Below are 45,521 nucleotides of genomic sequence, written 5' to 3' on the forward strand. Positions count from 1 at the left end.
TTTGTTTCTTTTGAAATCTTAGTCATAAAAAATACCTCCAAAGCTAAAGTTTTTACTTTAACTTTGGGGGTATAGGTCAGTGTCTTGACGTACTGCAACCTGTTATTTAGTTAAGGGGCAAGAAAGTGGCTTATTGAAGTAAATGAAATCGCCATTTCCCCAAATTCCGTTGATTATGTATATCATTGTGATCAATTTTTAACTATACTAAAGGCAGTATGAACGATTAGGGGGAGTGAAGTTTTGATTGATAAACGCTTATTTAATCTACCAGGGATGAGACGATATGTCATCATTCTTGGAATTCTGGTTTTTCTGCAGGCGATTGCGATTATTATTCAAGCCAGATATTTGTCGATTGCAATTGTTAATTTGTGGAACCTCATGCCAATCGGTTCGATCATTTTGCCAACCAGTATTTTTACGGTTGCCTTTTTGGGTCGCCATTTATTGACGGTGTGGCAGAACCGGGTGCTATTTCCATTTGTTGAAAAAACAAGTGGTGATATGCGTGAAAATCTGATGGCAAAGATCTTTCGGTTAGGCCCGGCAGAAATTGACAAACAGGGGACTGGAAACATCGTCACAATGGCATTGGAAGGAATTGATCAAGTTCAAACTTATTTGATGCTAGTTATTATCAAGATGTTGGACATGTCGATCACACCATGGTTAATTTTGATTTATATTTTATTTATTCGCTGGGAACAAGCTCTTTTTCTATTGATCATTTTTCCGGTTATTATTTTATTTATGGTGATTTTAGGCTTAGCTGCTCAAAGCAAGGCTGATCGCCAATATGAAGGTTATCAGCACTTGTCAAATCACTTTGTTGATACGTTGCGGGGGCTTTCAACCCTGAAGCAGTTGGGCCTCTCCAAGCGATATGCCAACAATGTCTATTCAGTTAGTGAATCTTATCGAACTGAAACCATGTTCACGCTAAGAATTGCGTTGACCTCAACGTTTGCTTTGGATTTTTTCACAACGTTATCTATCGCGGTCGTTGCTGTTTTCCTTGGGTTTGATTTACTGGATGGCAAAGTTATGCTGTTGCCAGCGCTAACAATTTTAGTGCTTGCCCCAGAATATTTTCTGCCAATTCGTAACTTTGCCAATGACTATCACGCAACCTTAAATGGGAAAAATGCGATGTCTGCCGTTCTGGATGTACTGCATCAACCGGAAATGAAACAACGGGATGAATTACCTGATTTCAAGTGGAGTCAAGACTCAATCCTCACACTGGATCACGTCAATTTTACCTATCCCGAAACGACCCAACCTGCATTAAAAGAGATTTCAGTGACAATCAAAGGGATGAAAAAGATTGGCATCATTGGCGCCTCGGGCTCTGGAAAATCGACGTTGATTAACTTAATTGGAGGGTTCTTATCTCCTGATAAGCCCGATCAAGTTGCGATTGACGGTCACAAGTTACCTCATTTGGATCAGGCGGCATGGCAGAGAAATTTCTTGTACATCCCACAGAATCCTTATTTGTTCCACGCAACTTTAGCTGACAATATTTCGTTTTATGTGGATAATGCGTCAAAACAGTCGATTGAGGACGCTGCCCATCGAGCTGGCTTGGTTGAATGGATAAAAACATTGCCAGCAGGTCTTGATACTATGATTGGTGAGGGTGCGCGAACGGTGAGCGGCGGTCAGTCCCAACGAATTGCACTGGCGCGGGCATTCCTAGATACTGATCGAAAAGTTTTACTGTTTGACGAGCCCACTGCTCATTTGGATATCGAAACTGAAGCGGCATTAAAAACCGATATTCTACCAGTCTTCAATGACCACTTGGTATTCTTCGCAACCCATCGCCTTCATTGGATTGGTGAAATGGATTACGTGCTCGTCATGGATCACGGCAAATTGGTCGAACAGGGAACGCCTGCAGAACTTGCCCATAAGAATGGCGATTATGTTAAATTGCGTTCAGAAATGGAGGCGTCCGACCTATGAAAGGATTAAGAGAAACGTTTGCCAATGACACGTGGGTAATGCCCTATTTGAGAAAGTATAAGGGCCTATTAATTTTGGTTCTGTTTCTAGGACTTATGACTTTCTTCTCAGGTGGAGCGTTGATGTTCAACTCCGGCTACCTGATTAGTGAGGCCGCTAGACAGCCCTCAAGCATCATTTATATTTATGTACCCGTTGTTTTGGCCAGGGCATTTGGAATTGCCAGGCCAACATTTAGGTACATTGAGCGGCTAACGAGTCACAACTGGGTTCTCAAAATCGTTTCTGATTTCAGAAAGAAACTTTATCAAACAGTCGAGCGCAAAGCTTCGGCGATTCAACGATCGCATCAGACCGGTGATATTTTGAGTATTCTGGCAGATGATATTGAGCATATTGAGAATCTTTATCTAAGAACCGTTTTCCCAATGGTAATTGGCTGGCTGTTGTACTTGTTCATTGTCATTGGGGTCGGCTCACTGAATTGGGTGGTTGGCTTATTGATGTTGCTGTTACTAGGGGTCATCGTAATTGTGCTGCCCCTTGCCTCTGTGGCAACCAACGGCGTTCGCGAGTATCGACAACATCAGATTCAACATGAATTCTATACCAACTTAACGGATGAAGTGCTCGGATTGGGTGACTGGCTAATTTCTGGCAGATATGACGATTTCATCAATCTGCAAAAAAAGCCGATTAAAGAAATTGCTCAACTGCGAAAGAAAGACCATTACTTCCAGTGGTGGCGCTCGTTCTTTGTCCAATTTGTCGTCTTATTAACGACCATTACGCTATTGATCTGGGCAGCCAACTCGTTCACTGCGACTAAATCGTTGGCAAACTGGGTTGCGGCGTTTGCGTTGGCCATTTTTCCGGCGGTTTCACCATTCCTCAATATGAGTCAGGGACTTTCGGAGTGGCCGGTTTATCGACGCTCAATTGAGCGGGTCAACCAACTTGATACGGATCAACCTGCAAAGGTCGACCAAAATCAGCTGGAGGGTGATTTTAAAGAATTAAAAATCGCCAACATGACATTTAAATATCCGGATGGTGATCGAAACATCGTCAATGACATTTCAATGACGATCCATCCCGGTGAAAAGGTTGCTTTACTAGGACCTAGTGGAACAGGAAAGAGCACCTTCTTAAAGTTACTGGTCGGGGATCTGATTCCTAACGACGGCCAAATATTGGCTAATGGTAAGGATGTTTCATCTTTGCAGAAAGTTCGTTCATCGCTATTTGGCATCTTGGATCAGCAGCCATACTTGTTTGATACAACTGTTATGAATAATGTTCGATTGGGTAATACAAATGCAACGGATGATGAAATCAAAGACGCGATCGCTGCGGTTGGTTTAAAAGATTTGATTGAATCATTACCAGACCAGTATGATACTGAAGTTCAAGAAGCTGGTAAACGATTCTCAGGCGGTGAACGGCAACGGTTGTCTTTGGCAAGAATTTTGCTGCAGGATGCGCCAATTATCATTTTGGATGAACCAACAGTCAGTTTGGACCCAATTACCGAGAAGAAATTATTAGATCAAGTGTTTGACTTGCTCCACAATAAAACGATTATTTGGGTTACTCACCATTTGGCAGGAATTGCCCACGTCGACCAAGTACGATTCTTGGAAAATGGGCGCTTTGATATGCAGGGAACCCCTCAGGAATTGTATCAGCAAGAGCCAAGGTTCAGGCAGCTGTACGATTTAGACAGAGGGAAGTAAAGAGTACTGCCAAAGCAGCTTGAAGTCGAAGCATTGATTCTATGTGTTTTTTTGAATTCACTTTCAATCTGCCTGGCAATCATTGTTTTGAATGGGGTTAAGACGCAGCTTGCGAAATTCAATATTTCCTGTATGATGGTTCATAGTTCAAATTTATATGGATGATCATTAAAGGAGTTAAAATGCAAAAACAGTCTCACTCATTCAGTCGTTATCTGATCGTCGGCATTGTGGGGATCATTGCTTTAAGTATCCTCACGGTTATCACGGCTAGTGCCCCCAGCCACTTAACTGACACGAACGCTTCTGCCAATACCCGCACGAAAAAAACTGCGAACATTCACTTAACTAAACGTGAAAAAAAGGTCGCTGGCAAGTACAAGTTGACGAAGCTGCAAACTCGAACAGCATCGAAAACGCCGATCACCGCCATTGGGGACTCCGTGATGTTGGATGTCAAGCCCAATATTAAGCAAGCTTTCCGCCATAGTGTTGTGAACGGTTCGGTTGGCCGCCAGTTCTATTCGTTACCTAAAATTGTTCGGGACCTCAAAGCTCATGGCCATCTGGGCAAATATATCGTTATCAACTTAGGAACAAATGGACCGCCAACTCAAGTAGATATCGATTCGGTCCTGAAAACGGTTAGTCAAAAACGGCAGATCTTTTGGATTAATACCAGAGTTCCCCGTCATTGGCAAGCAACAACCAATCGGCTAATTTCTAAAAATGCTAAAAAACATGCTAATGTACACGTGTCAATTGGTATAAAGCCAGTAAAGGTCACTCTGGCTGGTTTGCCAGTGACCGGGTTCATGTTGATTTGACCGGGGCCCGTTACTATACCCGCGAATTGGTGAGGAAAGTTTCAGATGTCTTGAATTGATGTTTCAAAAATTCGAGATGGGGACGAAAGGCAAATTGATCCCAGAATTTAAATGAAAAAAGTAATGCATTCTGGTTTTGAAATGCATTACTTTTTTTGCTTAAATTCTGGGATCTGCCGTTTGTCGCAAATTTTATCAATATAAGAATGGCAAGGATTGCTCGTTTGCTACAAATCTTGTCGGGGCGGATACAAATTAACGGCATATGTTGGTTATTCAACGAGCTTTGCCAATTCTTCGAATGCAATTGGCAAGGTTTTATCGTCACCCAGGTCAGTAAAATGATGTCCATGGGGAACTAACACATATTTGGCGTGTAAATGGCGGGCCATTGTCAGGGTGTACTGATAAGGTACGCTTGGGTCATCCATTGCGGAAATAACGGTGACTTTCCGAATTTTGGGGAGGACGTTGGAATAGTCGACCGGATGTTCGGTGAAGCCGTCTAGTTCCGGAATCGTCCAAATGGGCTCATCAAATCCAGAAACTAACAGAACGTTGATATGGTGAATGTCGTGGGCTTCCAGGTAATGCAGTACTTGAATGCAACCCAAACTGTGACCAACCAACGTTATGCCGTCTTGGGATTTGATGGTTTGGTCACAATAGTTATTCCACGCGGAAACTGTGGGGTGGTAGGAATCTGGAAAATTCAGCTTCTTAAATGGAATTCCTAAGTTTTCTTCAACTTGGGTTTCAAGCCATGGGAACCAGTGGTCTGCCGCAAATGATGTGTAACCATGGAACATATATACAGTTGATCCTGACATAATTTCACCTGAATTCACGATTATTGATCTCTTGAGAGAAGTAATTGGGTCAGCGCTTTCAAGTCAACTTTGGCTTGTTGGTCGGGCAATTGAGAAATCAGATCCAACGCCTCTGATGTCAACTGATGAGCAATCTCAAGTGACTTTGCGACCCCACCGGATTCAATCACGAGGCGCTGGATTTCTGAGATGTCCAAGGGGAGTAGCTGCTGTTTCTTTGCCAGTAATGGCTTTAGTGCTTTGGTTTGTTGATTGGCTAAAATGAGCGGTAGGGTATAGACACCAGATTGAAGATCTTCCAAAACCGGCTTGCGGGTCTTCTTCGTGTTGCCTTGATAATCTAAAACATCATCCAGAATTTGATAGGCCTGACCAATCTTCAAGCCAATCTCGCCGCCGAGTGTCACAAGCTGAGTCGGTGCGTTGGTCAAAATAGCTCCCTGTTGAAAACTCAATTTGAATAGTTCCGCTGTCTTGCCGGTAATTTCATGAAAATAATCGGCTTTGCTCATTTTTGGGTTATAATTATAGCTCATTTGATCCAGTTCACCGTTCAAAATAGTTTGCATGGCCTCAACGTGGCGTTGCATGTTTTTTGGATCTTGCGTAGCCTTTAAGACCTCGGTGAAGTAACATGTAAATAGATAGTCTCCAGCGTAGATGGCATTTTTTTGACCGAATTCAGTGTGAACTGTCGCAACCCCTCTACGAATAGGAGATTGGTCAATCACATCGTCGTGAATCAGGGTCGCCACATGAAGTAGTTCTAGAGCGGCAGCACCAGATCGGAGTGTTTTGGGATCGGTTGGCTGACCAAACTCAGAAAATAGATAGAAAAATCCAGGCCGGAGGAGCTTTCCACTTGCTTTAAGCAATTGTAAAACTTTATGATGAATAGGTTGGTTATTGAGACTGACTGCTGTTAACAGGTAAGGCTGCAAATCAGCTAATTTTGTTTGAATGTGTGGGAATTGACGCCAGAGTTGATGAACCATGAGATACCTCAATCTTTAACGAATTTTAACTACAACATCTAAGATACAAATTCAACGGGCAGTTGTCAATTGAACAACGCGCCAAGTTTGAATTTAAGGAGTGAGAGAATTGCCCGATTTTGTTCAAACCTTTATGGATCGGAAAGCTGCTTTAGTCCAAGCACTTGGTCAACATTTGGCCATTTCATTTTGGGCGTTGTTAATTGCGGTGGTCATTGCGATTCCAGTAGCTATTTGGGTCCGCCGGTATCCCAAGGTGGCTCAGGTAATCCTGCAGCTGACCGGTGTCTTGCAGACAATTCCATCCCTAGCTTTATTGGGATTATTGATTCCGTTTGCTGGGATCGGAACGGTTCCGGCTATCATTGCATTGGTGGTGTACGCATTGCTGCCAATCTTTCAAAATACATATGTCGGCCTTACTGAGATTGATCCATCGACAGAAGAGGCTGCGGATGCCATGGGGATGTCACGTTCGCGAAAATTATTTCGAGTTGAGCTGCCAATGGCGATGCCAATTATCATTTCAGGAATTCGTACCTCGATGGTGCTGATTATCGGCACCGCAACCCTTGCTGCCTTGATTGGTGCAGGTGGGCTTGGTAACTTTATTTTGTTGGGAATTGACCGCAACAATACCAGTTTGATTCTGATAGGGGCCATTTCGGCTGCTTTATTAGCGATTGTGATGTCTTATTTCATTACAATTTTGCAAAAAATGAAATTCAGAAATGTGGTGATCCTAATTGGCACAATTGTGGTCATTGGTGGTAGCTTTGCTGGCTACACGGCCGTTTCTCAACTTAATCAAAAAGTCGTCATCGCAGGTAAGCTAGGGGCTGAACCCGAAATCTTGATTAATATGTACAAGGATTTAATCACCGCTAAAGATCCAAGGCTGGACGTTGAACTCAAACCCAACTTTGGCAAGACGAGCTTTTTATTCAGTGCGTTAAAGAGCAATCAAATTAATATTTACCCTGAGTTTACCGGGACGGTGTTGGAGACGCTGACGCACTCGTCGGTCACGCCCAAGACCCCAGCGGCCATTTATCGTTTGGGAAAGCAACAGTTAGCACAACAAGATCATATGGCTTATTTGAAGCCAATGGCCTATAACAATACTTATGGCATCGCGGTTAAGGAGTCATTCGCCCAGCGATATCATCTCAAGACCATCGAAGATCTACAGCAGGTTCAAGGGAAATTAAAAGCCGGAATGAGCATGGAATTTATGGATCGAAAGGATGGCTTGAAATTGGTTGAACGCCGGTATCACATTAAGTTCCCAGTGAAAGGGATGGAGCCGGAACTGAGATACCGAGCGATTCACGATAATCAGATTAACCTGATCGATTGTTACTCGACGGACAGCGAATTACGTCAATATCATTTGACTGTCCTGCAAGATAACAAGCATGTTTTTCCGATCTATCAGGGGGCTCCGTTGATGACTCAAGATTTTGCCAAGAAGCATCCCCAAGCAGTTAGCAGCTTGAATAAGTTGGCTGGCAAAATTTCTGAGAGACAGATTCAGCAGATGAACTATGAAGTGAATGTGTTAGATCAATCTCCTGCAAGCGTGGCCCGTCATTATTTGGTCCAGCATCATTTGATAAAGGAGTGATTTGATGGTTGAACCTCTGATTGAATTTAAAAACGTTTTTAAAAAATTTGACGGCAAACCTGTCATCAAAGATCTAAACTTGAGGATTATGCCAGGAGAATTATTTGTGCTGGTTGGCAGCTCGGGTTCCGGTAAGACGACCACTTTGAAAATGATTAATCGTCTTCTGGAGAAAAGTTCTGGCACAATCACGGTCGCCGGCAGGCCAGTTGATGATTATTCATTGACTGACTTACGTTGGAAAATCGGTTATGTCTTGCAACAAATCGCCCTGTTTCCTACTATGACGGTTGCCAAAAACGTTTCTGTGGTACCGGACATGCAGCACGTGGCAAGTCGCCAGGTCCATGCAATGGTCGATAATCTCTTAACCGAGGTTGGTTTGGATAAAGGCTTTCGGAATCGAATGCCCGGTGAACTTTCTGGCGGTCAGCAGCAACGAGTTGGTATTATTCGGGCACTAGCGGGTAAACCACCCATTATTTTGATGGATGAACCATTCAGCGCATTGGACCCATTGGCCAGAGAATCACTGCAGAAATTAATTTTGAAGTTACATACCAAATATCAAAACACCATCGTCTTTGTCACTCATGACATGGATGAAGCGCTAAAGCTCGGTGATCGGATTGGAATTATGAAGAATGGTCGCTTGCTACAGGTTGATACGCCCAAAGATATTACTAATAATCCTGCAAACAAGTTTGTGGCGGACTTTTTCAGTCATAATCGATACTCTGATTTGAATAAAATCCTTGTCAATCAAGTGATAGAGGCAGGCTTTATGGTTGCTCGACGGAGTGATGACCAGGCTCGATCGGCTCCAAGCATTGAGCAAATGTCAAATTTAAAAGAAGTATTGAGATTATTAGCTTCCGCACCCTTAGTTCGGATTATCGATGGGAGCGGCAAAACCGTGGGATATTTTGATAATGAGAGTATCATTCGTTTCTTGAGTACAATTTGAGAGGAGAGATTCTGATGGTTGAAAAATATGATGTTGTGATCCTAGGCGGTGGGGTTGCCGGCGGTTCGCTGGCCCATGCATTACGGCGCCAAAAAAAGACGGTTGCAGTTGTGGAGAACAATCTGTTTGGCGGGACTTGCCCAAATCGGGGGTGTGATCCCAAGAAAATTTTACTTGCAGGTTTAGAAGTCACCCAGACGGTTGCCGATATGCAGGGTAATGGGATTTCTGGCCACGTCGAAGTGAACTGGCCGGACCTGATGCGGCATAAGCGGCAATATACCGATCCCATTTCGCACGCGACTCAGCACTCGTTAGCAGCCGATGGCATTGACACGTTTCATGAATCGGGACAATTCAACCAAGAAGGTCAGTTGCAAGCTGGTGACCATTTACTCGCAGCCGATAACTATGTGATTGCAACCGGGCAGCGACCACGACGGTTGGATATTCCGGGCAAAGAATACTTTAAGACGAGTACCGATTTCCTCAACTTAAACGAAATGCCAAAAGACGTGACGTTCATTGGCGGTGGCTATATTGGTTTTGAATTAGCCGGAATTGCTCACGCTGCCGGTGCCAAGGTCCATTTAATCCACCATAATGATCATCCCTTAAAGCAGTTTGATTCTCAGTTGGTGAAACAAGCCATCACGCACCTTGAAGATGAAGGAATTGATGTTCAACTGAATCAGACCGTTACGCAAATTGCCAAGATAGGTGAGCAATATGTCCTTTCAGGTGAGGATAACTTCAAGCTCCCAACCGATATGGTATTTTGTACGGCGGGGCGGATTCCAAACATTGATACAATTGGTTTAGACCAAGTCGGCGTTGATTATGATGGTCACGGTGTTAAAGTAAATGACTATTTGCAAACGACTAATGACAAGATTTTTGCAATGGGGGATGTTGTTAGCACCAAGCGGCCTAAGTTAACTCCGGTTGCAGGTTATGAGGCTGGTTATCTTGCAAATTACTTTGCTAAAAGTCGAGATAAGATTGCTTTTAAATCAATTCCAACGCTGGTGTTTGGACAACCATCACTCGCCCGGGTCGGCCTGCCTTCGAGCATTGCAACTGGTGACGATCACTATTTGTTGATAAGCAACGATATGACTGGTTGGTATAGCTATCATCGGTTGAATGAACCCTTGGCTAAAGCTAAAGTGGTTGTGGACCGAGAAAATGGTACGGTGGTTGGTGCAACGGTATTAAGCAATCATGCAGACGATTTAATTAATATTTTTACGCTCATGATTGATCAGCGCATGAAGATTGATGATTTTAATAAGGAAATCTTGGCTTATCCATCGTTGGCAAGTGATGTGACCTACTTAGTGTAGTTGCGCACGAAGCATCTAGGTTTTGGAATTGAAGGAACGTTCATTTGTACAGCGGTTAATTTATTATTAATCTTGGCCGTGATTATGAAATATCATCACTCTATATTCAGCAACATCCACCAGGCTTGTATCATTTAACGGACGATTTGGCCAATCAAAAACACCTCCAAAGTCAAGCTATCACATGACTTTGGAGGTGTTTTTGATTTTTGATAGATAGGCGTAAAATTAATTAGTGGGATAATTTAGAGTCTTCACCCGATCGTTCGCTCAATCTTAATTTGACTATTATGCAAGGTTTCGTCCGAAATTAGTGGCGTTACATTGTCGATACTGATCAGGGTTAAATGGTGCATTGCTCTAGTGATAATTGTGTAAAGGGTGCCTAATAAAGAGTTATCAGGATAATTTTTCTCAGAAGTATCCCAGGCAATCACCGAATCAAATTCCAACCCCTTTGCAAGATAAATTGGCAGCACGAGCACACCTTTGGGCAAAGTTCGGTCAGCGTCCTTTAAAAGGGTGGCATTGGTTTCACTGTGAATTTGATCGTAAAGTTGTTTGGCTTCCCGCATATTCTTTGTCAAAATAGCGACCGTTCCGTATTTTTCTCGTTGATTGTTAACAGTCTTGATGACCTGGCTGACAGCATCCTTGAAGTCCGCTGCAAGTATCAATTCAGGAATATCGCCATCTCGATTAAACGCCTCGATGTCGGCACCATTTGGCAAAATTGATTTAGCAAACGTGGTAATCGGAAATGTCGATCTGTATGACCGCATCAAACTGATTAATCGCGAATTGCGCACCTTAAATGCGGCACTCAAATTCTGCAGGATTTCCTCTGGCTGTTCGACGTCTTTAAACAGGGCTTGTTCACTGTCACCCAACAAAGTCCACTTTGTTTGGGGAAATGCGTAACGGAGATACTTTAACTGGGCAATGGAGTAGTCTTGCATTTCATCAACAAATAAATATTTCATGGTATTATTCTGGCCGCTGTTGCAAATGTAATCGCGCATGTACAACAATGGGGCGCAATCGTCCAACTTGATTGAATGGAATTCAATGGCATCATTAAATTCATCGATAGCTTGTTGCCATTTGGGCTGCTGGATATTCTGCGGTAAGGCAACCGTCGCAAGGAAATCGGCATACTGCAGATATGCATCTAAAAAGTTATCGTTGAAGATGGCATCGTAAACAACCCTTAATCGGTCAGTGACAATCTTTTGAGCAATGAAGAACCGTTCGTCATCTTCGTTTTGGAATTGACCCAGGGATTTTCCTGCCAGTAAATCGTGATATTTTTCGTCACTGAGTTGATCAATTTCATCATTGACCCAGTCTTCCTGAGTTTCTTTGTTAATCCTGCGTTTAAGCCGCTTGATTAATTCGTTCTTAGTTTGTAAATAGCGCTCAGAAACTTTGGCTGCTTTTGGAAAACTATCAAAAATTGAGCGGATTTCTCGCTTACTGAAGAAGACCGCTTCGTTAAAAATAATGTCACTGAAGTAAATGTGACTAGCGGATAAATGATCGCAATATTCTTTAGCTTCATCCATGAACTTTGCGGACTCCTTAAAGTTGCGAATATTTCGCTGTTGGGTGGTTAGTTGACCATCAGTTTCATAACGTTCAAACAGACTTTGAACATTTAAGCCTTTTAATCGATTATCAATAAATTCGTCAAAGGTGACTTGGCGCATATTCCGTTCTCCCAAACTGGGAAGGACTTCCGAGATATAGTGACTGAACAGCTTATTTGGTGAGAATAAAATAATTTGATCAGCTTCTAAAGTGTCGCGGCTGTGATAGAGTAAAAACGCAATTCGTTGAAGAATTGCAGAGGTCTTACCCGATCCGGCAACCCCTTGGACAACCAGTAAGTTGCTCTTGGTGTCTCGGATGATGTCGTTTTGTTCATGCTGAATGGTGGCAACAATATTCTGCATGTAGTCGTCATTTTGAGCCCCTAATGCCGATTGGAGCATCTCATCGCCAACAGTCTCGTTGGTATCAAACATGTTGCGGATGTTGCCATTGACAATCTGAAATTGGCGCTTTTTCTTCAACGTCGTTTCCTGTTCGCCCATTGGCGTTTCGTAAGCGACTCTACCTAAAGTACCATTATAGTAAATACTGGAAATGGGTGCCCGCCAATCATACACGAGAAATTCACCATCGGCGTTTTCAAATGAGGCGATCCCAATATAAAGTTGTTCTTCATCCGGTTCGTCATCATCTTGAATATCAATTCGACCAAAGTAGGGTGATTTTTTCAAGTCATGGAGGGTCGATAATTGGGTTTTGAGGATACTTTCATTTTCTGTCAATCGGGAAACCAGGCCCCGTTGTTGTTGTAATTCAGCGCTGGTTTCGATTCGATCATCAACTTCAAAGTAGTTAACCGAAGTGTTATCGGAATAGTCCCGTTGGACCCGTTTTGTTTCTGAGTGGGCGCGGTCGTACTCTTGTTTGGTCGTTAAAATCTTTTGCTGAATTTTTGAAACGACTTGATCCACTCGTTGCTGTTCTTTTGCTTGTTCGTCGTTTTCCAAGAGAGGCCTCCATTTGTCCGTTACCTGATTCATCTTTAACTAAATGCTTGCACAATTTTAGATTGATTTTGGCGTCCTGTCAATCCAAGTGGCTTAAAGAATTAATGGAGATAATTATCTATTTAACAAGCCTTTACTTTTCGCCGATTTATCAGTAAAATTAACCTGTTATGAACAAGTCAGTAGATTTATCTCAAACAGGGAGGCTGCAGATGCTGAGAGCGGCTATGATGAATCGAATTGGAAATTAAAAGGGTGACCCCCGTATCGTCTAAAGAGGTGGCTAGACAGTGGCTGCAATTTAGGTGGTACCACGTTTAAGCGTCCTATTGTTAATTCAATAGGGCGTTTTTTGAAAGGATGAGAAATTTGGCAAAGAAAATTATTTTAACAGGTGATCGGCCAACTGGCAAATTACATATTGGTCATTACGTTGGCTCATTGAAGAACCGAGTGGAATTACAAAACTCTGGTGATTATGAAACATTCATCATGATTGCTGACATGCAGGCATTAACTGATAATGCCCGTGATCCAGAAAAGATTCGTCACAGCTTGATTCAAGTGGCATTGGATTATTTGGCCGTCGGCATTGACCCTAAAAAGTCAACGATTTTAGTTCAGTCTCAGATTCCGGCTTTACCAGAATTAACCCAACACTATTCTAATTTGGTGACAGTTTCCAGATTAAACCGAAATCCAACCGTTAAGAATGAAATCAAACAGAAGAACTTTGGTCAAAGTGTCCCAGTTGGCTTTGCAATGTATCCAATCAGCCAAGCTGCCGACATTACGGCCTTTAAAGCAACAACTGTTCCAGTGGGTGACGACCAAGAGCCTATGTTGGAACAAACCCGTGAAATTGTTCGCTCATTTAATTCGATTTATAAAGAAGACATTTTAGTTGAACCAGAGGGTTACTTCCCACCAAAAGGCATGGGTCGGATTCCTGGATTGGATGGGAACGCTAAGATGAGTAAGTCACTTGGCAATGCCATCTATTTATCAGATGACGAAGATACGATTCAGAAGAAAATTATGTCAATGTACACGGATCCCAACCATATTCACGTAGAAGATCCCGGCCAAGTGGAAGGCAATACGGTCTTTACTTACTTGGACATTTTTGATCCAGATAAGAAAAAGGTTGCCGAATTAAAGGAACAGTATAGTCACGGTGGCTTGGGTGATGTCAAAATCAAACGCTATCTCAATGAAGTGCTCCAAGCAGAATTGAAGCCAATCAGAGAACGTCGTAATCAGTATGCCAAAGATGAAGCGGGCGTTTATGACATTCTTAAAAAAGGCAGCGAGCATGCAAATGAGGTCGCTAACCAAACACTAAAAGAGGTTCGTGACGCTATTGGAATCAATTATTTTGATTAAAATATCCAGAAAGGGTGGCCGAAATGGAAAACCTGGTAATTTTGGATATTGGTTCCAATTCCGTAAGAATGGCGATTAACCAAATTTCTAATGACGGTTCCTACCGTGAAATTAAACGGATTAAAAGTGACAGCCGGCTATCTGAAGGGATGGGTAAAGGTAAAATTCTTCAGAAGGACGCAATGGATCGCACAATTAAATCATTGACTGATTTTAAACGGATTTATCTTAAGTATAATGCAAAAAAGGTCATTGGGATTGCGACAGCCGCTGTTCGACAAGCCAAGAATCAGGATGTCTTTTTAAAGGCTGTCCAACAACGGATCGGCATTGAGCTCCAAGTCCTGTCTGGTACGGAGGAAGCCTACTACGATTACCTCGGGGTGATTAACCGATTGGGTGCCCAAAATTGTCTTATTTTAGACATTGGCGGGGCCAGCTGTGAACTGATCCGTGTCAGTCATGGTCAAAGTAAAAACCTGACGAGTATCCCGATTGGCGCCGTTAACCTCACAGAACGTTATCATCTTGAAGATGCGATTTCAGGCGCAAATTTATTTAATGCGCAATTTAATATTCGCAAGCTCTATTCCAAAATTAAATGGTTAAGCCGTTCCTACCATCAACCGTTAGTGTTGCTTGGCGGAGCGAACCGCACCCTGGCACGAATTAATCGCAAACGGCAACACATGACGCGAATTGATGCGATTCATGGCTACCATCTGACGGCGGAACAGGTTAACCGGACTTATCTGAACTTATTGCGCGGAAATGTGAATCAACGTAGGCAAATCCAAGGCTTGGAAAATGACCGTGCTGATATCATTGTCGGCGGTTTATTGCCACTCATTGTGCTAATGGATCGCGTGGATGCCAAAAAAGTATTATTTTCTGAAAGTGGTGTTCGCGAGGGCATTATTACTGAGTACGTCGAAAAAAATTATAATGTCCAATTGGATAAATAAAAGGCTGGCGTCGAGAGTTTTCTTGACCAGCTTTTTATGCCTTTTGAGAATCTATGGTGATATGATAAAGACAAAATGGGATCATTTTTACAAGAAAACATATCAGCAACGACTTGATTTAATTGCTGAGGAAGTGGGGTTATCAGCCAGTCGACTAAGCAGGCTGGTCAACGATTCAACAGTTCCCCAAAATCTGATTGAAAACTTTCTCACGGATTATCCACTTCCAGAAGGCGTTGTGACTAATTTGAAGGTCAACGGCCAGGAACATTTAGTGCCAATGGTAACGGAGGAACCGTCAGTGATTGCGGCTGCTAGCAATGGCAGCAAGTTATTGGCAAGCGGGGCTGGCATTAAAGCAGAAGTTGTCAGTCATCTCATTGGCGGCCAAATCGTCATCAAAGATTTTCCACTTGCTGAACTGACACAATTCGTTGATGAACATCGATTTGAACTATTTGCCGTTGCAAACGGTAGTCACCCCCACATTCTGCAGTATGGGGGCGGCGCTCAAAAGGTTGGCATTAGAAAGCTGGACGAGCACTTTACTTCTGTAGATTTAGCTGTCGATCCTGGTGAGGCAATGGGTGCCAACACGATTAATACCATGTTGGAAGCAGTTGCCGCTTGGCTGCAGCAAAAGTTGGCGGTGACCGTCACAATGGCCATTCTGACAAATTTTGAGGCTGAGCGGATCGTTCAAGTGAATGGAAACGTTCCTTTTTCTGCATTAGCCACCCAATCAATGTCAGGTGAAACCGTGGCTAAACGAATCGCAGATGCCAGTCGGATTGCTCAGATTGATCATTACCGAGCTGCGACTCACAATAAAGGCATCATGAACGGAATTGACGCCGCCGTGATTGCGTTTGGCAATGATTGGCGGGCCGTTGAGAGTGCCGCGCATTCATATGCCGCCAAAGATGGTCATTATCGCGGCCTCAGCCAATGGTCGATTTCAGCCACCGGCCTGGTGGGCCACTTGACGATTCCAATGCCAATCGGTTACGTTGGTGGGGCAACAAAGGTATTGCCACTGGCTAAAATCAACCAGCAGATTGCCCAAGTTCTTAATGTGCATGAAGAAATGAAAGTGATTGCTGCAGTCGGGCTCGCCCAGAATTTAGCGGCTTTAAAAGCGTTGGTTACTGACGGGATCCAAAAGGGGCACATGAATCTTCAACTTAACTCTTTAGCGATGGCCAATGGTGCAACTACGGAAGAACTCCCATTAGTGATCGATCGACTTAGAAAAATGAAGCAGCCAGATTCAACCGATGTGAAACAAATTTTAAGACAGTTAAGGAGATAATTATGGACAACAGTATTAATATCGAATTAAATGACCAGGTCCAAGACTTGATCAACGCCGTGAATAGTCTTTTCCCCGGTACAATTACCGTGACTTTTATTGGTAAATTACAATCCGGTTATGTCCGACATGATCAGGCTCAAGCAGTTCAAGATGGCAAAAATGTCATTATCCAAATTGCGGATTTAAGTGCTCCAAACTACACGGCATCACACGAATTGCTCCACTTATTAATGGTGTTGCGCGGCTTCCCACAAGTCTTTTACTCATTGACGACTGGGCAAGACAAGTTAGATGAGCAGTTAAAAATGATGGGGACTGAACTTTATGACATCGTTTCCCACTTTGTGGTTGTGTCTGAGCAGCGTAAGCATGGGTTGATCAACGACGATATTGAAGAAATGTACATGAAAGGCATTTATGCCACCATCAAGCCTGAGCCAGATCCTTTGGATGATGAAATGATGCTACGCCTGACAACGTTGCTGGATGCCATGGTCTTTTATGGTGACAAGTTATCAACGGTGGCGGATAAACTGAAAAAAGATTTCCCGGTTTCGTATGCGGCTGCCGAAAAGTTATACGCATTAATCACCGACAAACCAACGGACTCCCCGTTTGGGTTAAGACGAAATGTCGTGAAGTTATTCAAGGCCTTCGATGAGCAATTGAAAGACTGGGAATTGCCAGCACTTCATAATACGGAGTTTACGACATTGACGAGTGTGTTGTCGGAGCGCCAATTAGGGTTGAAAGTCAAACAATTGTTTGAAGTCTATCATTCTGAATTGATCGAAGTTAACAGTAACACCAAGGCTTATGTTGGCTTTAACCGGGTTGATGACCAAAATTCCTTTGTCATTGCCAATCCAAAGGGTGATCAAGACAATCCAGAATTCTTCAAAGATGTCTATGATAAAACTGTCAAAGAGTTGTTTGACGAGCTCAAAATGCCTTATATTATTAGACGGTAATTAAAAAAAATAGGAGGAATACAATGATTGATAAGAAAATTCAACAAGAATTTGACGATGCTAAAAAGATTGTGTTTCTAACTGGTGCAGGGGTTTCCACCGCTTCTGGAATTCCCGATTATCGCTCAAAAGGTGGGTTGTACACCAATGATAAATCTAATCGGCCAGCCGAATATTATTTGAGTTCAGACTGTTTAAGGGATGAACCCAAGGTCTTTTACCAGTATGAAAAGAAAAATATGTATTACCCGGATGCCAAACCAAATGTGATTCATGAGAAGCAGGCAGCCTTCACTCAACAGAAAGACGCCACTGTTGTTACCCAAAACATTGACAGCCTTTATCGAAAAGCCGGCACCCAAAATCTCATTGAATTTCATGGGAATCTGTATAACGTTTATTGCCAGAAATGTCGCAAGAAGGTTGATTATAAGGAATATCTAGCTAGCATGTATCATCGAAATTGTGGTGGTATCTTGCGGCCAGACATTGTGTTATACGGTGAAGGCTTAAATCCAAGTGCGATTTCTCAGAGTGTCAGTGCTGTGTCTAATGCTGATTTGATTGTCATCGTTGGTACCTCCATGCGGGTTTATCCGTTTGCAGGGTTAATCGATTATCGTTCTGCTAACGCAACTGTCTTAGCCATCAATGAAGAACAACTGAGCTTCTCATTTCCATTTACCATGATTAAAGAAAATGCGGTTGATTTCTTCAGGGATCTGAAAGTGAACGCTTAGGGCCGAGAAGGGGTGTAAATCTTGATCACAATTGGATTAACAACTTTTTCGGAGCATCCATCTCTGATTCATGAGAATCGAAAGCTTCGCCTAACTGAATATAGTGCCCACTTTCCGGTGGTTGAGTTGGATACCCCTTTTTACGCTGTTCCTAAAATTGAGGTCATTCAACATTGGCAACAGCAAGTGTCTGATAACTTTCAATTTGTTTTGAAAGCTAACCAAGTGATGACGTTGCATGATCAGGGTAGCGAAGATCCCATTGATAATCAGCAGCGATTAGTTGTTTTTAATGATTATAAACGGGCGGTGGCCCCATTGATGGCAGCTCATCAACTCAAAAGTGTGTTGTTTCAATTTCCGCCCTATTTTTCAAGAGGGGTTGCCGCCATCGAGTATTTGCGGCGGATCCATACTTTCATGGCGGGGTATCCCATCTCAGTGGAATTTCGTAATCCAAGCTGGTATGGACCTGAAATCACCCGAGATGTGGCTGGTTATCTCAAAGAACTTGGGATGAGCTTAGTGGCTGTAGACGAACCGCACACGACCAACATGGGGGTGCCCTTTGAACCGATTGTCACCAGCGACGAATTGTGTATTTTACGCCTCCATGGCCGCAACGTGAAGGGCTGGTCTGAACGATCAAAAGATTGGCGCAGTCAGCGAACATTATATCGGTATTCAACCGACGAACTTCAAGTTTTTGCCAACACGGTTCAAAAGTTGGCACAACAGACCAAAGAGGTTTGTGTGATCTTCAATAATAATTCCGGTGGTGATGCGGCCGACAATGCGCTGGAATTGCAGAAAATGCTGGGCATTTCGTTTAATGGGCTGTCACCGTTGCAAATGGATTTGTTTTAAAATGCAAATCCACAAGTGGGTATCAGTTGGAATAAATGAAGCTTTCACGCTGAAAATTGCATACAAGTCGGTTACACTTAGCTTGATGTCTTGGAGGATTGGATTTTTCACGGACTAAAGAATCCAGATTATGTTTGCATGTCCACAGATTGTGAAAGTGGGTCAAAACAAACCGTCATCCAGACGAGCTGATGTTCGTTGCAAAACTGCTTGTTTTCGCACGCTGTTGTTTGCTATACTTGATTGTAATTATTAAGATTATCAGTTTGGAAAAGAGGTACTTTCATGACAGAAAGTAAGCCAACATTTTATATTACGACACCAATTTATTATCCATCAGGAAGATTACATATTGGAAATTCTTATACCACCATTGCTTGTGACGCTGAAGCCCGTTATAAACGCGCCATGGGCTATGATGTGTTCTTCTTGACTGGGACCGATGAACACGGTCTAAAAATTGAACAAAAAGCTGAACAACTGGGGATGTCTCCTCAAGATTATGTTGATAAAATGGCTGCCACAATTAAGCAATTGTGGAAAAAGCTTGAAATTTCAAATACCAAATTTATTCGGACAACCGATGATTACCATGAAAAAGCAGTTGCTGACATTTTTCAGGAATTACTCGATAAAGGTGACATTTATTTAGGTGAATACACAGGTTGGTATTCTGTTTCTGACGAAGAGTACTTTACTGAAAGCCAACTCGCCGAAGTCTATCGTGATGATAATGGTAAAGTGATTGGCGGAAAGGCGCCGAGTGGTCACGAAGTCCAATTAGTTCACGAACAGTCTTACTTCTTCAAAATGAGTAAGTACGCAGATTGGCTACTCCAATACTATAAAGATCACCCTGATTTCATTCAGCCAGCAGCCCGGATGAACGAAATGATCAAGAACTTTATTGAGCCTGGGTTGGAAGACTTGGCAGTTTCACGGACAACTTTCAGCTGGGGTGTGCCTGTCAAATCGGATCCAAAGCACGTTGTCTATGTTTGGATTGATGCGCTAACCAACTATATCACTGCGCTTGGTTATGACGGAAAAGATGACAGCAACTTCAAGAAATATTGGCCTGCCAATGTTCAAATGGTTGGAAAAGAAATTGTCCGATTCCACACAATTTACTGGCCAATTATTTTACATGCGCTGGGATTACCATTGCCTAAGAAGGTCTTTGGTCACGGTTGGTTGTTAATGAAGAACGGCAAAATGTCCAAGTCAAAAGGCAATGTGATCTATCCTGAAACGTTAGTTGATCGTTATGGATTAGATGCGCTTCGTTATTATTTGCTGCGGGCAATGCCGTACGCCAATGATGGCCTCTTTACGCCTGAAGATTTTGTCGATCGTTTGAATTACGATTTGGCCAATGATCTGGGTAATTTACTTAACCGAACCGTTTCAATGATTAACAAGTATGAAGGTGGCGTTCTCCCTCAAGTCAAAGCAGGGGTTACCGATTTTGACAGCGATCTTGAAGATACTGCCGTTACTGTTATTGCTAATTACAAGGAACTGATGGACGACCTTCATTTTTCAGATGCATTAAGTGAAGTCTGGAAATTAGTTGCTCAGTCGAATAAGTATATTGATCAGACAGAGCCTTGGAATTTAGCCAAAAATCCCGATGATAAAGCGCAATTGGACTCAGTCATGGCTCATTTGGCTGCTAGCCTGCGAGTGATCGCTGAATTAGTAAGTCCAATCATGACCCATGCACCCCAAGAGATATTTACCCAACTCGGATTGACTGAAGAAATCGATTTGAAGAATCTTGATTTCATGGCACTTCCAGCCGGTGGTCAGACAGTTGCAAAGGGGACACCGATTTTCCCTCGGGTTGAAGTCGACGACGAAGTTAATTTCATCAAGGAACAGATGACCAAAACTGACAAGGCTAAGGGAAGATCTGCAATGAAAGCCGCTGCAGAAAGTCATTTTGATCCTGAAGAAACTAATCTTAACCTAACTAAAAAAGAAGTTCGGTTTGAGGCTTTCGAAAAGATTGAGTTGAAAGTCGCTGAAGTTAAGGATGTCAACAAGGTGGAAGGTGCTGATAAGCTGCTCCAATTCCGAATGGATGCCGGCGATGATGGTGACCGTCAAATCCTGTCAGGGATTGCTCAATGGTACCCTGATTTCAAGTCCTTAGTGGGCAAAAAAGTCATCATCGTTTCTAACTTGAAGCCGAGAAAGATGCGCGGTCAAGTCAGTCAAGGAATGTTGTTATCTGTTGAGGATAAAGATGGCAATGTTGAATTGGTCACGATCAACCCACACTTTGAAAACGGAATGACATTGGAATAGAAATCAAATGGGCCGGTTTTCAGATGTTTTGGAGACGGTCTGTTTTTGTTATTAACAATTTTGAGGTAGTTAAATGAAAATTTTTGATTCCCATACGCATTTAAACGATGAAACACTCTATCCGGAAGCGGCCAAGTATTTCAAGCATGCTCAGAACTTAGGGGTTGTTAAACTGGCAAACGTCGGCTCTAATCAGGCACTGAATGACCGCTCCTTAGAGCTGGCTGCTCACTATCCAGATATGTATTCAATCATTGGCTGGCACCCTGAAGATTCAATCTATTACCATGAAGAACAGGAAAAGTTGCTGATTGAACAGCTTCAAAGCCCTAAGGTTGTTGCGCTCGGTGAAATTGGTTTGGACTATCATCAAACGACTTCACCCCGGCACATTCAAAAAGAGGTCTTCAAACACCAGATTGACATTGCCAAACAGTTGCATTTACCAATTTCTGTCCACAACCGAGACGCCTTTGAGGATACTTATGACATTCTAAAAGAAATGGACGTTTCCGACATTCGAGGGGTCATGCACAGTTTTAATGGTGACTCGGAATGGCTGAAAAAGTTCCTCGACTTGGGGATGCTGGTCTCTTATAGTGGGGTTGCCAGTTTTAAGAAAACCAAAGAAATCCACGAGGCGGTTCGTCAGACCCCCTTTGATAGTATGTTGGTCGAGACCGATGCCCCTTATCTTGCACCGGAACCGTTGCGGGGCAAACAAAACGAGCCCGCCTATACCCTTTATACCGTGGAGGCAATTGCCCGCTTTTGTGATGTCAATCCAGAAGCGATCGCAGCCCACACTTACGAAAATACCTTGAAATTATTTGGAATTGAGGACAAATGAAAAAGATTAAAGAAGTCATCGTCGTTGAAGGCAAGGATGACACCAAAAGAATTCGTCAAGCAGTTGACGCCGACACAATTGAAACCCGTGGATCGGCCATTCCCCAAGAAACCCTGGATCTGATTTCCGAGCTGGCCAAAACTCGTGGCGTGATTGTGTTTACTGATCCCGATTTTTCGGGAGAAAAGATTCGTAAAACAATCGCAGCAGAAGTCCCAAATGTGAAGCATGCGTTTATTACCAAGAAGCAGGGCGTTCCGAACCGTTCTGTGGGTTCCTTGGGAGTTGAGCACGCCAGCGTTGAATCAATACGCCAGGCCCTTAGCCGGGTCTATACGGAGGATGATTCGGCTGCTGAACTCATTTCACGAGCCGAATTGATTCAAGACGGTTTGATGGGCAATCCAGATGCCAAACGACGACGAGAGAAGTTGGGTGAAATTTTAGGAATTGGCTATGTCAATGGCAAACAGCTGCAGCATCGCCTGCGAATGTTTGGTATCACGCATGACCAATTTCTGGCTGCCCTTAGACAAATTGATGGAGATAATAAAAATGACTGAATATCCTGCAATTGCCAGTCCTGCACGGACCCAGGCAATTTTGAACCGTTACCGGCTGTCTGCTAAAAAAAGCCTTGGCCAGAATTTCTTGGTTGATCTTAACATTTTGGGTAACATTGTTGAAGCTGCTGAAATTACCAGTGATGACGACGTGATTGAAATTGGCCCAGGAATCGGTGGGTTAACGGAGCAGTTAGCTAAGGCTGCCCATAAAGTCCTTGGTTTTGAAATCGATGAAAATCTTCTGCCCGTATTGCAAGAGACTTTGGCACCCTATGACAATATTGAAATTATTAACGAGGATATTCTGAAAGCAAATTTACCTCAAGTGGTTAAAGAACGGTTTACAGGGCATCATCCACTGAAAGTGGTTGCCAATCTGCCATATTATATTACGACGCCAATCGTGATGAATCTCTTGGCAGGGGAGCTTGAATTTGATGCCATTGTGGTCATGATGCAAAAAGAAGTTGCGGAAAGACTCACTGCTGTCCCAAGTACCAAGCCCTACGGTTCCCTGTCAGCGATTGTTCAAGAAATGAATAACGTTGAAATTTCATTTATTGTTCCCAGAACGGCGTTCATTCCTCAGCCAAACGTTGATTCCGCAATCGTTAAGCTCACCCAAAAAACAGCCAAGGAAACCGTTCCTTTTGATGAAAAAAGATTTGCAGGATTCGTCCGGGGATGCTTTATGCACCAACGAAAAACACTCTGGAATAATCTGTTAGGCTTTTTTGGCAAGACTGACGAAGCCAAGGGCGCCATTACTAAAGTGTTAACAGAGGTTCAAATTGATCCCGGTGCCCGTTCAGAACAGCTAACAATTGATCAGTTTGTCCAGTTAGCAAATGCCTTTCATGACAATGGTATCTTAAACTAATCTTTAAACTTTTGTAGTTGAAAGTGGAAGTTGTTTGTGGTAAAATTTGCGGTTTCATAACTCACGTGGTATAATGACTTATCGTGAGGTGATTTGGATGCCAGTTACGCTGTCAGTGATTAAGCATAAGATGGACGACCATATCGGTCAACACGTTTTGGTGACTTCGCAAATAGGTCGAAGGAAAACAACAAAACGTCATGGGATTTTGAAAGAAACTTTTCCAGCTGTGTTTGTTGTGGAGTTAGATCCAGGGAAATCTAGCTTTGAACGCGTTTCTTATAGCTATACCGATATTTTAACCAAGAATATTGAGGTAGATTTTGATGCCGTTCAAGTAAGCTAAGAGTTTGTATCAATCTTTTGGGGGCCGGATGGCCTTTTTATTTTGCCTTTTTTCGGGGATAGCCACTGACAACTAGACCATTATTTAGTATAATTTTGATAATAATAAGTAAATTGTAAGGGGGTGGCGCAGATGAAAATGATGGTTCGGGCTCCGGCAAAGCTGAACTTGGGCCTTGACACGCCATTTGCCCACTCTGACGGCGCGATTGAGTGGCGGATGGTTATGACTTCCATCGGCCTCAGCGACCACGTGCAGATTGAAACGACCACCTCCTCAAAAATTCAAATTATTTCTGATAGCGGCTTTTTACCCAATGATAAGCGAAACCTTGCTTATCAAGCAGCCCATTTGTTTTTGAAGCAGACTGGCGTCACCAGTGGCCTCAGCATTACAATCGAAAAGAACATTCCGGTCGCTGCCGGATTAGGCGGCGGTTCCTCAGATGCTGCTGCCGTTTTGCGGGGATTGAATGAAATGTTTGATACCCAACTCTCATTAGAGAAAATGGCAAAGTGGGGGCTTGCCATCGATTCTGATGTGCCATATTGTGTGTATGGAAGAACGGCGTTGGTGAGTGGTCGAGGAGAAATTGTGACCCCATTGCGGCCGCTACCCAAAATGTGGTTCGTGCTTGCCAAACCCAATGTCAGTGTGTCAACGCCGCGAATTTTACGCCGGTTGCGCTACACTCAAGTTGATCATCCCAACATTGAAGGCCTGCTTGAAGGCATTGAGCAATCAGATTACGCGCAAATTGTTGCTAATTTAGGGAACACATTGGAACCGATTACTGCCTCGAGTCATCCTCAGATTCAAGTGATCAAGGACCGCTTGTTAAAATATGGCGCGGATGGTTCTCAGATGAGCGGCAGTGGGCCGACAGTTTTTGGAGTTTGCCACAGTGAGTCCCGTGCTCGACGGATTTATAATAGTATTTCAGGATTTTGCCATGAAGTTTATGTTGCTCAGCCAACGTGTTGAGTAAAAAATAGGGTTGCACCAAAGCAGAATGGGTCGTTTTGGTTAAGCAACCCTTTAATTATGCATTTGCGGATTGACAAAATTGTGATTTACTCTAAACTAAAATAGTAATTATTACTTTTTACAATAATTGTTGGAGGTATTCATTTGAGTGACACATTAATTTCAGTTGAAGACTTATCGTTAAGTTTTCCCAATCACCCAGTGTTATCTGGGCTCAGCTTTCAGGTTAACCGGGGGGATTTTCTTGGCGTGATCGGCGAAAATGGGATTGGCAAGACAACCTTGGTGCGGGTGATTTTAGGTCAATTACATCCGTCTGCAGGCAAAGTGGTCATCAAAAATGGGGTTCGAATTGGGTACGTTCCCCAGTTTCGAAATATCGATGTTGAATATCCACTTGCGATTAAGGACTTCGTTGCCTTGAATTTTACGGGGCTCAAGCTGCCTTGGCTATCAAAGAAAGAACGGACTCGGGTTCATCAAGTGATTCACCAAGTTGGGCTTGAACATATTGCTGATCGGCCACTTGGCTTGGCTTCAGGCGGTGAAAAGCAGAAGGCGTATCTCGCTCAGGCATTGATCAATCATCCTGATCTGTTAATCTTGGATGAATCCACTGCCAGCTTGGATCCTAATACCAAAAAGGAATTACTCGATGTTGTTTACCGATTAAACAAAACAAGTGGCTTAACAATCCTATTTGTTTCCCATGATATGCAGATGATTCACGAATACCCGGATCACTATTTGTGGTTGAAAAAAGGACAATACGAATCAGGGCCAATCGAAGATCTGCACAATGAGAACAAGGAGGGACAATATGTTTAGTTTTGACTTTATGCAAAATGCCTACTTAGCGGGAACCTTGATTGCGATCGTAAGTGGGATGATGGGTGTGTTTGTGATTGCAAGAAATATGCCATTCATGACCCATACTTTGTCAGAAATTGGTTTTGCCGGAGCTGCGTTTGGGATTTTCATCGGCTGGACACCATTAAATGGGATGCTGGTGTTTACGACCGTCAGTTCAATCATGGTCGGTGAGTTAAGCGGAGCGGTGGAATCAAGGCGGGAATCAGTTATTAGTGCTATTTCAGGACTGTTTATTGGCTTGGGAATTTTGTTTTTGTCGTTGTCTCAAAAGAATTCCAGTTATGCAACCAATATTTTGTTTGGAAGTGTGATTGGAATTAGTCGCCAAGATGTTATCCAAATGGCGGCATTATCGATTTTAGTGTTGATGGTCTTATTATTAATTTTCAGAAACCTAAAAGATGATTCGTTTGATCCGGTTGGCGCCCAAACAAACCACATTTATCGCAACATCATTTCAATCATTTTCTTGATTATGTTGGCCTTTAATGTCAGTGTGGCAGCCCAAATTGTTGGCTCCTTATTGATTTTTGTTCTACTGACGTTGCCAGCCTCTAGTGCTAAATACTTTGCGCACACGGTTCTTCATATGATGGCTTTAGCAGTCGGTTTTGCGTTATTCGGTGTTTGGGTTGGCCTATATTTGGGATATCTCACAAATTGGCCGGTTACTTTCTTCATTTCTTCAATTGAAGCAGCAATTTATGGCATTTCATTGTTTTACAACTTTATTCGGAGCAAAAGCAAATAAAACAGTCTAAATTTATTATATTTTTCTATATATTCCCCTAAAGACGAACATTTATGATAAGATTTTAGTATATGTTACATAAAGTAGAGGTGGAATTTTTGAAAGTACGAAGAAGCGATCGGTTGATTGACATGACCAGATACTTGCTTGAACGGCCCCATACGTTGATCCCGTTGACGTTTTTTGCTGAACGGTATGGGTCTGCCAAATCTTCAATTAGTGAAGACCTAACAATTTTGAAACGAACTTTTCAAGCCAGGGGGACTGGCTTGCTTGAAACCATTCCTGGTGCTGCCGGGGGAACCCGGTTCTTGCCTTATATTTTAAAGGAAGAGGCTGTCCAAGTCGTTAATCACCTGATTGAACAGATGTCTTCCAACACCAGGTATTTGCCCGGTGGCTACGTTTATATGTCTGATTTACTGGGCAACCCAGCGACTTTAAGAGAAATTGGGCGGGTTTTTGCCACTCAATATCTTAATCAAGATGTGGATGCAGTGATGACCATCGCAACCAAGGGTGTGCCAATTGCTCAAAGTGTTGCTGATTTCTTAAACGTTCCATTTGTGATCGTGAGACATGATACTGAAATCACCGAAGGCTCAACAGTTAATGTGAATTATGTATCTGGCTCTTCTACCAGGATTGAAAAGATGTCGTTATCCAAACGAAGCCTCAAACCGGATTCCAACGTGCTGATCGTTGACGATTATATGCGTGGTGGCGGCACGGTTGGCGGAATGATTTCGATGGTTGAAGAGTTTGACGCGAATTTGATTGGCGTGGGAGTCGTTGCTGAAAGCACTGCACCAAACGGTCGCTCAATTGGCAATTACACGTCATTGATGCGAGTTGACGCCAAAGATAACACGGTTATTTCACAACCAGGAAATTACCTAGACAAGATTTTTAATTAGAATGCATTGGGGAGACATTGATAATGGCAACAAAGAATACAATCATATTGGCAGCTGGCAAAGGTACCCGAATGAAATCCAAGCTGTATAAGGTGCTCCATCGCCTATGCGGTAAAACGATGGTTGATCATGTGCTGACTGCTGTTGAAGGTGCTCACATGGACAATATTGTGACCGTTGTGGGATTCGGTGCTGATGCAGTTCGCGATAACTTGGGTGATCGTACTCAGTATGTCGTTCAAGAAAAACAACTTGGAACTGGTCATGCCGTTTTGCAGGCAGAGCAGCTCTTAGGTCATTTAGACGGAATGACGATGGTTGTCAGCGGAGATACCCCGCTGTTTACGACCAAAACATTTGAAGATTTATTTACTTATCACCAAAATAAAAAGGCCAAAGTCACAATTCTGACTTCCAAAGCACCAAATCCGACTGGTTATGGCCGGATCGTGCGCAATGATTTGGGAATTGTTGAAAAAATTGTTGAGCAAAAGGATGCCACTAAAGAAGAGCAGGCGATCGATGAAATTAACACCGGTGTCTACGTATTTGACAACCGGGCCCTGTTCGAAGCGCTCCACAAGATTAACAATCACAATGCGCAAGGCGAGTACTATTTAACCGACGTCATTGAAATCTTGAAGGCAGAAGGTGAAACAATTGCTGCTTACAAGATGGCTGATTTTGACGAAACAATGGGGGTCAATGATCGCTTGGCACTCGCAACGGCGACTAAAATCATGCGTTGTCGAATTAACCGTCAGCACATGAAAGATGGTATTTCGATGATTGATCCTGAGCGGACCTATATCGATAGTGATGTCAAGATTGGCTCGGACACGATTATTGAACCAGGCGTCCAGCTCAAAGGACAGACAGTGATTGGTGAAGATTGTTATATCGGTGCTAATTCTGAAATTCGTGATTCGATTATTCACGATCATGTCACTGTCACTTCTTCGTTAATTGAGCAGTCTGAAATGATGGACCACTCAGATATTGGTCCTAATAGTCATCTGCGTCCTCAAGCAATGATTGGCAAGCATGTTCATCTTGGTAACTTTGTTGAAGTTAAGAAGGCCTCGATTGGTGAAGGCACCAAAGTCGGTCATTTGACCTACGTTGGTAACGCCAAGCTTGGTAAGAACATCAATGTTGGCTGTGGGGTGATCTTCGTCAATTACGATGGCGCTCACAAACACGAAACCACTGTTGGCGATGATTCCTTTATTGGAAGTAACTCCAATTTAATTGCGCCGCTTGAAGTAGCTGATCATTCATTTATTGCCGCCGGGTCAACGATTAACCGTCAAGTTAATCAATACGACATGGCGATTGCCCGTAGTCGGCAGACCAATAAACCTGGCTATTTTAAAAAATTACCATATCAAAAGGATTAACGCTGAAATTTTTAGCGAAAACATTGTATAATCAATGTGGGAAAGCGAATTGAACTAATAAAACGTATGGGAGGATCATATGTCTCAGCAATATTTTGATTCTAAACTTAAAATTTTCGCGTTAAACTCTAACCGGCCATTAGCGGAAAAAATCGCCAAAACAGTTGGTGTACCGCTTGGCAAGACCTCCGTTGACCGGTTCAGTGATGGTGAAATCAGGATTAACATCGAAGAAAGTATTCGTGGTGATAATATCTTCATCATCCAATCAACTTCAGCTCCTGTGAACGATAATTTAATGGAACTATTAATCATGGTAGATGCCTTAAGAAGAGCCAGTGCGGGAACAATTAATGTTGTGATTCCTTACTATGGTTACGCACGTCAGGATCGAAAGGCCCGATCACGTGAACCAATTACCGCCAAGTTAGTTGCAAATATGCTTCAAAAAGATGGTGTTGACCGGGTCGTATCACTCGATCTTCATGCTGCCCAGATCCAAGGCTTCTTCGATATCCCTGTCGATCATCTAATGGGGGCCCCATTACTAGCCGATCATTTTATCAAGCAAGGTTTCGGGAATGATGATGTCGTAGTTTCTCCTGATCACGGTGGAGTTTCTCGGGCGCGCGCATTAGCTGAGTTTTTAAAGGCACCCATTGCCATTATTGACAAACGTCGTCCTCAAGCCAACGTTGCTGAAATTATGAACATCATTGGTGATGTGTCAGGTAAACGTTGTTTAATGATTGATGATATGATTGACACTGCTGGGACAATTACGCTTGGTGCTCAAGCGCTAATGGATGCAGGAGCCTCTGAAGTTTATGCATGTTGTACTCATCCAGTATTGTCAGGTCCGGCAATTGAACGAATTAAAAAGTCACCAATCAAGCAGCTGGTTGTGACTGATACCATTCAGTTACCAAAAGAAAAACAGTTGGACAAGATCCAACAAGTTTCTGTTGGGCCGTTAATTGGTGATGCCATTAAACGGATCAATGAAGACAAGCCGGTAAGTCCACTCTTTAGAAATAGATTTCGTGGTGATAAGGGTTAATGGTTGAAAAGCTCAAAACGCACATAACAGCGACTAGTGTTGTTGGTATTTTAGTGATCAACTTGCTATTAGTTTTGTTTGGTGTCCCCAAAATTGCATTAGGTAACGCAGACTTTTTACTGGGGTTATTTTTAACCGTTTTGGCGTCAATTTTCGTTGTCGGGTCCGGCCACCTGTTCACTGGCTGGCGGTTTATTCCAAAAAAGAAAAAAACGGATTTGGAATCAGAGAATGACCCTAAGCATCCTAAAGCAAAAGATGTTGCATCGATTAAAAATCAACCTATTAAGGTTAACAAATACGCTCGTTTTTGTATTGCAACGGGCGGTTTGCTAATTGCTTTGGGGATTATACTCACGATTATTTAAAGAATTAAATTGGGACGAAAGGTGCTTTGGCCCCTAGAATTTAACAAGAAAAACCAGTTATTCCAACATCAGGAATAACTGGTTTTTCTTGTTAAATTCTAGGATCAGCCGTTTATCGCAGCTTTTATCTGAATATCAGTAGTGATCCAAATGATGATCACTGATTGAAAATCAACAGAGGTTCCAGCCTCTTTTTGGCTTAAATGGCAGGGTTAGCCGTTTGTCGCAGGTTTTATCAATGTAAATTTGGAAAGCCAAATTGTATTGATAAACAGGTCACCGACTAATGTCTCAGCTTCATTTTGGCTTTATAATAAATATTTTTCTAACGCATACGCAACGCCATTTTCGGTATTAGGCTTGGTCACAAACGATGCGGCATCCTTTACTTCTGCGATTCCGTTGTCCATTGCAACTCCCAAACCGGCATACTTAATCATCGTCAAATCATTTTCTTGATCACCCAATGCCATGACATTATCTGCCGTATAGCCCAACTTCTCAGCAAGTTCGCCCAATGTTTTACCTTTGTTCGCCTGTTTGCTCATAATCTCAATGAAGAATGGCTCGCTTTGGACGATGTAAAGTTGTTGCTGAAGGTCGGCGGGAATATTTTGATAGGCATTGCTAATCAACTTTGGATCATCAATCATCATCACTTTTGAAATGACAAGATCTCGTGAAATGTCTTCAGGTGCCCGGTATTTGACTGGTAGCCGGACCAGATAACTTTCGCCGATGGTATAGGGGCTTAGATCCCGATTAGTGGCATAAATTGTGTCAACGGTTTCTAATTGGAAGTGGACGCCAAATTTTCGACTCAGCATTTCAGTTTCCAAGAAATCATCGTAACTTAACGTGTGGTGGACGAGGATCTCACCGCCCAAGGTTTGGGCCATCGCACCATTAAAAGTGAGGGCAAATTCATCGGCACCATTAATGTTTAGACTGTCCAGATAGGGTTGAACGCCAGTCAGTGGCCGGCCACTCGCTAGGACCACCTTGATTCCTTTTTGCCTGACGGCGGTAATTGTGTCAATGGTGGCTTGAGCGAGTTGGTGCTTTTCGTTTAATAACGTGCCATCGATATCGATAGCGACTAATTTGATGTCCATAGGGAATTCTCTCCTCTAAATTATTATTTAATTAATTGATCGTTACGAATATGATGATTAAATTCATCGTACTCGGGTTGGAACAGGTCAACATTTTCTTCTGGCCGGAGAATTTCTCGGGGGAAGAAGAAGCGGTTGTCACCAGTTTGCTTATCAGAGATGGCTCGTACCAGTGGGCTGATTGACGACAGCTCAATCAGCGAGCCGTCATTTTGCATCAGTTGAATTTGTTTTTTGCCAGGTCGATAGGCATCGTAAGGAAGGTCAAAACTGTTGTCAGTCGCGGTATAGTACTTGGGATTAAACCCAGACTGCTCAATGATTTCCCTCAGGCGGGGCAAGAGGTCCTTGGTTGAATCATCAAACTTAACCGATTTGAGTGGCTTGCGGTCAATAAACCTGCTTGCTAAATTACTCAGTAAGTCATCCGGGTATCGTTTCCAATGGATGAAGTAGGTATTCAAGACACCATCATCTAGTTGCAAATAATCATCTAAGTTAAAATCGTGATGGAAAAATGGCAACAGAAGGTAAGGCGTTTGGGGATTATGCTTTAAGCCTTCTTCACTGAAAATTTCGTTGGCCCGTTGTAACAAACGATTTAAGATCACTTCCATTGCTCTGGAAACGGGATGGAAATAAACCTGTTGATACATTTGGAACCGGCTGACGATATAATCTTCGACAGCGTGCATGCCGCTCATTTCGAAACAGATACCGTCTTTGTAAGGCCGCATCACTTCCAAAATCCTTGAAAGGTCAAATGTCCCATACTTAACGCCGGTGTTATAGGCATCTCGCAGTAGGTAGTCCATTCGATCAGCGTCAAGTTGACTGGAAATCATCTCGACAACTTGGCGATTTGGATAGGTCTTACCGATGACACTGGCAACCTTCTCCGGGAAGTCGGGACTGACCCGTTCGAGGACGTGATTAATTTCGGTCGTATGAGAAGTAATAATATCTCGGGTGATCTTTTCGTGGTCTGTTCCGAAGATATGCTCAAAGGTGTGGGAATAAGCGCCATGACCAATATCGTGAAGAAGCGCAGCACATAGGGTCACCACTTTTTCGGAATCATTCCAGAGGCCATCCCCTGGTTGAGTAGACAGCCAGTTTTCTTCAAATGATTCGATGATCCGGCGAGCAATTTCGTAAACGCCAAGTGAATGGGCAAAGCGGGTGTGTTCTGCGCCATGAAAAATCAAAGAGGTCGTGCCCAGTTGATGAATTCGGCGTAATCGTTGGAACTCACTGGTATTAATTAGGTCAAGGATGACTTGATATTTGACGTGGACATAGTTATGAACCGGGTCGCGGAAGACCTTTTCTCTCTCAAGTAGTTGATGTGCGTAATCCAAAAAATTGCCTCCTTAGACAATTGGTAACTGATCATTTCGCAATTGAATTTTTTTTAGTTGGGTTGCTTGTTCCGTAGTGAATTGGCTGGAACGCAGAAATTCAGGAGCGGATGATAAATCAACCGACTCACCTTGCTGGGTTAAAGTTGTCAGGAGTTGTTGTTTGACTTTCGGGATGGTGATGGTTGGTAAGCCAAGTGCCGCTAAAGTCGTCATCGTTGTTTTGTCGACGGTTGGGAATTGCCAACGATCCTGGGTGTAGGCGCCACTCTGAGTGTAGAAGTCTGCCACTGTTTGGCTTCGGAAATCCTGATTGCCACTGACGCTCATATACAACATTAACACCAAGGCATTCGGCGTTCGCCGCTGGGCAATTCCAGCAAACTTTAGATCGTTGACGCTCAAGTCAAATTTCCCGGGACAGTATGAATGAACAATTTCATAGGTTTTGATTGGAAGACTTGGCCAACACAGCTGAATTAATCCAGCGATTTCTTCATAGGCTTCATCAACCGAATAAGTGGTTCGGGCCAACGGGATAAATAACGAAATATTCAAGACGTCAGGATCACTGACCACAGCCAAGCCACCGGAATTTCTCAGAAAATAATCAAAATGATTGCTTTTTAACGATTTGAGTCCCAAACTCAGCTTTGGTAAGTGACGATCATTAATGCCCAAGATGAGAGTGGGCTGTTCGGTTGTCCAAAAATGAAGAAAGGGCCGCTGAAATTTATCACAAATTTCAAGTAGGGCATTCGTGTCTGCAAAGCTTGTTAACTTCTCTTCACTTGAATATGTTTGATTAATCACGGTGATTGGAACGTTTGCAAGCTTCATCTCATGTCCTCCATTCAAAATAGCAACTTAATTAATTATAACAGAATCCGCTACCAATATTGAATAAGATCCGTTAAAGGCTTGCAGCCAAACTGATCATTTAAAGATAAAATGGGTGCTAAATTCGGGTTGAGGTTATATAATGTATTAGTTAGGCAAGTAGTAGAGTTAAAGAAGGTGTATTATGGATAATTTGGCAACTGGCGTTCCAGTTCAAATTCATTTAGAGACGAATATTGTGCAAAGTGGCGAGGAATCGAACTTTGTCTTTGATGTCACTGGTCAACTTGTTCAAGTTGGGACCAGCATCTACATTAGATACACTGAGGACGCTGAAGAAGGACCGGTACCAGTCACCATTAAGATCATGGATAACGGTGACATCAAATTAACCCGTTCGGCCACTAACCGTTTGCAATTGTTATTCAGTCAGGGTAAACGGGTTGCTGCGCGTTATCGGACACCCTATGGACTTTTGGACGTTCAGACAGTAACATCTGCGTTGGATGCAGAAATCCTGGATCAACCATTGCGTGGTAAAGTTGGAATTGATTATTTACTATATGCTGGTAATGAACTGTTGGGCAAATACAATATTCGATTGCAATTTACAATTTAATCGAGTATAGTAATTTTTAGACTGTTGTTAGACTGTTGAAAGGACGTGTACCAGTTTGGAATTAGAAGTCTTTAAAGGCCAAAACAAAAACGAACTATCGATGATTGAAGTAGCTCACGCAATCTTAGCAAAACACGGTGACACAATGCCATTTGTGGATTTAGCTAATGAGGTGCAGTCATACTTGGGCGATAGTAACAAAGAGATCCGTGATCGTTTGTCACAATTTTATACAGATCTCAACATTGATGGTAGCTTTATTTCACTTGGTGACAATCTTTGGGGACTACGAACATGGTACCCATACGAATCAATTGATGAAGCGACTGTCCACGCTGAAGAGGATGAAGATCGACCGAAGCGCAAAAAGCGTCGGAAGGTTAATGCCTTCCTTGCTGATGCTTCTGACGATGATGACGTCATTGATTACGATGACGACGACCCAGAAGATCAAGACGATGACGATTTCGTAGAAGACGACGATGGCACCGACGATGACGATAGCAGTGAAGATCTCGGTAAGTACAATAAGGATCTGGCAGACATCGACGACAGTACCGATGATGCTAGTGATGAGGACTTACCAGATGGCATCGAGGGTCAGCTGAATGAATTGAATGATGACGATGATGATGATTCGTTCGGTGATGATGGTGACGACGATGATTACAATTCAAAAGATAATCAATAATTCTTGACTAATTTCCAAAAAGTATGTATTATATTTTTTGGGCTCCTTGAGTTTTCAAGGACATCTGAACGATGATTAATTGTTCCCTATTCACTTATGGATAGGGATTTTTTTATTTGTGATTCCCCGTTGAACTAGTAAGAGGAGAGGATTATATAATGACCAAATATATTTTTGTAACTGGTGGCGTTGTTTCTTCCTTAGGAAAAGGGATTGTTGCAGCTTCACTAGGTCGATTGTTAAAAAATCGCGGATTAAACGTCACAATTCAAAAATTCGATCCATACATTAACGTCGACCCTGGTACGATGAACCCTTACCAACATGGTGAAGTTTTCGTTACCGATGATGGAACCGAAACTGATCTTGATCTTGGCCATTATGAACGATTTATCGACAATAACCTCAATAAGTATTCAAACGTGACGACCGGTAAAATTTATGATGAAGTTTTACGTAAGGAACGTCATGGAGATTATCTTGGCGCAACCGTTCAAGTGATTCCTCACATCACGGGAATGATTAAAGAAAAAATTATGCGGGCCGCCAAAGTGACTGATGCAGAAATTGTGATCACTGAACTTGGTGGAACTGTTGGTGATATTGAAGGGCTGCCATTTTTGGAAGCCATTCGTCAAATGAAGACGGAGGTTGGTGACGAAAACGTCTTTTATGTTCATACAACCTTGATTCCATACTTGCGGGCAGCTGGTGAAATGAAGACAAAGCCAACTCAGCATAGTGTGAAGGAATTGCGCAGTCTGGGAATTCAGCCAAACTTACTGGTTGTCCGTTCGGAAAAGCCAATTACTGATTCGATGCGTAAGAAGATTTCTTTGTTCTGTGACGTTAAGCCACAGGCGGTTGTTGAATCTTTAGATGTGCCAACTCTCTACACGATTCCGCTGAACTTGCAGAAGCAGGGAATGGACCAACAGATTTTGGAACATTTCGGAATTGAGAAGCCAGCTGCCGACATGTCTGACTGGCGTGAATTAGAGCAGCATGTACAGCATTTGAAGCGAACGATCCATATTACCCTGGTAGGTAAGTATGTTGGCCTTCACGACGCTTACATTTCCGTTGCCGAGGCATTGAAGCATGCTGGTTACCGAGTAGATGCAGACATTGATTTGGAAATGTTGGATTCCGAAAAGATTAACGATGACAATGTTGAAGAATTACTCTCATCAGCCGATGGTATTATTGTTCCCGGCGGTTTCGGTGATCGTGGGATTGAAGGCATGATTACTGCGATTCGCTATGCTCGGGAGAAAGACGTGCCATATCTCGGTGTCTGTTTGGGGATGCAAATGGCTTGCGTTGAATTTGCCCGCGACGTTCTTGGGTACAAAGATGCCAATTCAACTGAAATGAATCCGAGAACCAAACATAATGTGATCGATTTGATGGCCGACCAAGAGGACGTTCATGATATGGGTGGGACTCAACGATTGGGTGCTTATCCATGTAAGTTGAAGCCAGGTACAGTGGCTGCCAAAGCTTATGATAATGCCGACGTGATTTCAGAACGCCATCGTCACCGTTATGAGTTTAACAATGCTTATCGTGAGGCAATGGAGAAAAATGGCATGGTGATTTCAGGAACATCACCTGACAATCATTTGGTTGAAGTTGTTGAAATTCCTGCAAACAAGTTCTTCGTTGGTTCTCAATATCATCCAGAATTCATTTCTCGACCAAACCGGCCAGAAGGATTATTCAAGGACTTTGTGGCAGCAGCCAACGACGTTTATCTTGAGAAAAATAAGTAATAAGTCCATTTTTGGGCAAGGGGTTGGGGCGTAATGCCCTGACCCTTTTTCGTAAAGTGCGGGTGTTCAAAGAGAATGGCTTTGGCTTCTTTGATTTAATCCATGAACACCACACACTATCATTGTGTTTCCTGTCACACATTGTATAATTCAACTAAAGGGATTGTATTTTGCAAGCTTTTTCTTTAAGATGTTTCATAGCATTAAAAATGTTCGATTGTAAAAGTGAGGAAAGTTTGATGACTAAATTAATAATAAATGGCGGGAATCGTCTTTCTGGTGAGGTGTCCATTGGCGGTGCTAAGAACAGCACAGTTGCGCTTATTCCGGCCGCCATTTTAGCCGACACACCAGTTAAATTCGATTCGGTTCCAGACATTTTAGATGTTCACAATTTAATGTTGATTTTAAAATCAATGAATGTATCGTCTCAATTTAAGGGCGATGTTTTGTCAATTGATCCGACAAATATTGTCGAAGCACCGCTCCCAAGTAAGGCGATTAAGAGCTTGCGAGCTTCTTACTATTTCATGGGTGCATTGTTGGGGCGTTTTCAACGTGCAACGGTCAGCTTTCCTGGTGGCGATAATATTGGCCCGCGACCGATTGACCAGCATATTAAGGCCTTTAAGGCACTGGGGGCTGAGGTGAGCGATCATGATGGGACTGTGACCATTCAAACGGGTCCAAATGGTCTGCATGGTGCGCAGATCTTTTTAGATGTGGTTTCTGTTGGAGCAACCATTAATACAATTCTTGCATCTGTTAAAGCACCGGGGACGACGGTGATTGGTAACGCTGCTAAAGAACCGGAAATCATTGATATTGCGACATTTTTAAATAACATGGGCGCAAATATCAGAGGTGCCGGTACCGATGTCATTCGAATTGAAGGGGTGCCAACCCTCCAAGCTCGTAACACCCACACAATTATTCCTGATCGAATTGAAGCTGGTACATATCTTTCCTTGGCCGCAGCAGTTGGGGATGGTGTTTTGATTACGAATATTATTCCAGAACATTTGGAAGCATTTGTGGCAAAATTGGAGGAAATGGGTTGTGATTTAACAGTTTATGAAGACAGCATCTATGTTGGACCTTCACACGACCTGAAGCCGATTCAAGTTAAAGTGATGCCATTTCCGGGATTTGCGACTGATTTGCAGCAGCCGGTGACCCCACTATTATTTAAGGCGAGTGGCAGGAGTATCATCATCGATACCATTTATCCTAAGCGAATCAAGCACATTCACGAACTTAACAAATTAGGCGGTCATATCAAATCAGAAGATACTGATGAGGGTGTAATCGTTGTGGATCCTTCGCCACACTTGACGGGAGCCCACGTTGATGCTGGTGAAATTCGCGCTGGTGCATCATTGGTTATTGCTGGTCTCATGGCAAATGGCACAACTGAAATCTCCCACGCCGAGTACATCTTGCGGGGATATGGGAGTATAGTCGATAAATTGACGTCAATCGGTGCAGATGTCAAACTGGAAGTTGAAGAAAAAGTTTAGGCGAAAGGTTATTGAAACCCGAATTATTTTATGATAAACTAACAAGGTTGACTAATCGATAATCTCTGGGTCATCAGATTGATTCAGGGCAAAGGAGCGATATATTATGAAAAAAGGAATTCATCCAGATTACCACCAAGTTGTATTTCAAGATTCAAGTACCGGATTCAAGTTTATGTCAGGATCAACTAAGACTTCTGACGAAACCATTGAATGGGAAGATGGCAAAACATACCCATTGATCCGGGTTGAAATTTCATCCGACTCTCACCCATTCTACACTGGTAAGCAAAAGTTTACCCAAGCAGATGGTGCTGTGGATCGTTTCAACAAGAAATATGGTCTTACAAACAACTAGACCCAAACAAAAAGGCGGGACACGTTATGTGGCCTGTCTTTTTGTTTGGGCATTTTTCCCTTGAATGTCAAAAATTAGGGAATTTTGTTTATATTTTGCGAGCTTGCCGCATTTCTCGCGTATTATGATAGACCAGTGCTAAATTGATTACCACTAGAATTGCAGTTGAAAGAAAAACGCCAAAATAATCAAAAGACGTTGCAACAACTGAGCCAATCATTGGACCGGCAACGTTGCCCATCGCTTGAAACGACTGGTTCCAACCGAATACCCGACCAGTCACTTGAGGAGGGGTGTTTTTGGCTAAAATGGCTTGCACGGCAGGTAACATTGCGGCGTTGGCAACACCAATGATAAAGCGTAGACCAATCAGCTGCCAAACATTGGTGACAAAGGCCATTGGGACATAAACACTAATTGCTAAAACAAATCCGATGATTAGAATTCGATCGGTTCCAATCCGGTCACCGACTCTCCCTAACAAAGGAGCAGCAAACAGTGTCGCAATTCCTGGAACCGCGGCGACAATTCCGCTGTAAAAGGTTGTGGCCGAGCTGTTATCCATGATTTGCCGAACATATAATGATAAAATTGGTACAATAGAATTGTTTGCAGCCTGAATGATCATGGTCGTGACAAACATGCCAAACACTAATTTGGCATTTGATAATTCGCCCACAACCCCGCGAGTGTTAAGCATTTCTGATTTTGCGGTTGGTTTGAAGTCTTCTTTTACAAAAATGGTTGTGACCAGGAATACCATTACAAATAAGAATCCCGTGATGAAAAAGGTGACCCGGTAACTAAAAATGGAAGCAAGGGTTCCACCTAATAGGGGACCAAAAAGTGCGCCGGAAACATTTCCAGTAACTAACATGCCTAGCGCTTGGCCACTACGTCTCTTCGGGACTTGGGTGGCAATTAGGGCATTCGCATTACTGATATAACCTGAGAACACGCCTTGAAGCAGTCGAAGACCAATTAATTGCCAGACGTTTATCACGAGGCCCATGAAGATGAAGACAATGGCCATTCCTGCAGATGCTCTAATCAGCATCAACTTTCGACCGGTTCGGTCAGCCAGCTTCCCCCAGAATGGAGAAGCCAACGCGGTTACAAAGTAGCTGGCTGCAAATGCCAAGCCACTGTACAAACTGAGTTCATTGTGCGTAAATTTTCCCAGCGAGTCGACGTAAAGTGACAGGAATGGCATGACTTCACTGAAACCAATTCCAGCCATGAACGTGCCAAACCATAACACTCGCAGATTTCGCTGCCAAGAATTCGGTGCTAGATTATTTTCAGCCAATGAGTTGATCACTCCTATTTATCAAAATAAAGTTCGCCATTGGAGGCAAACATGAAAAAAAGTCGTTTCAAACGAATCATTATTAACCTGTTCTTTGTGCTTGTGTTTCTGATTGCACTGGTACTGATCTTTAACCGCCCCATCAAAAATGAAGTGATTAAATCGTATCAGCCCAAAGTGACCCGCCAAATGGTTGAAAAATCTGAAACCAGGCAAAAACAGCAAACCAAGCGTCATTCCAAGAATGTGAGTTATGATTTCAAAAAGGTCAAATCGCTTGATTTTGAAACAGCCTTACATTCCAGGATGAACACCAACCGATTGGAAGTTGTCGGTGAAATTTTAGTGCCCAAGTCCTCAATCCACCTGCCAATTGGTCTTGGAGTTGCCAATACGACATTAGCTCTGGCAGCTGGGACGATGCGTCAGGATCAAAAAATGGGGCAGGGTAACTATCCATTAGCCGGCCACCATATGGTAAATCGCCATGTGTTATTTGGCCCACTGTACTTCAAAACTAAAGTTGGCGACAATATTTATCTGACTGATTTGAAAAAAGTGTACCATTACCGGGTTTACCGACGAGTTTTCATTGCTGCGACCCGGGTAGATGTGGTCAAGCAGACTAAGAAGGCAATTGTAACATTGATTACGTGTGATGCAACGGGAGCGGGGCGCTTAATGATCCGCGGTAAGCTCGTTAATCAGTACTCTTTGAGTCAAGCGACGCCAAAATTAAAACGAGCCCTTTTGAGGCCCGCCAATCATTAAAGCAAGTTCGCTTTGATGTAATCCAGCCATTTCGGCAACGACTCGGATAACTGTGCATAGGTTCGACCAAATTTATGGTCGTACCACGGATCTGGAATGTCTTTTCCCATTTCATTTGGAAGAATGTCCAAGCACAGATGAATTTTAGCCTTATCACTTTCAGGAGCCATTTGCTTCAGATAGTAAATGTTCTGGCTATCCATCCCGATAATCAGGTCAGCCCACTCAAAATCTTTTGTCTCAATCGGCCGAGAAGTCATTCCGGTCCAATCGATACCATGCATTTCAAGTTCGGCTTGTGCGCCTGGATGAGGGGGATTTCCCTGTTCTTCGCTACTGATTCCCGCTGAATCAATGGCAATTTTGTCAGCAAGTCCCGCATCCTTGACCATTTTCTTAAAAATTGCTTCTGCCATTGGCGAACGGCAGATATTTCCCAGACAAACAAATAAAACGTTAGTCATTACTTTAACCTCGTCACCATTTTTATATTAACAATAATGTTACCAACTATTGAGCAAAAGGGCAAACAAATTCATTTTTTGAAAGGTATTTACAGACATCTTTGTCAAAGGGTAGTACAATTAAATTAGACTTTTATATGGGGTAATGACACAATGAAGGGCAATTTTATTTTTATCAATACAAATCCGATTTCCAACATGATTCTGTCATCGGGGATTACTGCCGCTGATTTTATTAATGGATTGGACCAACTGCCAGATAATATTATTTTGTTGAACAATGATGAAGAAGATGCAAATGGGTATAATTCTCACTCTAAGTTCAATTTAATATTTGGCTCGTCTGAAATCCGGCAATACCTGCTCAAAAATCCAAGTGGGCCGAAGAAGTTTATCGATTTCGATGATGAAGATAGTGTCAATAATTTGTCACCATACGAGATCGCTGAACTCTTGTATCTTGCGCACTTTGGAACCCCGATGGGTCGCCCATTTTCTTCCAAGTTATTGAACCACTATATTTATCTCACCCAAGATGATCGGACGATTCGATCCTACTATCGACGATTTTCAGATTTCAATCATGTACTGGAAATTGCCGTCAAACGAAATCTTCGCGAAACCCATAATACATTGCGGGTATTTTTGCGGCCGTTGGCAATCAAGGACATCGATAATTCCATTCTCATTGAGCTGATTACCAAGGCCAATGATGGCTTGTTCATTCTATTTGGTTCAATTAGGGAACGAAATCGCACGTACCATATTCCAATTAGAATTTTGAAAAATCCGGATCAAGTCTCAATTATTTTAAGAACCAAGACGATTATTGAGAATACAAATTATGTTGGTGATTTGAGTTACAATTTACAAAATTCCACATGGAAGTTAGAATGGCAAGATCAAGCGGCGGGTGTTTAGCTGGTTGATTTTTTGTTATAATTGACAGTAACTATTCAAAATTGGAGCGTTAAATAATGAAAATGACAATTGGCGAAATTGCTTCAGCGATCAATGCCAAGACCGATAACTTTCCAGATAGTTCCTTAAAACAAGATGTTGAAGGTGTGTGCTTTGATAGCCGCAAGCTTGAACCTGGCCAATTATTTATCCCACTGGCCGGCGATCATGATGGCCACGACTACATAGACTCAGCGATTCATAACGGCGCAGTTGCAACGTTATGGGCTGCTGACAAAGCCGACCGGCTGCCGCTTTCAATCCCAGCATTGGTGGTTAATGATCCATTGACGGCGTTTCAAACCTTAAGCCGATATTATCTTACCAAGATCAACCCACGGGTCATTGCGATTACCGGCAGCAATGGTAAAACAACCACAAAAGACATGATCGCTGCCATCCTTTCAAGCACGTTTCATGTGACCAAGACCCACGATAATTTCAATAATGAAATCGGGGTTCCATACACAATTTTGCAGATGGAGTCCAATACGGAGTTCTTGGTGGTTGAAATGGGGATGGATCGCCCAGGTCAGCTGGATTTCCTATCAAAGTTGGTGCAGCCGGATGTCGCGATCATTACGATGATTGGCGAGGCCCATATCGAATTCTTTGGGACCCGCGCTAAGATTGCTGATGCCAAAATGGAAATCACCCACGGATTGAAATCAGACGGTTTATTCATTTATGATGGCGACGAACCATTGCTGGTGGAACGGGCCAAGGCAGTTTCGACGGCTCAGAATACGTTTGGCCGCGAATCTAATGATGATATTTACGCGACAGAAACTCAAGATAGTCAGTACAGCACATCCTTTAAAGTCAATTTATGGCCGGATATGACGTTTGAAATTCCCATGATTGGTGATTATAACGTCAATAACGCGCTGGCAGCAATGGCGGTCGGTCGGGTGTTCCAAATTTATCCATCAATGATTCAAAAGAGTTTAACAAAATTTGATCTGACGAAGAATCGAACCCAGTGGCTGGTTGGCAAAGCAGGGGAGAAAATTCTAAGCGATGTCTATAATTCCAATCCAACTGCAGCTAAAGAAGTGCTGACGGCTTTCCAGGAAACACCAACAAAAGGCCGGCGAGTTGCGGTACTGGGTGATATGTTGGAACTTGGCAGTCAGTCAAAGCGGATGCATGCATCGTTAGCCAGCAGTATCGATCCCAGCCAAATTGCGATGGTTTATTTAGTCGGTGATGATATGGCTGCATTATATGATCGATTAAAGCCGGTATTTGCACCGGAAAATTTACATCATTATTCAGCAGATCAACTCGATAAGTTAACTGCCGATCTAACGGCCCAATTAACCGCCGATGATGAGGTTATGTTGAAGGCGAGTCATGGGCTTCATCTAGAGAATGTCGTGGATGGGTTAGTGAAGAAAGAGTAGTGCATATAATCGTCATCGAAAAACAGGTGCGCTTAGTCAAAGCCCCCGACCCAATATTTTGCAAAAGAAGTTGGAAGTTCTAAGTTTAACCGCTTTCGCCACGCCCTTTTCCCTTGCGTATTCCCTACAAACGGTGTAAACTAAAAAAGTTATTTTGTAATAAATGATTTATGGTCAGGCTAATGACCGAACATGAGAAACGGATTTTTCTCTAGTCATTGGCGGAACCTTAATTGTTTCAATAATTAGGAGGAAACATATTTGAAGTTTAGTGAATTAGGATTATCAGACCGCTTACTCTCAGCAATTTCCAGTAGTGGTTTTGAAGAAGCAACTCCCATCCAAGCAGAAACCATTCCGATGGTTCTTAAGGGTCAGGATGTTATTGGTCAGGCACAAACTGGAACGGGTAAGACGGCTGCATTTGGATTACCAATCTTGCAGAAGATTGATTTTGACAATCCCAATGTCCAAGCTCTAATTATTTCACCAACTAGAGAGCTTGCAATTCAGACCCAAGAAGAAATTTATCGACTCGGTAAAGACGAAAAGGCTCGCGTTCAGGTCGTTTATGGTGGGGCAGATATTCGCCGCCAAATCAACGCTTTAAAAGACCATCCACAGATTATTGTGGGAACTCCTGGACGACTCCTTGATCATATCCGTCGTCATACATTGAAGTTAGAGCACATTAAGACTTTGGTTCTTGATGAAGCCGACGAAATGTTAGATATGGGATTCTTAGACGATATTGAAAGTATCATCAAACAAACCCCTGAAGAGAGACAAACACTTTTGTTCTCTGCAACAATGCCTGCTCAAATTAAGCGGGTTGGGGTTCAGTTTATGAAGGATCCCCAACAAGTTAAGATTAAGGCTAAAGAATTAACTACGGACTTAATTGATCAATACTATGTTCGATTGAAAGAATACGAAAAGTTTGACACAATGACGCGTTTCTTTGACGTCCAAGATCCTGAAGTTATCCTTGTCTTCTGTCGGACAAAGCGTCGGGTTGACGAAGTATCAAAAGGATTGGAAGCGCGTGGCTATAAAGCTGCTGGACTTCATGGTGACTTAACTCAAGCTCGCCGTTCTCAGATCATGCAAGAATTTAAGCGTGGCAAAATTGATATTTTAGTTGCGACTGATGTGGCTGCTCGTGGAATTGATATTTCTGGTGTTACCCACGTTTACAACTATGATATTCCGCAGGATCCAGATAGCTATGTTCATCGGGTTGGCCGTACTGGTCGTGCCGGGAAGCATGGTGTTTCAATTACATTTGCAACACCAAATGAAATGGAATACTTACGAGAAATCGAAAAGTTAACCAAAGTGCGCATGTTGCCTTTGAAGCCACCAACAGAACAAGAAGCGTTTGTTGGTCAATTAAATTCAGCAGAATCTGACATTGCTGATTTGATTCAAAAGACGAATACTGATAAGTATCAGAAGATGGCTGACAAGCTTCTTGATGAGTACGAAGCCAGTGATTTAGTTGCTGCCTTATTAAATGATGTGACACGGGATAATGTGAAAGTTAAGATTACCCCTGAACGCCCATTATCACGGCATCATGGTGGTCATGGCCGTAATAGCCATCGCGGTGGTGGTCATTGGGGCGGTTCACGTAACAATCACCGAAATAATGATCGTAACTCAGGCCGTAACCGTAGCAGAAATGGTAGCGGTAATCGTGATCGAGATCGCAATCATGGCGGAAGCAAGAATAGCAGTAAACGTTCAAGCGGCGGTAGCAAACGGCGCTTCACAATTAAAAATTCATAATTGAATGAACTAAAGCAGTTGGAGAACCTTTCCAGCTGCTTTTTTTGGGTCAAAGTCAAATCGTATTGATGGCGACTTATGAGCATCACCGAAAGGTGATGCTTTTTTGTTATTAGGCATGAA

Annotated in this window: 41 protein-coding genes; 33 read left to right on the plus strand and 8 right to left on the minus strand. The window is 42.8% G+C overall.

The features are described 5' to 3' along the window. The first annotated feature begins 243 nt into the window (after positions 1-243). From cydD to KTE19_RS02625, 3 genes are all read left to right on the plus strand, one after another. Positions 244-1,974: a thiol reductant ABC exporter subunit CydD gene (gene cydD / locus KTE19_RS02615; protein WP_217341554.1), complete on the plus strand. Its 1,731-nt coding sequence runs from the start codon at positions 244-246 to the stop codon at positions 1,972-1,974. Then, positions 1,971-3,710 (plus strand): thiol reductant ABC exporter subunit CydC, encoded by a 1,740-nt coding sequence (gene cydC / locus KTE19_RS02620; protein ID WP_217341555.1) that lies wholly within the window; start codon positions 1,971-1,973, stop codon positions 3,708-3,710. The genes cydD and cydC overlap by 4 nt, the downstream gene beginning before the upstream one ends. Positions 3,711-3,892: 182 nt before the next feature. Further along, positions 3,893-4,537 (plus strand): SGNH/GDSL hydrolase family protein, encoded by a 645-nt coding sequence (locus tag KTE19_RS02625; RefSeq protein ID WP_249778564.1) that lies wholly within the window; start codon positions 3,893-3,895, stop codon positions 4,535-4,537. 272 nt (positions 4,538-4,809) lie between these two features. On the opposite strand, the gene KTE19_RS02630 is transcribed toward KTE19_RS02625, so the two are convergent. Next, the gene (locus KTE19_RS02630; protein WP_217341571.1) at positions 4,810-5,367 is read right to left on the minus strand and encodes an RBBP9/YdeN family alpha/beta hydrolase; all 558 of its coding nucleotides are present in this window, start codon (positions 5,365-5,367) and stop codon (positions 4,810-4,812) included. Between the two features lie 20 nt (positions 5,368-5,387). Further along, the gene (locus KTE19_RS02635; RefSeq protein ID WP_217162392.1) at positions 5,388-6,362 is read right to left on the minus strand and encodes a polyprenyl synthetase family protein; all 975 of its coding nucleotides are present in this window, start codon (positions 6,360-6,362) and stop codon (positions 5,388-5,390) included. A 109-nt stretch (positions 6,363-6,471) separates the two neighbouring features. Between KTE19_RS02635 and KTE19_RS02640 the strand changes: the two genes are divergently transcribed. The 3 genes from KTE19_RS02640 to KTE19_RS02650 are packed head-to-tail and all read left to right on the plus strand — an operon-like array spanning position 6,472 to position 10,302. Beyond that, entirely contained in the window at positions 6,472-7,989 is a 1,518-nt protein-coding gene (locus KTE19_RS02640) for an ABC transporter permease/substrate-binding protein (protein ID WP_217341556.1), read from the plus strand. Between the two features lie 4 nt (positions 7,990-7,993). Next, positions 7,994-8,956 carry an ABC transporter ATP-binding protein gene (locus KTE19_RS02645; RefSeq protein WP_217341557.1) on the plus strand — a complete coding sequence of 321 codons (963 nt, stop codon included), beginning with the start codon at positions 7,994-7,996 and terminating at the stop codon, positions 8,954-8,956. Between the two features lie 14 nt (positions 8,957-8,970). Continuing rightward, complete coding sequence (locus tag KTE19_RS02650) at positions 8,971-10,302, plus strand: dihydrolipoyl dehydrogenase family protein (protein ID WP_217162386.1); 1,332 nt, start codon at positions 8,971-8,973, stop codon at positions 10,300-10,302. 254 nt (positions 10,303-10,556) lie between these two features. Here the strand turns inward: KTE19_RS02650 and helD are convergent, their stop codons facing one another. After that, positions 10,557-12,863, minus strand: coding sequence for an RNA polymerase recycling motor HelD (helD, locus tag KTE19_RS02655; protein ID WP_217341558.1), 2,307 nt, complete (start codon positions 12,861-12,863; stop codon positions 10,557-10,559). A 360-nt stretch (positions 12,864-13,223) separates the two neighbouring features. Here helD and trpS point away from each other — a divergent pair, with 360 nt between their 5' ends. The 18 genes from trpS (at position 13,224) to KTE19_RS02745 (ending at position 30,418) form a co-directional block, all read left to right on the plus strand. After that, entirely contained in the window at positions 13,224-14,249 is a 1,026-nt protein-coding gene (trpS, locus tag KTE19_RS02660; RefSeq protein ID WP_420843357.1) for a tryptophan--tRNA ligase, read from the plus strand. 23 nt (positions 14,250-14,272) lie between these two features. Then, a complete protein-coding gene (locus tag KTE19_RS02665) occupies positions 14,273-15,214 on the plus strand; it encodes a Ppx/GppA family phosphatase (RefSeq protein ID WP_217162381.1) in 942 nt (313 codons plus the stop codon). Positions 15,215-15,275: 61 nt separating this feature from the next. After that, the gene (locus KTE19_RS02670; protein WP_217341559.1) at positions 15,276-16,526 is read left to right on the plus strand and encodes a hydroxymethylglutaryl-CoA reductase, degradative; all 1,251 of its coding nucleotides are present in this window, start codon (positions 15,276-15,278) and stop codon (positions 16,524-16,526) included. A 2-nt stretch (positions 16,527-16,528) separates the two neighbouring features. Next, complete coding sequence (locus KTE19_RS02675; protein WP_217162377.1) at positions 16,529-17,500, plus strand: IpaB/EvcA family protein; 972 nt, start codon at positions 16,529-16,531, stop codon at positions 17,498-17,500. Between the two features lie 23 nt (positions 17,501-17,523). Beyond that, positions 17,524-18,240, plus strand: coding sequence for an NAD-dependent protein deacylase (locus KTE19_RS02680; RefSeq protein WP_217162375.1), 717 nt, complete (start codon positions 17,524-17,526; stop codon positions 18,238-18,240). Between the two features lie 21 nt (positions 18,241-18,261). Continuing rightward, entirely contained in the window at positions 18,262-19,107 is an 846-nt protein-coding gene (locus KTE19_RS02685) for a DUF72 domain-containing protein (protein WP_217162373.1), read from the plus strand. Between the two features lie 285 nt (positions 19,108-19,392). After that, positions 19,393-21,420, plus strand: a complete 2,028-nt coding sequence (metG, locus tag KTE19_RS02690) for a methionine--tRNA ligase (protein ID WP_217341560.1) — start codon at positions 19,393-19,395, stop codon at positions 21,418-21,420. A gap of 73 nt (positions 21,421-21,493) precedes the next feature. Next, positions 21,494-22,270 (plus strand): TatD family hydrolase, encoded by a 777-nt coding sequence (locus KTE19_RS02695; RefSeq protein WP_217341561.1) that lies wholly within the window; start codon positions 21,494-21,496, stop codon positions 22,268-22,270. Then, the gene (gene rnmV, locus KTE19_RS02700) at positions 22,267-22,833 is read left to right on the plus strand and encodes a ribonuclease M5 (protein WP_054747265.1); all 567 of its coding nucleotides are present in this window, start codon (positions 22,267-22,269) and stop codon (positions 22,831-22,833) included. Before KTE19_RS02695 ends, rnmV begins: the two co-directional genes overlap by 4 nt. Beyond that, entirely contained in the window at positions 22,826-23,716 is an 891-nt protein-coding gene (gene rsmA, locus KTE19_RS02705) for a 16S rRNA (adenine(1518)-N(6)/adenine(1519)-N(6))-dimethyltransferase RsmA (RefSeq protein ID WP_217341562.1), read from the plus strand. Before rnmV ends, rsmA begins: the two co-directional genes overlap by 8 nt. Before the next feature lie 97 nt (positions 23,717-23,813). Then, positions 23,814-24,062, plus strand: a complete 249-nt coding sequence (locus KTE19_RS02710) for a Veg family protein (RefSeq protein ID WP_217341563.1) — start codon at positions 23,814-23,816, stop codon at positions 24,060-24,062. Between the two features lie 132 nt (positions 24,063-24,194). Then, positions 24,195-25,046 (plus strand): 4-(cytidine 5'-diphospho)-2-C-methyl-D-erythritol kinase, encoded by an 852-nt coding sequence (ispE, locus tag KTE19_RS02715; RefSeq protein ID WP_217162364.1) that lies wholly within the window; start codon positions 24,195-24,197, stop codon positions 25,044-25,046. 147 nt (positions 25,047-25,193) lie between these two features. Next, a complete protein-coding gene (locus KTE19_RS02720; protein WP_217162362.1) occupies positions 25,194-25,877 on the plus strand; it encodes a metal ABC transporter ATP-binding protein in 684 nt (227 codons plus the stop codon). Continuing rightward, complete coding sequence (locus tag KTE19_RS02725) at positions 25,870-26,673, plus strand: metal ABC transporter permease (RefSeq protein WP_217162360.1); 804 nt, start codon at positions 25,870-25,872, stop codon at positions 26,671-26,673. The genes KTE19_RS02720 and KTE19_RS02725 overlap by 8 nt, the downstream gene beginning before the upstream one ends. Positions 26,674-26,771: 98 nt before the next feature. Next, positions 26,772-27,590 (plus strand): pur operon repressor, encoded by an 819-nt coding sequence (gene purR / locus KTE19_RS02730; protein WP_186825936.1) that lies wholly within the window; start codon positions 26,772-26,774, stop codon positions 27,588-27,590. Positions 27,591-27,613: 23 nt separating this feature from the next. Continuing rightward, positions 27,614-28,990, plus strand: a complete 1,377-nt coding sequence (glmU, locus tag KTE19_RS02735; RefSeq protein WP_056981621.1) for a bifunctional UDP-N-acetylglucosamine diphosphorylase/glucosamine-1-phosphate N-acetyltransferase GlmU — start codon at positions 27,614-27,616, stop codon at positions 28,988-28,990. A gap of 79 nt (positions 28,991-29,069) precedes the next feature. Further along, positions 29,070-30,050, plus strand: a complete 981-nt coding sequence (locus KTE19_RS02740) for a ribose-phosphate diphosphokinase (RefSeq protein WP_217162358.1) — start codon at positions 29,070-29,072, stop codon at positions 30,048-30,050. After that, positions 30,050-30,418, plus strand: a complete 369-nt coding sequence (locus KTE19_RS02745; RefSeq protein WP_217162356.1) for a DUF3899 domain-containing protein — start codon at positions 30,050-30,052, stop codon at positions 30,416-30,418. The genes KTE19_RS02740 and KTE19_RS02745 overlap by 1 nt, the downstream gene beginning before the upstream one ends. Positions 30,419-30,726: 308 nt before the next feature. Here KTE19_RS02745 and yidA read toward each other — a convergent pair whose 3' ends face one another. Genes yidA through KTE19_RS02760 form a run of 3 tightly spaced genes read right to left on the minus strand, consistent with a single transcriptional unit; the run spans position 30,727 to position 33,734 of the window. Continuing rightward, positions 30,727-31,533, minus strand: coding sequence for a sugar-phosphatase (yidA, locus tag KTE19_RS02750; RefSeq protein ID WP_217341564.1), 807 nt, complete (start codon positions 31,531-31,533; stop codon positions 30,727-30,729). Positions 31,534-31,556: 23 nt separating this feature from the next. Further along, a complete protein-coding gene (locus KTE19_RS02755) occupies positions 31,557-32,894 on the minus strand; it encodes an HD domain-containing protein (protein ID WP_217341565.1) in 1,338 nt (445 codons plus the stop codon). A gap of 12 nt (positions 32,895-32,906) precedes the next feature. Next, entirely contained in the window at positions 32,907-33,734 is an 828-nt protein-coding gene (locus KTE19_RS02760; protein WP_217341566.1) for a lipoyl protein ligase domain-containing protein, read from the minus strand. Between the two features lie 184 nt (positions 33,735-33,918). Between KTE19_RS02760 and KTE19_RS02765 the strand changes: the two genes are divergently transcribed. From KTE19_RS02765 to KTE19_RS02785, 5 genes are all read left to right on the plus strand, one after another. Next, a complete protein-coding gene (locus KTE19_RS02765) occupies positions 33,919-34,353 on the plus strand; it encodes a YwiB family protein (protein WP_217162350.1) in 435 nt (144 codons plus the stop codon). A gap of 55 nt (positions 34,354-34,408) precedes the next feature. Continuing rightward, complete coding sequence (gene rpoE, locus KTE19_RS02770; RefSeq protein WP_217162349.1) at positions 34,409-35,044, plus strand: DNA-directed RNA polymerase subunit delta; 636 nt, start codon at positions 34,409-34,411, stop codon at positions 35,042-35,044. A gap of 158 nt (positions 35,045-35,202) precedes the next feature. After that, a complete protein-coding gene (pyrG, locus tag KTE19_RS02775; RefSeq protein WP_217341567.1) occupies positions 35,203-36,819 on the plus strand; it encodes a CTP synthase in 1,617 nt (538 codons plus the stop codon). Between the two features lie 239 nt (positions 36,820-37,058). Further along, a complete protein-coding gene (murA, locus tag KTE19_RS02780; protein WP_217162347.1) occupies positions 37,059-38,339 on the plus strand; it encodes a UDP-N-acetylglucosamine 1-carboxyvinyltransferase in 1,281 nt (426 codons plus the stop codon). Positions 38,340-38,445: 106 nt separating this feature from the next. Beyond that, positions 38,446-38,697 carry a type B 50S ribosomal protein L31 gene (locus tag KTE19_RS02785; protein ID WP_056981631.1) on the plus strand — a complete coding sequence of 84 codons (252 nt, stop codon included), beginning with the start codon at positions 38,446-38,448 and terminating at the stop codon, positions 38,695-38,697. An 88-nt stretch (positions 38,698-38,785) separates the two neighbouring features. Here the strand turns inward: KTE19_RS02785 and KTE19_RS02790 are convergent, their stop codons facing one another. After that, on the minus strand, positions 38,786-40,006 hold the full coding sequence (locus tag KTE19_RS02790; protein WP_283817063.1) for a multidrug efflux MFS transporter: 1,221 nt from the start codon (positions 40,004-40,006) through the stop codon (positions 38,786-38,788). 51 nt (positions 40,007-40,057) lie between these two features. Here KTE19_RS02790 and KTE19_RS02795 point away from each other — a divergent pair, with 51 nt between their 5' ends. Beyond that, a complete protein-coding gene (locus tag KTE19_RS02795; protein WP_217341568.1) occupies positions 40,058-40,777 on the plus strand; it encodes a class A sortase in 720 nt (239 codons plus the stop codon). Here KTE19_RS02795 and KTE19_RS02800 read toward each other — a convergent pair. Next, positions 40,774-41,241 carry a low molecular weight protein-tyrosine-phosphatase gene (locus KTE19_RS02800; protein WP_217162344.1) on the minus strand — a complete coding sequence of 156 codons (468 nt, stop codon included), beginning with the start codon at positions 41,239-41,241 and terminating at the stop codon, positions 40,774-40,776. The two genes, KTE19_RS02795 and KTE19_RS02800, sit on opposite strands and share 4 nt — an antisense overlap. A gap of 153 nt (positions 41,242-41,394) precedes the next feature. On the opposite strand from KTE19_RS02800, the gene KTE19_RS02805 reads away from it, so the two are divergent. From KTE19_RS02805 to cshA, 3 genes are all read left to right on the plus strand, one after another. Beyond that, on the plus strand, positions 41,395-42,162 hold the full coding sequence (locus tag KTE19_RS02805) for a hypothetical protein (protein WP_217341569.1): 768 nt from the start codon (positions 41,395-41,397) through the stop codon (positions 42,160-42,162). A 56-nt stretch (positions 42,163-42,218) separates the two neighbouring features. Beyond that, positions 42,219-43,607: a UDP-N-acetylmuramoyl-tripeptide--D-alanyl-D-alanine ligase gene (locus KTE19_RS02810; protein WP_217162340.1), complete on the plus strand. Its 1,389-nt coding sequence runs from the start codon at positions 42,219-42,221 to the stop codon at positions 43,605-43,607. 261 nt (positions 43,608-43,868) lie between these two features. Further along, positions 43,869-45,398: a degradosome RNA helicase CshA gene (gene cshA, locus KTE19_RS02815; protein WP_217341570.1), complete on the plus strand. Its 1,530-nt coding sequence runs from the start codon at positions 43,869-43,871 to the stop codon at positions 45,396-45,398. Positions 45,399-45,521 lie beyond the last annotated feature (123 nt).

This window comes from Lentilactobacillus dabitei, from assembly GCF_019061365.1.
Classification (GTDB): domain Bacteria; phylum Bacillota; class Bacilli; order Lactobacillales; family Lactobacillaceae; genus Lentilactobacillus; species Lentilactobacillus dabitei.

Bases quoted from the DNA above. Each gene is read 5' to 3' on its own strand.
- cydC (WP_217341555.1), top strand. From the start codon at position 1,971: ATGAAAGGATTAAGAGAAACGTTTGCCAATGACACGTGGGTAATGCCC.
- KTE19_RS02625 (WP_249778564.1), top strand. From the start codon at position 3,893: ATGCAAAAACAGTCTCACTCATTCAGTCGTTATCTGATCGTCGGCATT.
- KTE19_RS02630 (WP_217341571.1), bottom strand. From the start codon at position 5,367: ATGTCAGGATCAACTGTATATATGTTCCATGGTTACACATCATTTGCG.
- KTE19_RS02635 (WP_217162392.1), bottom strand. From the start codon at position 6,362: ATGGTTCATCAACTCTGGCGTCAATTCCCACACATTCAAACAAAATTA.
- KTE19_RS02645 (WP_217341557.1), top strand. From the start codon at position 7,994: ATGGTTGAACCTCTGATTGAATTTAAAAACGTTTTTAAAAAATTTGAC.
- KTE19_RS02650 (WP_217162386.1), top strand. From the start codon at position 8,971: ATGGTTGAAAAATATGATGTTGTGATCCTAGGCGGTGGGGTTGCCGGC.
- trpS (WP_420843357.1), top strand. From the start codon at position 13,224: ATGAGAAATTTGGCAAAGAAAATTATTTTAACAGGTGATCGGCCAACT.
- KTE19_RS02665 (WP_217162381.1), top strand. From the start codon at position 14,273: ATGGAAAACCTGGTAATTTTGGATATTGGTTCCAATTCCGTAAGAATG.
- KTE19_RS02670 (WP_217341559.1), top strand. From the start codon at position 15,276: ATGATAAAGACAAAATGGGATCATTTTTACAAGAAAACATATCAGCAA.
- KTE19_RS02675 (WP_217162377.1), top strand. From the start codon at position 16,529: ATGGACAACAGTATTAATATCGAATTAAATGACCAGGTCCAAGACTTG.
- KTE19_RS02680 (WP_217162375.1), top strand. From the start codon at position 17,524: ATGATTGATAAGAAAATTCAACAAGAATTTGACGATGCTAAAAAGATT.
- metG (WP_217341560.1), top strand. From the start codon at position 19,393: ATGACAGAAAGTAAGCCAACATTTTATATTACGACACCAATTTATTAT.
- KTE19_RS02695 (WP_217341561.1), top strand. From the start codon at position 21,494: ATGAAAATTTTTGATTCCCATACGCATTTAAACGATGAAACACTCTAT.
- rnmV (WP_054747265.1), top strand. From the start codon at position 22,267: ATGAAAAAGATTAAAGAAGTCATCGTCGTTGAAGGCAAGGATGACACC.
- rsmA (WP_217341562.1), top strand. From the start codon at position 22,826: ATGACTGAATATCCTGCAATTGCCAGTCCTGCACGGACCCAGGCAATT.
- KTE19_RS02710 (WP_217341563.1), top strand. From the start codon at position 23,814: ATGCCAGTTACGCTGTCAGTGATTAAGCATAAGATGGACGACCATATC.
- ispE (WP_217162364.1), top strand. From the start codon at position 24,195: ATGAAAATGATGGTTCGGGCTCCGGCAAAGCTGAACTTGGGCCTTGAC.
- KTE19_RS02725 (WP_217162360.1), top strand. From the start codon at position 25,870: ATGTTTAGTTTTGACTTTATGCAAAATGCCTACTTAGCGGGAACCTTG.
- glmU (WP_056981621.1), top strand. From the start codon at position 27,614: ATGGCAACAAAGAATACAATCATATTGGCAGCTGGCAAAGGTACCCGA.
- KTE19_RS02740 (WP_217162358.1), top strand. From the start codon at position 29,070: ATGTCTCAGCAATATTTTGATTCTAAACTTAAAATTTTCGCGTTAAAC.
- KTE19_RS02745 (WP_217162356.1), top strand. From the start codon at position 30,050: ATGGTTGAAAAGCTCAAAACGCACATAACAGCGACTAGTGTTGTTGGT.
- yidA (WP_217341564.1), bottom strand. From the start codon at position 31,533: ATGGACATCAAATTAGTCGCTATCGATATCGATGGCACGTTATTAAAC.
- KTE19_RS02760 (WP_217341566.1), bottom strand. From the start codon at position 33,734: ATGAAGCTTGCAAACGTTCCAATCACCGTGATTAATCAAACATATTCA.
- KTE19_RS02765 (WP_217162350.1), top strand. From the start codon at position 33,919: ATGGATAATTTGGCAACTGGCGTTCCAGTTCAAATTCATTTAGAGACG.
- pyrG (WP_217341567.1), top strand. From the start codon at position 35,203: ATGACCAAATATATTTTTGTAACTGGTGGCGTTGTTTCTTCCTTAGGA.
- murA (WP_217162347.1), top strand. From the start codon at position 37,059: ATGACTAAATTAATAATAAATGGCGGGAATCGTCTTTCTGGTGAGGTG.
- KTE19_RS02785 (WP_056981631.1), top strand. From the start codon at position 38,446: ATGAAAAAAGGAATTCATCCAGATTACCACCAAGTTGTATTTCAAGAT.
- KTE19_RS02795 (WP_217341568.1), top strand. From the start codon at position 40,058: ATGAAAAAAAGTCGTTTCAAACGAATCATTATTAACCTGTTCTTTGTG.
- KTE19_RS02800 (WP_217162344.1), bottom strand. From the start codon at position 41,241: ATGACTAACGTTTTATTTGTTTGTCTGGGAAATATCTGCCGTTCGCCA.
- KTE19_RS02805 (WP_217341569.1), top strand. From the start codon at position 41,395: ATGAAGGGCAATTTTATTTTTATCAATACAAATCCGATTTCCAACATG.
- KTE19_RS02810 (WP_217162340.1), top strand. From the start codon at position 42,219: ATGAAAATGACAATTGGCGAAATTGCTTCAGCGATCAATGCCAAGACC.